Consider the following 57,671-nt stretch of genomic DNA (forward strand, 5'->3'; position numbering starts at 1 on the left):
AAGAAGGTCAGCATCGTCGCTGACGGCAAGGCCGCCGCGACCACCACCACCGAGGCCACTGTGGCCAAGGTCCTCGAGGACGCCGGTCTGAAGCTCGGGGCCAGCGACCGCGTCTCCCAGCCCGCAAACGCGCCGGTGGTCAACGACATGGTCATCAAGGTCTCGCGGGTAGACGCCAGCAAGACGGCTGTCACCACCGAGCCCGTAGCATTCGAAACCCTCACCACCGAGAGTGCCGACATGTTCAAGGGTGAGACGACCGTCACCCAGGCCGGCGTGGCCGGTACTTCCAAGAAGAGCTTCAAGCTGGTCCTCGTGGACGGCCGCGAAGCTTCCAGGACCCTGGTCTCAGAGACCGTGAGCGTCCAGCCGGTCACCGAGAAGATCACGATCGGCACCAAGGAAAAGCCCCAGCCCGCCGCTGAAGCAGCCGCCAACACCGGCGCCGCGGCCCCTGCCATGATGAACGAAGGCATGTGGGACAAGATCGCGCAGTGCGAGTCCGGCGGCAACTGGTCCATCAACTCCGGCAACGGTTACTACGGCGGCCTGCAGTTCGATGTCCAGACCTGGCTCGGCTCCGGCGGCGGCGCCTACGCCCCGAACGCCGCTGCGGCCAGCAAGGCCCAGCAGATCGACGTTGCCAACCGCGTCTACGCGCAGCGCGGCCTCGGCCCCTGGGGCTGCGGCTGGGCCGCCTCCAGCTAGCACCCACCGCCGGCCCTCGACCGCCGGCTCTTGAACGCCCGCTCCCTGCGGCGGCTGACCACAGCCGCGGGAGACGAACAGGCCGGGCCCGGATCTCTCCGGGCCCGGCCTGCGGCGTACCGGCGCCGGGATAGGATACCTAGGTGACTGAACCGAGCCCCTCCGCCCCCGAAAGCCTGCCATCCGCGGCGCCTGCACCCCTGATGGGCGCCTCCGACATCCGCCGGCTGGCCGAGGAAATCGGGGTCCGCCCCACCAAGACGCTGGGCCAGAACTTCGTCATCGACGGCAACACCATCCGGCGGATCGTCGCCGCCGCGGACATCCGGCCCGATGAGACCGTCCTCGAAGTCGGTCCCGGGCTCGGATCGCTGACCCTTGGCCTGCTGGATGCTGCCCGGACCGTCGTCGCCGTCGAAATCGATCCGGTCCTCGCCGGCCGGCTGCCGGCCACGGTCGGCCAGTGGCGTCCGCACGCCGCCGGGAATTTCCACCTGGTCCTGGCCGATGCCATGAGGGTCACCGAACTGCCCGCGGAACCGACAGCGCTTGTGGCGAATCTTCCCTACAACGTTGCCGTGCCTGTGGTCCTGCACCTGCTGCAGCACTTCCCGAGCCTGCAGCACGGACTGGTCATGGTCCAGGACGAAGTCGCCGACCGCCTCGCCGCCGGGCCCGGGTCCAAGACCTACGGCGTGCCCTCGGTCAAGGCCGCCTGGTATAGCAGCATGCGCAAGGCCGGCGTGATCGGCATGAACGTTTTCTGGCCGGCGCCCAAGATTCATTCCGGTCTGGTCGCCTTCACCCGCCGCGAACCCCCCGTCACGACCGCAACGCGGGAGCAGGTCTTCGCCGTGATCGATGCCGCGTTCGCGCAACGCCGCAAGACGCTTCGGGCGGCGCTGGCAGGCTGGGCGGGCAGCGCCGCCGAGGCCGAACGCTGCCTGCGGGCCGCCGGCATCGACCCTTCCGCCCGCGGCGAAGTGATCGATATTGCGGCGTTCGCCAGAATCGCCGAAGCCCACGCGGCGCCGGCCGCCTGAACTTGTCATGACGCCGGCGGGAGCCGGCCCGTGCTTGGAGCCAAGGCCGCGATGCCATAGCGTGGAGCCATGAACGCAGTGAGAGGGCGCTTTGCCGCGAGGACTGTCCGGGTCAAGGCTCCAGGCAAGATCAACGTCTCACTGGATGTCGGACCGCTGCGTCCGGACGGCTACCACTCGGTTGCCAGCGTCTATCTGGCGGTGTCCCTCTACGAGGAGGTCGCCGCCACCAGCACCGATAGCGGCGGAATCACCGTCAGCATCAGCGACGCCAGCACCCTGGACCTCGACGGCGTGGACATCCCGCTTGACCACCGCAACCTGGCCTACAAGGCGGCGGCAATGATGGCCGATGTCTCTGAACATCCCACCGGCGTCCATCTGGAGATCACCAAACGGGTGCCCGTGGCCGGCGGCATGGGCGGCGGGTCGGCGGATGCCGCCGCGACCCTGCTGGCCTGCGACGCGCTGTGGAACAGCGGACTGTCCCGCGACGAGCTGGCCCACCTGGCCTCGGAACTCGGCGCCGACGTGCCGTTTTCGTTGGTCGGCGGCACCGCCGTCGGCCTCGGCCTGGGCGATGACCTCTCGCCGGCCCTGGTAAAGGCGCAAACGGACTGGGTGCTGGTCACCGCCGACTTTGGCCTTCCCACCCCGGAGGTCTACCGCACCCTGGACCGCCTGCGTGAGGCGGAGGGCATCGCGGCGGAGGAGCCGGTCGCCGTCGACCCCGGCGTCCTCACGGCACTGCGCAGCGGCGACTCCGACGCCCTGAGCCGGGTCCTGGTCAACGACCTCCAGCGCGCCTCGATCGAGCTGGCCCCGGGCCTGCGCGACACGCTGGGACGCGGCGAGGCCTGCGGCGCGATCGCAGGCATCGTTTCCGGCTCCGGTCCCACTGTCGCGTTCCTCACGCACAGCCCCGCCGCCGCCGCCGGACTCGCCGAGGAACTCCGTCACCACAGCCTCGATGCGATGGCGGTCCACGGCCCGGTGCACGGGGCCCGCATCATCTCCGATACGCTCCTTTAGGAGCTTTCGCGCACCGCACCTCCTGACTTACCAGCAACACTTCACCGTTACACCTAAGAAAGCAGTTCCCAGTGGCACACCTGCTCGGCGGCGAGAACCTCACGGTCTCGTATGCAACCCGTACCGTCCTCGATGGCATTACCGTCGGCCTTGAAGAGGGCGACAGGATTGGCATGGTGGGCCGCAACGGCGACGGCAAGTCGACCCTCATGCGGCTGCTGGCCATGCGCTCCACCCCGGACTCCGGCCGGGTGACTAAGCGCAGCGAGGTCAACATCGGCTACCTGGACCAGAGCGACGTGCTCGACGGCGACCTCACCGTCGGTGCCGCGATCGTCGGGGACCAGGCCGATTACGAATGGGCCCGCAATCCCCAGATCCGCGAAGTCATGGGCGGGCTCGTGTCCGACGTCGACTGGCACGCCAACGTCCACGCGCTCTCCGGCGGGCAGAAGCGCCGTGTGGCGCTGGCCAAACTGCTGATCGAGGACCATGACGTCATCATGCTCGACGAGCCCACCAACCACCTCGACGTTGAGGGCGTCGCGTGGCTGTCCCGGCACCTGAAGACCCGCTGGCGTCCGAACCAGGGCGCCTTCCTCGTCGTCACCCACGACCGCTGGTTCCTCGATGAAGTCTGCAACAAGACCTGGGAAATCCACGACGGCATCATGGACCCGTTCGACGGCGGCTACGCGGCCTACGTCCTGGCCCGCGCCGAACGTGACCGCTCAGCGTCCGTGGTGGAAAGCAAGCGGCAGCAGCTCGTCAAGAAGGAGCTCGCCTGGCTCCGCCGCGGCGCCCCGGCCCGCACCGCCAAGCCGAAGTTCCGGATTGAGGCGGCCAACGCCCTGATCGCCGACGTCCCCGAACCCCGCGACTCGACGGCGCTAAGCAAGATGGCCACCGCCCGGCTCGGCAAGGACGTCCTGGACCTCGAGCACGTCTCCCTGGACTTCCTCGGAGGCGAACCCGGGCAGAAGCTCTTCGACAACATCACCCTGCGGCTCGCCCCGGGCGAGCGGCTGGGCCTCGTGGGCGTCAACGGCGCCGGCAAGACCACCCTCCTGAAGCTCCTCAACGGCGAGATCCAGCCCACCTCCGGGAAGGTCAAGCGAGGCAAGACCGTGGTCACCGCCGTCCTCACCCAGGAGGTCAAGGAGCTCGACGACGTCGCGGACCTGCGCGTGATCGAAGTGATCGAGCGCGAAAAGCGCTCCTTCAACGTCGGCGGCAAGGAATTCACCGCCGGCCAGCTCGTGGAGCAGCTCGGGTTCACCAATGAGAAGCAGTGGACGCCGGTCAAGGACCTCTCCGGTGGCGAACGCCGCCGGCTTCAGTTGCTGCGCCTGCTCGTGGGCGAGCCGAACGTGCTCATGCTTGACGAACCGACCAATGACCTCGACACCGACACCCTGGCCGCCGTGGAAGACGTGCTGGACGGCTGGCCCGGCACGCTCGTCGTCGTCAGCCACGACCGCTACCTGCTCGAACGCGTCACGGACCACCAGATGGCGCTCCTCGGCGACGGCAAGATCCGCGCACTGCCCCGAGGCGTGGACCAGTACCTCGAACTGCGCGAAGGCGCGCTGGCGGGGTCCACAATCACCGGCGGCGGCAACCCCGTCACGGCCTCCGCCGGGAGTTCCGCGCCGGCCGCCTCCGGACCCTCGGAGGCGGAAAAGCGCGACGCCCGCAAGGCCAAGAACCGGATCGACCGCCAGCTGGGCAAACTCAAGCAGCAGGAAGACAAGATCCACGCCCAGATGACGGCAGGGGCCGGGGACGCCAGCAAGTTCGACCAGCTCGGCGAGCTCAACAGGAAGCTCCAGGAGCTCGCCGGGGAACGCGAAGCCCTCGAGCTCGAATGGCTCGCGGCCCTCGAGGTGCTGGGGGAGTAGCCTCCCGAATCCGGCCCGGACATGCTCAGAGTGGTGCATGACCAATGGACATGCTCCCTGGACGGCCGCAGGCCCCTGGGACATGCCCCACGTTGCAGGCCAGCAGCGGACATAGTGGCATTATGTCCATCCCTCGGGAACAGGGGCGGGCATGTTCCGTGGCGCATCCGGGCCCGGGTGGGCATGTCCCCGAGCGCAGCCCAGCATTGGGCATGTCCCGCGGAGCTCTCAATGACATTTGTGCTGCCCAGGAGTGGGCATGTCCGGCGGAGGGCCGGAAATCCTCGGGACAAGTCCCTTGGCGCAGGCCAGCAACGGACATAGTGGCATTATGTCCATCCCTCGGGAACAGGGGCGAGCATGTACCGTGGCGCATCCGGGGCCGGGAGGGCATGTCCCCGAGCGCAGCCCAGCATTGGACATGTCCCGCGGAGCTCTCAATGACATCAGTGCTGCCCCGGAGCGGGCATGTCCCGCGGCGGGCTGGAAATCCTCGGGACAAGTCCCTTGGCGCAGGCCAGGGATGGGCATAGTGGCATTATGTCCATCCCTCGGGAACAGGGGAGGGCATGTCCCTCGGGGAGGCCCAGACATTCCTGCCCGGGCAACAGGCGAGACCCGCAGCGTCCGATGATCAGTCGTCGCTGCGCAGTTCCGGATCCTTCTGCAGCCCGGTGAGGCCGTTCCAGGCCAGGTTCACGAGGTGCGCGGCGACTTCGCGTTTGTCCGGAGTGCGGCTGTCCTGCCACCACTGGCCGGTCATCGCCACCATCCCCACGAGCATCTGGGCATACATGGCCCCGTCGGCCGGACTGAAGCCGCGGCGGGCGAGTTCGTCCTCGAGGATGTGTTCCACGCGCGCCGTCACTTGCGAGAGCAGCGAGGAGAAGGCGCCCTCCGGCTGGGACGGCGGTGCATCGCGCATGAGGATCCGGAAGCCGTCAGTCCGGTCTTCGATGTATGTCAGTAAAGCCAGGGCGGCCCGCTCCACTAGCACACGCGGCTTGGCGTCCTCGGCCAGGGCATCGTTGATGGAGGCCAGCAGGATGTGGAACTCATACTCCACCACCTGGGTGTACAGGCCCTCTTTCGAGCCGAAGTGCTCGTAGATCACCGGTTTGGAGACGCCGGCGCTGGCGGCGATTTCCTCGATAGTGGTGCCGTCCAGGCCGCGGAGGGCAAAAAGCCCCCGCCCAATGCCGATCAACTGCGTGCGGCGCTGTTGGCCTGTCATGCGGGACCGGGGAACGTAGTCGGGGGCGCGCACGGGCCTGCCGTTGCCGCCGTCCGCCCCGCCGGATGCGCCTCCACTCTTGCTCACAGCACCATCATGCACTACGGCGGGGGCGGCCCGCCCCGCAGCTCCCCCCGGCATCGGCTGCGTCCGTCCGCCCCCGGGGCGGCCCGCCCGCAGCTCGCCCCGCAGCTCCGCCGGCATCCGGCCCGGCCAACCGCCCTGCGGACAGCCCTCGGGGCGCTAAGTCGCACGAGCGTCAACCTTCGTGGCAGAATTGGTTCTCGTGCCACAGGTCATGCCCGGCACGGTCCGCTCTGGTGTAATGGCAGCACCCCGGCCTTTGGAGCCGTGGAGTATAGGTTCGAGTCCTATGGGCGGAACTGGCGAGACACACTGCGCAACCTAGCAAGGAGAGCCGATACGTGAGCCCCGAGAACACTGGCCCAGCCGCCGTGATCGTACTAGCTGCAGGGGCCGGTACCCGGATGAAATCCCGTACGCCAAAAATTCTCCACGAGATCGGCGGCCGCTCCCTGGTCGGCCACGCGCTTCACGCGGCCCGCAGCATTGACCCGCGCGACCTTGCCCTCGTCGTCCGGCATGAACGCGACCTAGTGGCCGCCCACGTCGCCGCCCTCGATCCGAAGGCCCTGATCGTTGACCAGGACGACGTGCCCGGCACCGGCCGTGCGGTTGAAGCGGCACTGGAGACCCTCGACGCGCTCGATGCCCACGGTCCGCTGAGCGGAACGGTCGTTGTCACCTACGGCGACGTCCCCCTGCTCACCGGCGGGCTCCTCGCCGAGCTGGTTGCCGCCCACGAATCCCAGGGCAACGCCGTCACGGTCCTCACCGCCGTTCTCGACGACGCCACCGGCTACGGACGCATCCTCCGGGCCGACGACGGAACCGTCACCGGCATCCGCGAGCACAAGGACGCCAGCGCGGAGGAGCGCCAAATCCGGGAAATCAACTCCGGCATCTACGCCTTCGACGCGGCCGTCCTGCGCGATGCGCTCGTCCACGTCACCACGGACAACGCCCAGGGCGAAAAGTACCTCACCGATGTCCTGGCCCTCGCCGGCGCCGCGGGCGGCCGCGTCGCCGCCGTCGTCACCGAAGACCGCTGGCAGGTTGAGGGCGCGAACGACCGCGTCCAGCTCTCGGCCCTCGGCGCCGAACACAACCGCCGCACCGTCGAGGCCTGGATGCGCGCCGGCGTGACCGTCGTGGATCCCGCCACCACTTGGATCGACTCCACGGTGAGCCTGGACGAGGACGTCCGGCTCCTGCCCAACACCCAGCTGCACGGCGCCACCTCGGTGGCGCGCGACGCCGTCGTCGGCCCTGACACCACCCTGACCGACGTCACCGTGGGGGAGGGCGCCAAGGTGACCCGCACGCACGGCTCCGGCTCCACGATCGGTGCACGGGCCAGCGTCGGCCCCTTCACCTATCTGCGCCCCGGCACGGTCCTGGGCGAGACCGGCAAGATCGGGGCGTTCTATGAGACCAAGAACGTCACGATCGGCCGCGGATCGAAGCTGTCCCACCTCGGCTACGCCGGAGACGCGGAAATCGGCGAGGACACCAATATCGGCTGCGGCAACATCACGGCCAACTACGACGGCGAGAAGAAGCACCGCACAGTGATCGGCTCCGGCGTGCGCACCGGATCCAACACCGTGTTCGTGGCCCCCGTCCGCGTGGGCGACGGCGCCTACAGCGGCGCCGGCACCATCATCCGCCAGGATGTGCCGGCCGGCGCCCTCGCCGTCACCGTGGCCAAGCAGCGCAACTCGGAGGGCTGGGTCGTGGCCAACCGCCCCGGATCCGTCTCCGCCACCCTGGCCCAGTCGGCCGCCGCGGTCGAATCGGACGCCCCAACATCCTCCACTACTCCGGCACCAACAGAAGAGGGCTAGCAATCATGAGCGAAATTACGGCACACGGCGAGAAGAAGCTGGTGCTGGCCGCGGGGCGCGCGCACCCTGAGCTGGCGAAGGAGATCGCGAAGGAACTGGGCACCGAGCTGCTGCCCCTGGACGCCTACGACTTCGCGAACGGCGAGATCTACGTCCGGGCCGGCGAGAGCGTCCGCGGTACCGATGCGTTCGTGATCCAGGCCCACCCCGCCCCGCTGAACAACTGGCTCATGGAACAGCTGATCATGATCGATTCGCTCAAGCGGGCCTCCGCGAAGCGCATCACCGTCGTGTCACCGTTCTACCCCTACGCCCGGCAGGACAAGAAGGGCCGCGGCCGCGAGCCGATCTCCGCGCGCCTCGTCGCCGATCTGTACAAGACCGCTGGCGCCGACCGCATCATGAGCGTTGACCTGCACACGTCCCAGATCCAGGGCTTCTTCGACGGCCCCGTGGACCACCTCATGGCCATCCCGTTGCTCGCGGACTACATCCGCACCCGCGTCGGCTCCGACAAGGTCACGGTCGTCTCCCCGGACACCGGCCGCGTCCGCGTCGCGGAGCAGTGGGCCGAACGCCTCGGCGGCGCGCCGCTGGCCTTCGTGCACAAGAGCCGCGACCTCACCGTGCCCAACCAGGCCGTGTCCAAAACGGTCGTGGGCCAGATCGAAGGCCGCACCTGCGTCCTGATCGACGACATGATCGATACCGGCGGAACCATCTCCGGCGCCGTCCAAGTCCTCAAGAACGCCGGGGCCAAGGACGTCATCATCGCCGCGACCCACGCCGTGTTCTCCGATCCCGCGGCCCGCCGGCTTTCCGAGTCCGGCGCCCGCGAGGTCGTGGTCACCAACACGCTGCCGATCACCGCGGACAAACACTTCCCGCAGCTGACCGTCTTGTCCATCGCGCCGCTGATTGCCCGCGCCATCCGCGAAGTGTTCGACGACGGCTCCGTCACCAGCCTCTTCGACGGCAACGCGTAAATAACGCATAAATAAGGCCCGCGCGGGCACGTTTTCGCGAATTCGTGCCCGCGCTGATAGCCTTGTTCCGAAACCTTGGCGAGGGAGAGCGCCGGTAGACCGAATACGTCACAGTATTAACGGCATGCCGGACTGCTGGTCTCCGTTATCGACTGGGTCTGAATCTCCTTGAAGGTCAGCTGCACGGCAGCCCGGCGTTGAGGGTCGTAAACAGACCTCCGCCCTTGCTGAATACCGTTTAGTCCCACCGCTTGAAATCCCACCAGGAGATATCCATGTCTGAGCAGAAGCTCGCAGCAGAAGTACGCACCGAATTCGGCAAGGGCTTCGCCCGCCGCGCCCGCATGGCCAACCTGATCCCGGCTGTCATCTACGGCCACGGCGCCGAGCCGATCCACATCACCCTGCCGGCCAAGGCCACCACCCTGGCCGTTCGCACCGCCAACGCGCTGCTGACCCTGGACATCAACGGCGAACAGCACCTGGCCCTGGTCAAGGACATCCAGCGCAACCCGATCAAGCAGATCATCGAGCACCTCGACCTGCTGACCGTCCGCACCGGCGAGAAGGTCACCGTTGACGTCCCCGTTCACCTGAGCGGCGAGCTGGCTCCGGGCAACGTCCACAACCTGGAGATGACCACGGTCTCCCTTGAAGCCGAGGCAACCCACCTGCCGACCGCCATCGAGGTCAGCATCGAAGGCCGCGGCGCCGGCGAGCACATCCACGCTTCCGACCTCGTTCTGCCGAAGGGCTCCGTCCTGCTGGCTGACCCCGAAGCTCTCGTTGTCAACATCTCCGAGGCCGTTGAAATCCCCGAAGAGGGCGAAGAGGCCGGCGAAGCAGCTGCACCGGCAGCCGAAGCAGCCGCAGCCGAGTAATTTCGGCGTGTTCTGTGGTGGCCGGGTCCCTGTGGGGCCCGGCCGCCGTCGTCTGTGGCGCCGCGCCGCCGCCCTACGGCCGCGCCGCCCCCTGCCTCCACCTAGCGTCCGCGCCGCCCCACCGTGACCCGGCCTACCGAAGGACTGAACCATGACTGACACCTGGCTTATCGTAGGCCTTGGCAACCCCGGACCCGAGTACAGCCACAACCGGCATAACGTCGGCCAGATGGTCCTGGACGAGCTGGCCTCGCGTGTGGGCGGCAGCTTCAAGTCGCACAAATCCCGGGCCCAGGTCCTCGAAGGCCGTTTGGGCATCGGCGGTCCCCGGATCGTGCTGGCCAAGCCGCAGTCCTACATGAATGTCTCCGGCGGACCGGTCTCGGCCCTGACACAGTTCTACGGCATTGACACCGCCCACGTCGTGGCCGTCCACGACGAGATCGATATCCCCTTCGATACCGTGAAGCTCAAGGTCGGGGGCGGCGAAGGCGGCCACAACGGCCTGCGCGACATTTCCAAGGCCTTGGCCACCAAGGACTACCTGCGCGTGCGGGTGGGCGTCGGGCGTCCGCCAGGCCGGATGGATACCGCGGACTTTGTCCTGCGCGATTTTTCGGCCCCCGAGAAGAAGGAGCTGCCCTTCCTCATCGACTCAGCTGCCGACGCCGTCGAAGTCCTGGTCACGGACGGGCTCCTCGCCGCGCAGCAAAAGTTCCACCCGGCCAAGGCCCCTTAGCCGCTCGCCAGCCGGCTCCAGGGCCGGCGCCGGCCAATCCGTTTAAGCCACATGGCGGGCTTCCTTTCCAAGCTTTCAGCATTCCAGTTATGATCTGTCTACTCTCATGTCGGGGGATAGGGATACGCTACTTCTAAGTGGACAGTTCGGGGTTGCTGTCTACAAAGCGGTACGAAGGAAACTACATGTCGAGGGATTCGCTGGGCTGGGGGAATGTTTCCACTACATTGGCACCCGCCGAAGGAGAACAAGCAGCCGGTCCGGTTGCCAGGCACGGCTGGTCCGGTCTGGCGCGGAGCGTTGATGCCGAGCGTGTCCGGGCGGAACTGCTTGCCCAGGACCGGATGGGTGTCGTCATCACCGGCGACCGCGGCGTGGGCAAAACGCTGGTCGGCAGGAGTGCCCTCGCGGCGTTCGGACCGGAGATCTACACCATCCAGCTCCGCAGCACGGGCCCGGGTGCGGCAACGCCGTACGGCTGCCTCGCCTTTACCCTCGCCCGGCTCCCGCAAAGCTCCCTCGGCTCGCCGACCGCCATTCTGCACGGCATTACCTCGCTGATCCGCGACGACGCAGCCGGGCGCCAGTGCGTAATCCTGCTCGATAACGCCGGGTCCCTGGACGAACTCAGTACCGGCGTTCTGCTGAATTTGCTGCAGACCCGGACGGCCCGGCTGATTGCCACAGCGCAGCGCACCACCGACCTCCCGCCCGACTTCTACTGGCTGATTACCTCAGGGCAGCTCGCGGAGGTCCGGCTCGCCAACCTCACCGAACTCGAAACGCTGGAGGTCCTGCAGTCCGCATTGGGCCACCGGGTCTCGACTGCGCTGGCAAGCCAGCTGCACCAGCTGGTCGGCGGCAGCCCCACCCTGCTGCAGGCCGTCGTCTCCGAACAGATCGAACGCGGGAACCTTATCCTCTCCGGATCCGTCTGGACCTTGGTCGATGAAGTGGTGCTGGACGGCCGGACCGCGCTGGAAGACATCGTCAGGGCCAGGTATGCCCGGGAAACACCCGAGGCGCGCGAGGTCATCGACGTCCTCTCCTGCGCCCGGACACTTCCGCTGTCGCGGCTGGCCAGGATGTACAGCCCCGGCGTTATCGCAGACATGGAAGAAGCCGGCCAGATCGTCGTCGACCGCACGGACCGGCATCTGGTCACCCTGGGTGACCGCTACCTCGGCGACATTGTCCGCAACTGGCTCAGCGTGGAGCGCCGGCTGGAGCTCCGGGACAAGGTTCCCGGACACCAGGAAGATGAGCTCGACGAACTCACAGTCGAGGACCTGCTGGCGTACGCGGCCTGGACCCACGACTGCCACGCCCAGCTCGCACCGGCCCATGCACTGGCTGCTGCCAAAGCGGCCGTCAGATTCTTCGACCCGAAGTTTGCCCTCAAGTGCGCCGGCAGCCTCTCTCCCTCCGACGCCGAATGGGCAGAGGGACAACTCCAGAAGTCGGCCGCCTATCTCCAGCTGGGCTTGCCCCTGCAGGCCATGTCAGCGCTCGACGACGTCTCCGATCAGCAGGTTCATGAACTGCCGGCCGAGACCTTTGCCGAGTTTGTCGCGGCGAAAGCCGACTGCATGGCCTGGCTCGAAGACCGCTCCGGTAAGGTGCCGGAGCTTCTCCGGGAGGCCAGGATCCGGCTCCAGGACCTGAGCCTCGAGGAGCCGCAGGCTGCAGCCGACGCCCTTTACCGGGCCGGGCTGTGCCTGGACCTCTGCGAGTTCAACTACTTCTCCTTCATCGGGGACTTCGAGCCCATCATGGACCGGCTCACCGCCGCGGCCACCACGGACGTCCCCGGAGCCGATCCCGTGCACCGGCTCCGGTCCGCCATCATCCTGATGGAAGCCTTGTCCATGACAGGGCGGGAACTCGATGCCCGCAAGCTCATGAGGGAAATCGGCGGGCAGCTCGGCGAGTGGTCCAACGTGCCGCGCATCCGCGAAAACTTCGCCTGGCGCTCGTACAACGTTCTCCTCCTGTCCGGACTTTGGCGCCAGGCCATCGACATGCTCAAAGACGCCAGCGGCCGGGCGGGGCACGGGCTCCACTCCGGCAGCGCCGCGACCGACCTCGCGGTGGGAGTCGCCTACGTTTACGCCGGCCGCGGTTACATGGCACTGGACCCGTTGCTGGCCGCGATTGCACAGCTTGAGGTGCGGGCAAGCCTGCAGTCCCTGCGCCAGGCCTACGCCGCCACTGCTTTCGCCTACGCCCAGACCGGCAACTCCGTGCAAGCCGCGATCTACCTGGACCGGGCCCGCTCCGCCGAGGGCCCGGCCCGCTTCGCGGTCAGCAGTTCCGCGGAGTTCTGCATGGATATGGCCTCCCGGTGGCTCGGTGACCCCGAGGCCAAGGACCGGCTCATCCGGTCCGGGGAAGCCCATTTCCGCAAGGGCCGCTACACCCTGGCGGGCATCTGCGTCCTGGGGGCCACCGTCAACGGGACCATCAAGGATTTTCTGTTCATGGAGGAACTGGCCGGGCTGAGGCAGGGGCCGCTTGCCGAATTGTCCCGCACGGTCGCCGTCGGCAGCCGGAAAAAGGATGCCGCCATCATGCTCGAAGCCGCCCAACAGGCCGCGGGCCTGGAACTGGATGCCGTGCAGGCGAGGTGTGCGGCACTGGCATTTGATTTTGCCAAGAGCGCCGGACTGACCGCCAGCGCCAACGCCGCATACAGCATGCTCGAGAGCCTCTCGGAATCTGTTCCGGCGCTGCCGATCATGCCCCGCAACAAAGGCCCGCTTCTGACGGAACGGGAGCGGCAGATCGCCACCCTGGCCGGAAACGGGGTCTCGAACAAGGACATCGCCCTGGAAGTGGGCATCTCCGTCAGGACAGTGGAGGGCCACCTGTACCAGGTGTTCACAAAGCTCGGCGTTTCTTCGCGAAGTGATCTGCTTGGACTCATCTAGGGACCCGGCGGGAGACCCCGGCAACGAGTCAGCCCGTGCCTTGACGGGCCGGTCCGAAGACCTGATGTCCGCGGCCGAGGCCCTGCAGGGCGGCAACCACGTGGCCGTTTTCGTCCTCGGCGACAGCGGGATGGGCAAATCCAGGCTCATCGAGGCCGTCGTGGCTGAGCTTGGCTCCGAGGTGACGCCGGTGCGCATCCACGGCAGCGCATCGCTGTCCCAGGTGCCGTACGGGGTCCTTGGACCCTTCATCGTGAACCTGCCGGTCCAGGAAGCGACATCGCAGCTGGCAGTGCTGCGGACCCTGTGGTCGCATCTGGAAGAACAGAAGCGTGCCACCCAGAAGCCCCTGCTGCTGATCGTCGACGACGCCCACGACCTCGACGAGGCGACGGCAGGAATCCTCGCGGAGCTGGCAGCGGCCGGCTGGGCAAAGTTGCTCGTGGCCGCTGCCGCCCGTCCCGGATTGCCGGAACCGCTCTTGCAGCTCTGGTTTGAAGGCATCGCCGAACGGCATGACCTCCGGCCGCTGACGCTCGCGCAGACCACAGAAATGCTGGAGGGCGGGCTCGGCTCGCAGGTGCTGCCGAACGTCGCCGAAATCCTTTGGGAAGCCTCGGGCGGTAACCCGATGCTCCTCAACGGGCTCCTCGACGACGCCAGAAAAGACGGGACGCTGCGCCGGCGCAACGGTGTGTGGCTGTTCACCCGGCCACTGAACAGCCACGGCGACCGGCTTACCGACGTCGTGCGCCGTCAGCTGCTGCTGCGCTCCCCGGAAGAACGGCAGGCCCTGAACCTCGTGGCGCTGGCCGAACCCGTGTCCAGGGAACTGATTGAGTCCGTGGCCGGCGAAGAGGCCGTCGGCTCGCTGATTGACAGCGAACTGATCCGTGTGACGGACCCTGCGACCGGTGAGCTGCGGCTGTGGCATACGGTCTACGGCGACACCTTGCGAAACTTGATCTCGCCTGCGCGGAGCCTCCAGCTGCGGCAGATGCTGCTGCGCCGGATGGACAGCGAGCCCACGTCGGCCGAAGGGCTGCTGCGGCACGTGAGCTGGTCGATCGAATGCGGCGCCGAAGTCGAGGACCGGCAGCTCCTGCGGGCCGCGGTGCTGGCCAGCCGGCTCTTCGAGGACGAGCTTGCCCGCAAGGCCGCCGCGCTCGTCAAGGATCCGGAACTGCAGATGGCGGCCCGTGCCGTCATAGCACGTACGCGCTACAACGCCTCCGACTACGCTGCGGCGCGGGAACTCCTCGACGCCGATTTCGGCCAGGGCAACACCCTCCCCAGCCTGTTGGCGGGCACGCTCCTGTGGGCCGCGGTGATGTCGGCGCTTGGCCACACACCGGAAGACATCATGGAACGCGCACAGGTGGTGCGGCGTGCCGGTGAACGGCTGGCCCGGGACCAGCCGGAGAACGCCGAAGCCATCCTCGCTGCCACAGCCGAGCGCCTGGAGACGATGGAGGCGATGGTCAACGCCCTGACAGGGGATTACCGGTCGGCCCCTGCCGCGGCGGAGGCCGCCGGTACCCGTCCGGCGAACAACCTGGAAACAGCGTTCCGGCTCTGCGCTGACGCGGAACGGCTCCTGGCCGGCGGCAAGGGACTTAGCGCCTTTGCCGTGATGTCCCGGGCGATCGAGGCCGCCGGAGCCGATCACGACGAGTTGTACTTCCTCTCGGATTTCCTCGTGGTGCGTGCGGCCGCCCCGGCGATCCACGCCGGAGACTGGGAGGCCGCGGAGACCCTTCTGTCCGGCGTCGTCGCCGGATCCGGGCCCAGCCTCATTTCGTTCGGCGGGGGAGTCCACGCCGCGCACGGCATCATCCTGCTGTACCAGGGCAAGGCCGCCCAGGCGCTGAACACCCTGAGCGCCGCACTCGAGGCCCTGCGGCTGACCGATCCCCAGCAGCTCTTCGCACTCACGGCGGCCATGGCCTTTGCTGCGGCCGCCGAAGTCGGCGCCCACACGAAAGCCGAGCTCTTCCTCGCCGACTACGAGAACGCACCCGCGGCCCTGCCGCGGTACATGCGTTCCTTGGCAGCGATGGCCGTGATTTATGGCAAGGCAAGGCTCGGAAACTACCCCGACGCCATCGCCGAACTGAAGCGGCTCGGACGCCCGGAACCGGAAATGGAGACGCCCGGCCTCGAACTCGACGCGCTGGCGTTCTGCCTCGCCCTGGGAGACACGGATTCGGCGCCGAGGCTGCTGGAACTCCGGGACAGCCTCGAAGGCCCCAGGCCGGCCGGGATCTGCGCCTATGCCGCAGCCCTTGGCACGGACAGCGCCGCGGACTACCTGGACGCCGCGAAGACCTGCGAGGCAGCGGAGCTGTGGACCTTCGCGGCCCTTGCCTACGACGGCGCGGCGCACGCCTACCGGGCCGCGGGCGACACGCTGAGGGAGCGCATGGCGAACTCCCAGCGGAAGAGATGCCTGGACCGGGCCGACGACCTCCCCGGCGAGGACACGGCCAAGAACGATGACTCCCTCGGCATCCTGACCCGCCGCGAGCGCGACATCGTGGCGCTCGCCGTCCGCGGCCTCACAGACCGGCAGATTGCCGCCGAACTTCAGGTGTCCGTGCGCACGGTTGAGGGCCACCTCTACCGCAGCTACGCCAAGCTCAATGTCAAGGGCCGTGAACAGTTGCCCGGTATCGGCGGCCGCTAGCGGGCAAGCCCCCGGCCGTGTCGCGCAACATGCCGGGGCGTCCAGTTGAGGGAAGGGGCCGGTGCGGACCCGTCATTTTCCGGGATTCCCGCACGCTACGGGCAGGGTCACGCGCCGCCGGGTTTCGGACTACTTGGTTTGGACCCGCGGCCGGGTGGCTCCAACTGAGTACAACTACGTAAAGCCGGCAGAATACCCGTTCCGTATTCGAGTACTACTTACGCATACCGGAAAAACGCGCAGTCCATACGGTGGATATATCACCGCTCACACTTTGATTGCACACACTCTCATTGCAAAGGTCTCTCACATGTTTCAGCAAGACGCCGGCTTGCCTGCAGGCAGCGGACAGACAGAAGCCATGTTTCCCCCGCAAAGAAACGGCTATGGCCGGCATAAGGACAAACCCTTCACCCGGCAGCAGCTCGTTGCCGAAGTGGTCGAGACCCTGACCTCGGGGTCCGGCTGCGGCATAGTCCTCGTGGGCGACCACGGGGCCGGCAAGTCCTTCATCGCCCAGCGCGCCCTGGAACAGCTCGGGAATGAGTACCTGGTGGTCCAGGTCAGGGGCAGCTCCATCTCTTCAAAGCTTCCCTACGGGGCCCTGAGCGTGCTCCTGAACGACCTCGATGCTTCCCACCTCGAACACCCCCTGATGGTGCTGCGCGGTCTCACCCAGCTGCTCCGCAACAAATCCGAGGGCAGGCGCGTCGTGCTCTTCGTGGACAACGCCCACGACCTCGACGAGCTCTCGAGCATGATGGTGGCCCAGCTGAGCGCTGGAGCGCACGTGACGCTGCTGGCGGCCTGCGTGGACATGCCGCACGTCGGCGGCGACATCATGGGCCTGTGGAAGGATGACCTGCTCCGGCGGGTGGACCTTGGATCGTTCGACTTTGCAGAGACCGCGGCAACGCTTCAACACGAATACGGCGGTCGGTTCTCCCTGACCGCCGCCCGGGCGCTCTGGAGCGCAAGCGGGGGCAACGCCCTGTTCCTCCACTCGCTGACCCGGGAACAGATCAAGCTGGGCACAGTGGTTCGCCAGGACGGCGTCTGGTTCCTGGGCAATGGCCCCATCGCCCTGACCGGCGAGATCAGGGACGTCGTGAAGGCCCGCCTCAACCGGCTCGGCACCGGCCAGCGCGACGTCTTTGAACTGCTGGCGCTCGCTGGCGCGGTTCCGCTGCAGACCCTCATGCTGATCGCGAACCCCCAGGACATGGACGCGCTCCAGGAACGCGCCCTGATCCGGGTGACCCATAACCATCCGCCGATGGTCAGCGTCGCCAACCCGGTGACGGCCGGAATCGTGGCCAGCGTTGTCCCGCCTGGCCGCAGCGCCGAACTCCGCCGCCGGCTCACGGCCGTGCTCCAGGGGTCAGACGCCCTGTACGCCGGCGGTGCGACCGGCGTCGCCTGGGCCCTGGACTGCGGCGAGCAGGTCAGCCCGGAGGTGGCCCTGGCCGCGGCACGCACCGCGAACAGCGCGTCCGACCCCGAGGCAGCGCTTCGGTTCATCCAGGAGATCGAGGGCGATGAACCCGCTGTCCCCATGGCCGTCGAATCCGTCAGCGCCCATCTCTCGATGAACAACGAGGAATCCGCTCGCCGGATTCTGGAGTCGCTGGATGACGAAGCATGGCGGGAGCTTCCGCTGGCCGAGGGGACCGCCTGGCAACTTCTGCGCACCGAACTTGAAAAACGCAGCACCGCTCCGGGGGCGGATCCCAAGGCACGGTTGCGGGAACTCAGCGATCGGCTGTCCGCAGAGACCGCAGGGCAAAGTTCCACGGTGGCGGCGGCCCGGGCCCACCTGCGGTTGGCCGAGGCAGGACTGGCAGGCTTTCAGGGACGCTACGCCGACGTCCTTACCGCGACCGAGGGAGTGGACGCGACGGACCTGGGCTCCGAACCGCGTCTCCTGACCGCCAGCGTGCGCTGCGAGGCCCTGGCCGTCACCGGCAACGTGGTGCAGGCGCTGGCCCTGGGCAAACAGGTCCTGGCGGCCACGGCCAACGTGCGGCTCACTGACCGGGCGGCCCGTGAGATCAGGGGCAGGTTCCTGCTTCTGCTGCTGCTGTCGGCCAAGTTCAAAGAAGCATCCGTCTTCCTTGAGGAGACGTATGCCAGCGGCGAGCCCCAGACCCGGCTCGGGGGGATGTTCGAGATCGGCCAGGGCGTCCTTGACGTCTACGCCGGGCGTCTCGACGACGCCGTGTCCCGGCTGCAGGCAGGCAGGTGGCAGCTCCGGGCCCAGGATCCCGACGCCTTCGCCGGGCTGGCCACGGCAGTGTGCGCGTATGCCTCCGCACTCCAGGGGGAAGAGGAAACGGCCGGCCTCCTGCTGGGCGACCTGCCCCAGCCGGGGCCCTCCGCGGGCTGGCTGGTGGAACGGCTCGCACGCTACTTCGAGCTCTCGGCCCAGGCCGAGCTCGGTCAGCGGGCTGCATCGATCCGCGCGCTCATGGCCGAGGCCGACGACGACGCGGACCAATCGGCCCTGGCCCCGGCACTCCTGTTCCTGTCCGCTGCCGCCCGGTTGGGCGACGGGCAGACGGGCCAGAAGCTCGGCAACCTCAGCGGCCGGGTGAGCGGGCAGTTCGCGGCCCTGTGCTCGCGGCTCGCCGAGGGCATGCGGGAGGCCGACAGCGATCGGCTGCTGGCGGCGTCGAAGGACGCTGACGCATCGGGCAACGCCGTCTTCGCGCGGGATGCGGCCCGGAAAGCCGTCAGCTGCGCCAACGACGCCGGCAACCGGATCGCGCTGCGGATCGCCCAGCGGGCGCAGCAGTCACTCGATGACAAGTTCGGCAGCCCCAAGAACGGCCTGCATTCGCTAACAACCTCGACCCTCACGGCCAGGGAATGTGAAGTGGCAGTCCGCGCCGCCGCCGGTACATCCAACCGCAAGATCGCGGAACAGATGCACGTCTCGGTCCGCACGGTTGAGGGACACCTCTATCAGGTGTACTCGAAGCTGCACGTCGCCAGCAGATCGGAACTCAAAGATGTCATCTCAACTCCGGCAGACAGCGCCCGGCTCGGCTGACCCGGGCAGCTCCCGGGCAACTTCCCGGGGCCGGTGCGGGGCGACAGGAGGCGGCAATGGAAAGCCTGGCTGAGACCGCCCCACTCATCGAGCGGTCGGCACTGGTCAAGGATTTGGTGCGTTGCCTCCGCGACGACACCCGGTCAGGTGCCCTCGTCATCGGCGGGGCAGGCACAGGCAAGACCGCCGTCCTCAAGACAGCCATCCGCGAACTCGGGCTGCCCGGCCACGTGATCCGGCTGACCGCCACCCCGGCACTGTCTGCCGTGCCCTTCGGCGCACTGGCCCCGTACTTGTCCCGGCTGCCGGACCGAGAGCTCGACTCCTACGCCGCCGTCGTGGAGGCGATGGCGGCCAGCCTGAAGTCCGAGGCGGACCGGCCGCTGTTCGTCGTGGACGATGCGCATTTCCTCGACCACGGAACCGTCGGGCAGCTGGCGCAGGCCGCGGCCACCGGTGCGGCCGGAATCCTGGCCACGTGCCGGCCCGGGCCGATGATCCCGGAGGAATTCCTGGCGCTGTGGGACGACGGCATCATTGCCAAATTCGATCTTGCCCCGCTCAGCCGGACCGGCACTCACCAGCTGTGCGAACAGGTCCTGAAGGCCGACGTCTCACCGTGGGTCAGCGCGCTTTTTCACGACGCGGCCGGTGGTAATCCGCTCATGCTGATGTCCCTGATCCAGCATGCCCGTGCCAGCGGCGCCCTGGGCTGCCGGCACGGGGTGTGGTTCCTCCTGGCCACCCCGGACATGGCCCAGGTTCCGGCCGCCGACGTCGTTGACCGCCAGTTGCGCTCCATGACGCCCGAGGAAAAGACAGCTGCCACGATCGTTGCCCTGGCCGGGCCCCTCTCCCTGTCGCAGATCCTGCGGATCAGCGGTCCCAAAGCCGTCGACGCGCTGGACACCGCGGGACTCATCGCCGTCTCCACGGGGCACGGCCGGTTCGTCCGGCCCGCGAGTCCGATTGTCGGCGAGATCATCCGCAACCGAGTGCCGGCCGGCCGCAGTTCGGCCCTGCGCTCGAGCGTGCTGTCGCTTCCCTCGGCGCATGCGGCGCTGCCGGGGGCGGTCCTGAACCGGCTGCGGTGGTCCCTGGACTGCGGCGTCGAGATCCCTCCGGTCCAACTGCTGCAGGCCGCCACCGCCGCCAACGCAGCGCTGGACCCTTCGACTGCCGCCCGCGCCGCGAACGCCATCCGGGACACCAAGTTTCTCTCCGAAGCCCGGATCCAACTGGCCTACGCCCACTTCATTGCCGGGCGCCCGCAGGCCGCCGCGGCGTGCCTGGAATCCGCGCAACCGGTGCAGGGCACCCGGCCGTCGTATCTGGCGGCGCTGCTCGCGGCCCGGCTGGGGTCCCCGGCGCCGGCCCGGCTACTGAGCGCCCCTGCGGAACAACTGTTGGACGGGGCCGCAGCCGCGGCACTGGCCGGGGCCCTGGACCGGGCATCGGACGGCCGTCCCACGGGCGCCGGGACCGGACTGCGCGAACTCGTCGACAGGGCCGACGTGCCGCCCGACATCCGCATCCCTGCCGTGTCCCTCGTCTCCGAACTGCTCACCGCCCAGGGCCGGCTGCGGACTGGGCTGCAACTGGACGGCGAGGCCTGGAACGGTGCCCGCATCGCGAGCCGGGAGCTTCCCCTCGTGTACGAGGACCTTCTGGTACGCCATTGCCTGAACCTGATCCGGGCGGGAGACGGGGACGGTCTGGGACGGGTTCTGGACGACTACGCGGCCCACGAGCCCGGGCGGCTGCTGTACAGCGGCGGCATGCTCCACCTCATGCGGGGCTATGCAAGGCTGCGCCAGGGGCGGATGCGCGAAAGCCTGGCAGAACTGCGGCTTGCCGTAGAGGAACTCACCATCGCCGACCCTTTGCGCCTGCTGCCGTTTGCCTACGCCGTCGCCGCCTACACGGCAGCCGGGGTGGGCCGGGACCGCGAGGCCACGCAGCATTCGGTGGCCTATCGGCGTTTGCAGTACCGGGAACCGCGGACCCTGCGTCTGCTGGCGGAGGCGTACTGCCGGGCGGCGGAGTGGGGGACGGCCCCCGACGGGAGCGGCGGCAATGCTTTGACGCCGCTGGCGGACGAAGCGCTGCACGCGGGCCTGCGCGGCGTTGAAACAGACATACGGCGGCTCGCGATTCGCGGTGGCGACATCTCCGGAGCTGAGGACCTGGCCCTCAGCAGCAGCGCAGTGGACGGCCCCGAGGCGCGTCTGCTGGAGTCTTATGCGCGGGCGGTCGCGGCTTCCGATGCCGTGGATCTCATCGGCATCAGCGACGACGCGCTCGGCGGCGGACACGGGCTACTGGCCCTTGAAGCCGCGCAGCAGGCGGAGCGGGTCCTGGCCGATGACCCGGAGCGGTGGAGGCTTACCGCGGTCCAGCGCAGGGTCCATCACCGCCTCGTGGAGGCTGGCATGTCGGCGCAGCTGGAAATCGTCCACAGCGACCATGGTGCCGCGCTAACTGCCCGGGAATCGGAGGTCCTGGACCTGGTGTCCGGCGGCGCCACCAACGCAGCGATCGCCGCCGCCCTCTGTGTATCGCAACGCACCGTGGAGGGGCACCTGTCGCGGATCTTCAGCAAGCTCGGCGTCGGGCGGCGCGCCGACCTCCTGGATCTGGGGCCGCTGAATTCCGGGCAGCCTGAGCCATGGGCGCCCTAAACCCCCAGCTCCTGGCTCGTCCCGGGCTGCCCTGGGAGGGAGCGGCGCCCTGCCGCAACGCAACCGCCCGCCCGCGGCAACCCTCCCGGCCCGCTGCGTACAACCCGGGTGGCCCGGCGGACCAGCGGGAGTATCCCCAAGTAGTGCCACGGTACGCTGGCTGACAGAAGTCAGGTAAACGCTACTCGTGTGCAGATCCGGTCCGGGCGATTGACTTAAGCCAGTTCCACGAACAACCCCACAGTGTTCCGAAGAGCAGTGTTCTGAAGAGACGTGTTCTCAACACGTGGCCCGCCAGGGAGCCGCGAGTTATGTACTCAAAATCAATGCATGTAGTCAAAATCAATCAATGTAGTCGAAATCAAGCCATGTACTCCACATAAAGTCCCGACATAAGGTCTCAAATTGAGGAACTCCAGGGCGGTGATCGGCCGCGGCACGACCCTCAGGAAGGGGTCCAAAGGACCTCTTGCTTGCTGAAGCGGCCACTGCCACCATTAGAGGTGGTCGTCCCGTAACTTTCCTCTATTTAGCTTCCCAACCCGAACTCCTTCATTGGACTCGCACGGTGCCCTAACCGGCAGCCGTGCGCCACGGTCGGAGCCGGCGGCGTCAGAGCCTTCTGAGACCGAGGCTCTCCCCCCAGCCGCCGCCGGCTCCCTTAATCGGTCTACATCCGGGTCCGCCCCACTACGAGCGCGGACCCGGATTGGGCGCCGTCGACGAGCGCCGCAGGGTCCGCCGGATTAAATAGGCGGTAACCGTGACCGATTCGCCCGGACGCCGGACCTCTCCTCGAATCCCGCCCTCGAATCCCGCGTAATGCCGGCCCGTGCGGGCGGCCGCGCAGGACGCCTGTTGGAACGTGGGATAATTAGGCTTAATCTGTGTGACGTATTTGCCCCTGCCGGTTTGTTCGGCGGGTCCGGGGTACGCCGCAGCGAACGCCGATCCAGGAGTCTCCGCCATGGTTGCCACCCCAGCCCACCTTCGCCGCTCTGCCACCGCGCTCGGGAACGAAGAGGTCCTGAGGATCCGCAACGACTTCCCGATCCTGCAGCAGCACGTCAACGGCCGGCCACTCGTGTACCTGGACTCCGGGGCCACCTCGCAGAACCCGCTCAGCGTGCTGGAGGCCGAGCAGGAGTTCTACGAGCAGCGGAACTCGGCGGTCCACCGCGGGGCGCACCACCTCGCGGTCGAGGCCACCGAGGCATTCGAAAACGCCCGGGAAACGGTCGCGGACTTCGTCGGGGCGGACTGGGACGAACTGATCTGGACCTCCAATGCCACGGAGGGCCTGAACCTGCTCACCTACTCGTTCCTCAACGCATCCCTGCCTGGCGCCGCCCCCGAGGCAGCCCGGTTCGCCCTGGCCCCGGGCGACGAAGTGGTGGTCACGGAGATGGAACACCACGCCAACCTGATCCCGTGGCAGGAACTGGCGGCCCGGACCGGCGCCGTCCTGAAGTTCATTCCCATCGACGACGCCGGCGCCCTGGACCTGGACGCAGCCGCCGGAATCGTCGGCCCCCGCACCCGCGTCCTTGCGTTCACGCACGCGTCCAACGTCCTGGGCACCATCAACCCCGTGGCCGCACTCGTCGCCCTGGCCCGGTCCGCCGGGGCCCTCGTGGTGCTCGACGCGTGCCAGTCCGCGCCGCACCTGCCCCTGGACCTCAAGGCTCTCGACGTCGACTTCGCAGTGTTCTCCGGCCACAAGATGCTCGCCCCCACCGGAATCGGCGCCCTCTACGGCCGCTCGGAGCTGCTTAACGCGATGCCGCCGTTTCTGACCGGCGGCTCCATGATCACCACCGTCACAATGGAACGTGCCGGGTTCCTGCCGAGCCCGCAGCGCTTCGAAGCCGGAACGCAGCGCATCTCCCAGGCCGTGGCACTCGCCGCGGCGGTGAACTATCTCACCGAGACGGGGGTTGACCGCATCCACGCCTGGGAAACAGAACTCGGCCAGCGCCTCGTACAGGGCCTGGGCTCCATCCCGGGAATCCGCGTGCTGGGCCCGGCGGCGGGGGAGGAACGCATCGGCCTGGCGGCCTTCGACGTCGCGGGCGTCCATGCGCACGACGTCGGCCAGTTCCTGGACAGCCGCGGCATCGCCGTGCGCGTCGGCCACCACTGCGCGCAGCCACTGCACCGCCGCCTCGGACTGACCGCCACCACGCGGGCCAGCACCTATCTGTACAACACCACGGACGATGTGGACGCGTTCCTCAACGCTGTCGCTGATGTCCGCGCCTACTTCCAAGCCTAGGACGGACATCCATGAGTCTTGACCAGCTCTACCAGCAGATCATCCTCGAACATGCCAAGGCCAGGCACGGCAGCGGCCTGGCCGCAGCGGCGGCACCCGAGGGGGCCAGCAGCGGCCAGTCGCACCAGCTGAATCCCACCTGCGGCGACGAGATCACCGTCCGGGTATCCGTGGCCGACGGGCAGGTCAGCGAACTGCGCTGGGACGGCGACGGCTGCTCCATCTCGATGGCCTCCGCCTCCGTGCTGACAGACCTTGCCGAGGGCATGACGGTTGAGGAACTCCGCACCGTAATTGACAGCTTCCGCGAAGTGCTGCGCTCACGCGGAAAGGTGCCGGCCGACCCGGAGGTGCTGGGCGACGCCGCCGCCTTCGAGGGTGTGTCCCGTTACGCGGCCCGGGTCAAATGCGCCATGCTCTCATGGGTGGCCGCGGAAGACGCCCTCGGTCAGGCGCTGGCCGCCTGACCGCAGCAGGTCACGGCCTGCCCAGGCCCTTATAGGTCCAGCCGGCGGCCCGCCATTTGGCAGGGTCCAGGACATTCCGGCCGTCCAGGATGCGTGGCGCGGACACAAGAGTCTTGGCCACATGCGGATCCAGCTCCCGGTATGCCTGCCATTCGGTCAACAGCAGCACGGCATCGGCCTTGTGCAGCGTTGTTTCCAGGTCCGGCTCCAACTGGAGCTCAGGGAAGCGTTTGGCGGCATTGGCCAGCGCCTGGGGGTCGGTGACTGTCACCACAGCCCCCTGCAGCTGGAGCTGCGCCGCGGCGCTCAGTGCGGGCGAGTCGCGGACGTCGTCGCTCTCGGGTTTGAAAGCCGCCCCCAGCACGGCGATCCGCTGTCCCAGCAAAGTGCCGCCGCAGAGCTCCCGGGTGAGTTCCACCACACGGGTCCGGCGCCGCATGTTGATGGCATCCACTTCCCGCAGGAAGGTCAATGCCTGGTCGGCGCCCAGCTCGCCGGCCCGGGCCATGAACGCCCGGATGTCCTTGGGCAGGCAGCCGCCACCGAACCCGATGCCGGCGTTCAGGAACTTCCTGCCGATCCGGTCATCCAGCCCGATCGCATCGGCCAGCCTGGTGACGTCGGCCCCCGTGGCTTCACAGACCTCGGCCATGGCATTGATGAAGGAGATCTTGGTGGCCAGGAATGAGTTGGCGGCCGTCTTCACGAGCTCCGCCGTCGCGTAGTCCGTCACCAGCCGGGGTGTGCCGCCCGCGAGGGCGGCCTCGTAGACCCGGTCCATGACCAGAACCGCGGGGTGGTCCTCGCTGCCGTCCGGTGTCCCGTAGACGAACCGGTCCGGGTCCAGGGTGTCCGTTACGGCGTGGCCTTCGCGCAGAAACTCGGGATTCCAGACCAGCGTGGCCCCGGGCTCGGCATCCGCCAGAACCTCGGCCAGCCGCGCGGCGGTTCCCACCGGTACGGTGGACTTCCCGGCAACGACGTCGCCCGCTGAGAGATGCGCGGCAAGGGCCGTGACGGCGGCATCCACGTAGCGCAGGTCGGCGCCGTTCTCGCCGCGCTTCTGCGGCGTTCCGACGCAGATGAAGTGGACCTCCGCGCCCCGGGCAGCCGACATGTCGGTGGTGAACCGCAACAGCCCCGATTCTTCAAGCTCGGAGAGGAGATCATCCAGCACAGGTTCGTAAAACGGGGCGTGCCCCGCAGACAGCTGCGCTACCTTGTGTTCGTCGACATCGATGCCGACTACGTCATGTCCCAGCTTTGCCATGCACGCGGCATGGACCGCGCCCAGATAGCCGCAACCGATAACCGAGATCCGCATCCGCTGTCCTCCCGTCGTGGCCTGTTCACAGCGTACGCGGTGGCGCGGGGATCACACAGCCTCGTGTGGTGCTAGTGCAAGCACCTCAACGGGGCATGAATTCCGGCTGAAATCCGGCACACCGGCGGGCATTTCCGCCGGTGTGCCGGACGCTAGGCGAGGAGGCCGACGATGCCGATCGCCGCCGTCGCGGCCCCCAGCAGCATCGAGATGCTGACGAGGACCACGTGGACGGTCAGGAAGCGCGTGGCCTTGCCGTTGGCGTCGCGGGCGCGCGGGTCCTTCATGACCCGGCGCAGGAACTGCGGCCAGACCGCGAGGGACCAGACTCCGGCGATAATCAGGACGACGGCGAGGAACGCGGGCAGTTCCATGGCGTCAGTGGCTCTCGAGCCAGGCCTGGGCCTGCTGGGACTGCAGGTTCAGGGCCTTGCCGACCATCGGCTCGGCGGCGTCGGCGATCTTGCCGCCCAGGAACGGCACCGAGGAGGTCACGTTGCCCTCGAGCTCGATCCGGGTGCTGCCGCCGTCGGACACGAGACGCTGGACAGCGTTCACATCCAGCGGCGCGCCGGAAACCTTGAGCGAGATCTTGCTCTGCCGGGAACCGTCGGCGGCGGGAGCCTCCCAGGCCTCGAGCTGGGTCACCTTCAGGCTTTCGCCGACAAATTTCCGGGCGATGTCAGGCATCCGGGTGGTGGGGATGGTCCGCACGGTGGTGGTGCTGAAGGCGCCGGCAGGATCTCCGTCAAGGGCGAAGGATTCCAGGGTGCCGCCGACGAGCTCGCTTGTGTGGCGCAGGAAGTCTTCATTGACGAAAACCGCGGTTACGCGGTCGACGCTGTGCGGAACGGTGGTGGATGCACTCAGGGCCATAGGGGGTCCTCCGTGGTGTGGAAGTGGACGTTTCGGGCTCCAACATCTTACGTGGTGTGCGCGGCAGGCTCCGATTCGAGGGTCTGCAGCTCCCGGGCCGCGGCGGTGATGTTCCGCGACATGGCGGGAAATATGACGCTGTGGAACGGCAGCACAGCCAGCCAGTACAGGCGGCCGCTGAGGCCCTTGGGGAAGAAGATGGCCCGCTGGCGGTAGCGGCTGCCGCGGCCGTCGGGCTCCACGGAAAGTTCCAGCCAGGCCCGGCCTGGGGCCCGCATTTCGGCCCGAAGCCGGAGCAGCCGGCCGCGGTCGATCCGCTCAACCCGCCACCAGTCCACCACCTCGCCCTCCGCCAGCAGATGCGGGTGCCGGCGGCCGCGGAGCAGTCCCGCCCCGCCGGTGAGCTTGTCCAGCCAGCCGCGCACCTGCCAGGCCAGCGGCAGCGAGTACCAGCCGTTCCGGCCGCCGATTCCTTCGATGACGGTCCACACATGCTTAGGGTCGACGTCGCTCGCGAAGCTGCGCTCGTCCATGTACACCGTGTGGCCGGACCATTCCGGGTCGCTGGGCAGAGGATCGGCGTCGACGCCGGCGCTGGCCCAGGTGGTTTCGACCTGCCCGTCGCGTTCCTTGCCCAACGCCAGGGACACCGCGCGCCGGTACGAGGTCAGGCCGCCCTCCGGCACCGGGATATAGGCGTCGATGTCATGCTCGCGGGCGACGGCGTCGTGCTGGAGCGATTCGACCAGCGGCAGGGACATGGACAGCGGGATCGGGGTGGTCAGGGCCACCCACATGCCGGCCAGCCTGGGAGCGGGCACCGGCAGCGCCAGCACCACCCGGTGCGGCAAGCCCGCCTCGGCCGCGTACTCCTTCATCATTCCCGCGTACGTGAGCACCTCGCGGCAGCCGATATCGAACGTCCGGTTGATGGGGCCTTCCAGCGACGCCGCGGCCACGAGGTAGTACAGGACGTCCCGGACCGCGATCGCCTCGATCTTGTTCCGCACCCAGCTCGGCGCGGGCATCAGCGGGAGCGTTTCGGACAGGTGCCGGATCATTTCGAACGACGCCGAGCCGGAGCCGATCACGACGCCGGCCTGGAAGACCACCGCGTCCACCGGGCTGTCGAGGAAGACCTGCCCCACGGCCTCACGGGAGCGCATGTGGGTGGACAGTTCGGCACCGGCCGGGTGCAGGCCGCCGAGATAGACGATCCGGCCTACCCCGGCCGCGGCCGCCGCCCGGGCAGCCGTCCCGGCCATCGCCTTTTCCTTGGCCTCGAAGCCGGCCCCGGCCGCCATGGAATGGACCAGGTAGTACAGGACGTCGACGCCGTCGAGCGCCTCGCGCAGGGCGTCGCCGTCGTCGAGACTGCTTTGGACCACTTCGACGTCGTCCAGCCACGGCACGCCGGCGATCTTGGCCGGGGTCCGGACCAGGACTTTGACCCGGTGGCCTGCCTCCAGGAGACGGGGGACCAGGCGTCCGCCGATGTAGCCGGTGGCGCCGGTGACCAGCACCGTCTTGGCATGTGCCGTCTTGGGATGTGCAGGTTTGGGAGTGCCGTTCATTGTGGCTCCTTCGTCATTGCGCATATAAGCCATTCGGAGCGCCGGCCGGCGCGGACTGCCTGGACCGGCCCACCTTGCCAGCTTAGCCCTGGGGGCCCGGCCCACCCCGGCTCCGCGGTAGGCTTGGAGAACCCGGGATTCTCGCGAATTCCGGCTATTCGTGTTGCCTGCATCCCGTGATCACATCAGGAGCTCCCGCCATGAGCCTCAACGGCCCCTCTCTCACCGGTTTGCGCCGTGTCCTCGCCGAAGACCGGAACTACGCCCGGGTCCAGGCCGAGGCCGCCCGCGGGTTCGCCGCCCCCAGCGAGGACTACCAGATCAGCGCCCCGGCCGGAATGCGGTCCGCCTTGCTGGCCGAAATGGCCGACGGACTGACGACGCTCGCAGCCCAAACCGGTCCAGCCCAAACCGGTCCTGCCGAAGCTAGCGCTGCCGGCGCCGGCGGCCAGGCGCCCGTCGTCCTGGCCGTGACAGCCACCGGCCGCGAGGCCGAGGACCTGACCGAGGCGCTGCGCGCCTTCCTGCCGGCCGACGCAGTGGCCGAGTTCCCCAGCTGGGAGACCCTGCCGCACGAGCGGCTCTCCCCGCGCTCGGACACCGTGGGCCGGCGGCTCTCCGTGCTTCGCCGGCTCGCGCACCCCGAATCGTCCGCCGCCGGTGCGCTGCGCGTTGTGGTGGCCCCCGTGCGCGCCGTCGTGCAGCCGATCGTCGCCGGCCTCGGCGAACTGGTGCCCGTGACCCTCAGGATCGGGCAGGAAGCCCCCTTCAGCAGCGTCGTCAAGAGCCTGGCCGACGCCGCGTACGCGCGGGTGGACATGGTGACCCGCCGCGGCGAGTTCGCCGTCCGCGGCGGCATGCTGGACGTCTTCCCGCCCACCGAGGACCATCCCATCCGGGTCGAGTTCTTTGGCGACGAAGTGGAACAGATGCGCTGGTTCGCCGTCGCCGACCAGCGCTCGCTGACCGCGCCCGGCCTGCACCACCCCACCGAACTCCATGCCCCGCCGTGCCGCGAAATCCTCATCACGCCTTCCGTCATGTCCCGCGCGGCCACCCTGAAATCCCAGCTGCCGGCCGCCGCGGACATGCTGGAAAAGATCGCCGGCGGCATCGCCGTCGAGGGCATGGAATCCCTGGCGCCCGTGCTGGTGGACGCCATGGTGCCGTTCCTGGACCAGCTCCCGGCGGGGTCCATCGCGGTGGTGATCGAACCCGAGAAGGTCCGCACCCGGGCCCACGACCTCGCCGCCACCAACGAGGAATTCCTCGAGGCGGCCTGGTCCACGGCGTCCGACGGCGGGACCGCGCCCCTCGACCTGACTTCCGCGGCCTCCGAGGCCCTGCACTCGGCCAGCTTTCGTTCGCTGACCGAAACCCGCGCCGCGGCCCTGGACCACGGCGTCTCCTGGTGGTCCATCACGTCGCTGGCGAGCGACGAGGAGCTGCTGCCCGACGTCGACGTCCTGAACCTGCACGCCCGGGAACCCCGCGGCTACCAGGGCGACGTCGCGGAAATGATGGGCTTCATCGGCTCCCGCGTCCGGGACCAGTGGCGGATCGTGGTGGTCACCGAGGGCCCCGGCCCGGCGCAGCGCCTCGCGGAACTCTTCCATGACAACGACATCCCCTGCGCGCGGGTGGACACGCTCGAGGCGGACCCGCAGGCCGGGCTGATCGAGGTGACCACCGCCGCCGTCGGCCGCGGTTTTGTCCTGGACCCGCTCAAGCTGGCGCTGCTGACCGAGGCTGACCTGCTGGGCCGGACCTCCGCAGGGTCCACCAAGGACATGCGCCGGATGCCCTCCAAGCGGCGGAACGCCGTCGATCCGCTCCAGCTCGTGGCCGGCGACTCCGTGGTCCACGAACAGCACGGCATCGGCCGGTTCGTGGAACTGATCCAGCGCCGGGTTGCCGGGGGCGGCGACGGGGTGCGCGAATACCTGGTCCTGGAATACGCCCCATCCAAGCGCGGAGCCCCGGGCGACCGGCTCTTTGTGCCCACGGACCAGCTGGACCAGGTCACCCGGTACGTCGGCGGGGACACCCCGGCGCTGAGCAAGATGGGCGGCGCGGACTGGGCCAGCACCAAGTCCAAGGCCCGCAAGGCCGTCAAGGAGATCGCCGGCGAACTGATCCGGCTGTACTCGGCCCGGATGGCCTCCCGCGGCTACGCCTTCGGCCCGGACACGCCGTGGCAGCGGGAGCTCGAGGAAGCCTTCCCCTACGTGGAGACCCCGGACCAGCTGACCACCATCAACGAGGTCAAGGCCGATATGGAGCGCGAGATCCCGATGGACCGGCTGATCTCCGGCGACGTCGGCTACGGCAAGACCGAAATCGCGGTCCGCGCCGCGTTCAAGGCGGTCCAGGACGGCAAGCAGGTGGCCGTGCTGGTGCCCACGACGCTGCTCGCCCAGCAGCACTACGAGACGTTCACCGAACGGTTCTCCGGCTTCCCGCTGGTCGTCAAGCCGCTGTCCCGCTTCCAAAGCGGCAAGGAGGCCAAGGAGACGGCCGACGGCGTCAAGAGCGGGTCCGTGGACGTCGTGATCGGAACCCACCGGCTGCTGTCCAAGGACTTCGGCTTCAAGGATCTTGGCCTGGTGATCGTGGACGAGGAGCAGCGCTTCGGCGTCGAACACAAAGAGGCGCTCAAGAAGATGCGCACCAACGTGGACGTCCTAGCCATGAGCGCCACCCCGATTCCGCGCACCCTGGAAATGTCCCTGACCGGCATCCGCGAGACTTCCACCCTGGCCACCCCGCCGGAGGAACGGCACCCCGTGCTGACCTACGTGGGCCCGTACACGGACAAGCAGACCTCCGCCGCGATCCGCCGCGAGCTGATGCGCGAGGGCCAGGTGTTCTTCGTCCACAACCGGGTGTCCACCATCGACCGCACCGCGGCGAAGATCCGCGAACTCGTCCCGGAGGCCCGGGTGGAGGTGGCGCACGGGCAGATGTCCGAGAGCCGGCTGGAACAGATCATCGTGGACTTCTGGGAAAAGCGCTTCGACGTCCTCGTCTGCACCACCATCATCGAGACCGGCCTGGACATCTCCAACGCCAACACCCTGATCGTGGACGGCGCGGACAAGTACGGCCTCTCCCAGCTGCACCAGTTGCGCGGCCGCGTGGGCCGCGGCCGGGAACGTGCTTACGCCTACTTCCTCTACCCCTCCGAGAAGCCGCTCGGTGAGGTGGCCCTGGAACGGCTCAAGGCCGTCGCGACGCATAACGAGCTCGGCGCAGGCATGCAGCTGGCCATGAAGGACCTGGAAATCCGCGGCGCCGGCAACCTGCTCGGCGGCGAGCAGTCCGGCCACATCCAGGGAGTCGGCTTCGATCTCTACATCAGGCTGGTCGGCGAGGCCGTGGCCGAATACCGCGGCGAGGCCGAGGAGAAGGCCGCCGAAATGAAGATCGAGCTGCCGGTCAATGCGCACCTGCCGCACGACTACGTGCCGGGCGAACGGCTGCGATTGGAGGCCTACCGCAAACTCGCCAGCGCCATCACCTACGAGGCGATCGACGAGGTCCTTGCAGAACTCGTGGACCGCTACGGCGAACTGCCGCTTCCGGCAACAAACCTGATCGACGTCGCCCGGTTCCGGGTGGGAGCGCGCGAGGCCGGCCTGTCCGACGTCGCCCTGCAGGGCAACTTCATCAAGTTCTCGCCGGCCCAGCTGCCCGAGTCCAAGCTCATGCGCCTCACCCGGATGTACCCCGGCGCGCAGGCGAAGCCTGCGCTGGACGCGGTGCTCGTCCCGAAGCCCAAGACCGCGAGGATCGGCGGCCGGGACCTGCAGGACGCCGAGATCCTCGAGTGGGCCAACGGCGTTATCCGGAACATTTTCTCTGATGCCCCGTTGGCGGTGAAATAGCCGCATGATGGGAGGACATCACGCCGCGTCGGGAGCCGCGGCGTGGGTAGCCATTGCCTCGACCGGCCCGTACGCCCTCGGCTGGTACCCGCTGGATCCGACGGGAATCGTGATCGGCGCCATGGCCACCGCGGGGACAGCGCTGGTCTGCGACTGGGACCACCGCGCCAGCACCGTGGCGCACGCGCTGCCGCCGCTGTCCAACGTGGTGGCGCGCGGCATTGAGCACGTCAGCGGGGGACACCGGCAGGGCACGCATTCGGTGCTGGGTGCGGCGTTCTTCGTGCTACTGGCCATGATCGCCGGTCAGTTGCAGGTGCAGACCCAGTGGGGGCTGCTGTCAGTCGGGGCCGGCCTGCTGTGCATGTTCATGATCAACATCGCCGCGAAGGCGCTGAAACTCTTTCCGAAGTACGGCTGGATCAGCAACTGGGTGGTCGGGCTGCTCATGGCGGGCCTCGTGACGTGGTTCGCCCCGCACCAGTGGACGTGGCTGCCGGTCTCGATGCTCACCGGTGTGCTGGTCCACATTGCGGGGGACATGATCACCACCGGGGGAGTGCCGCTGCTGTGGCCGCTGGTGATCAAGCCGCCGAAGGCCCTGCGGAAGCTGCCGCTGCTCAAAAACGTCTGGAGGGCCAACGGGGCGTTCTCCATCCCGCTCCTGGGCCGGGCGGGCTCGCGCCGGGAATGGTTCGTCCTGATCCCGGTCAGCGGCTACGCCATGATGGGAATGTTCGGTGCCGGCCTGGCCGTGGCCGAGGCCCATTTTCCGGCAGCCCTGGCGCTGGGAACGGGACTGGTCAAGGGCCTGTTCGCGATGGTGCCCGGGTAAGCCCGGTTCGGCAATGACCGTGGCACCTTAAATGCTTGGCATCTTAAATGACTGAAGCCCCGGATGTTCCGGGGCTTCAGTCATTTAACGAAGACTTAGTTTTCGCCGGCCGAGTTCGAGCGGCCCAGCAGCGTCTGCGGGATCCAGAACGCGGCTGCGAAGAGAATCAAGCAGACGGCCATCGGCCAGGTGTTCTCCAGCGTGAGGAAGGTCAGCGAGTAGATCGCACCCAAGAACAGGAGCATCATCGGCACGAACAGCGCGATGCTGGATCCGAGGCTGTTCTCGACCTGCCGGGACTTGGTGGTGTTGCTGGACATTCGTTCCTCCTCGGCCCCGGGGGGCTCAAAACTGTGGGCGCTGCCGGCACGGGTCAGTACGCGGACGAACCTTGTTCGCCCTTGACGATCGCGATGCCGGAGCTGGCGCCAATACGTGTTGCACCTGCAGCAATCATAGCCTGTGCATCAGCGAGGGAACGCACGCCGCCGGAGGCCTTAACCCCCAGGTCGGGGCCGACGGTGCGGCGCATCAGGGCGACGTCGGCGGCCGTCGCCCCGCCGCCGTTGAAGCCCGTGGAGGTCTTCACGAAATCCGCGCCGGCTTCCACGGCGGCCTGGCAGGCGAGCACCTTCTGGTCATCGTTGAGCAGCGCCGTCTCGATGATGACCTTCAGGATGGCTCCGCCCTCGTGGACGGCCTCGGCGACGGTGGCGACGTCATCCACCAGCGCGCCCTTGTCATTGGCGCGGGCCGCGGCGATGTTGATGACCATGTCCACCTCTTCGGCACCGTCCAGGACGGCGCCGCGGGCCTCGAAGGCCTTGACGTCGCTCGGCGTGGCTCCCAGCGGGAATCCCACCACGGAGCACGTCAGCACGCCGGAGCCTTTCAGCGCGGTCTTGACGGTCTTGACCCAGACCGGGTTCACACAGACGGACTTGAAGTGGTACTCGGCCGCCTCGGCGCAGACTTTGAGGATCTCCGCCTCGCTGGCCTCCGGCTTGAGCAGGGTGTGGTCGATGTACGAGGCGATGTCGGGCATGCCTTCGGTGGCGGCTTCGTGGCTCATGGTGGTCCCTTTCCTGGCGGGCCTGGGACGCGGCGGTCCCTTCCCGGGCCTTGTGGGCCTCCGGGCCCTGGCGGCGCCGCTCGGTGCGCGGCTTATCAGGTGACCATCTTGCCATAGGAAACGGCCCGGCGGATGTCCCCGACGGGCCGTTCCGGACCGTCAGGCGGCCGCCGCCAGGGGCCGGCCCAGGGAGGCCTGCAACAACTGGGAGGCACACACCGACGCGGCGGAACCGGACGCCACGAGCAGCCCCAGCCGGACGCCGTCGTAAGCTGCCGCGTCACCGATCGCCCAGATCCCCGGCATGGAAGTGCGGAAGTCCTGGCCGATGGAAATTCCGCCGCCTGGTGCGGTGGCGAGCCCGGCGGTGGCGGCCAGTTCGTCCCGGGCAATGCGCTCCTCGGCGAGGACCACGAGGTCGCCGTTCATGCTGGAGCCGTCCTCGAAGACGATCCCGGACGCGGGCAGAACGGACCCTGCGAGTGTGGGAACCACCGCGGCAGGACGGACGGTGGTGCGCACGGGGCGGACACCGCGGGCCCGGAGCACGGCCTCAGCCTGGCCGGCGGCCGAGCCCGTGCCGACGAGGATGCCCAGGGGGCGCCGGCCCAGTACCCGGGTGACGTCCTTGATGGCGTCGCCGAGCCGGGCGGCGTCGTCGATCGTCGAGTAGCTCAGGCACCGCGAGGCACCTTCCACCGGCGCGTCGGCGGGGGCGGACCCGGTGGCGATGACGAGCTGGTCGTAGGTGAATTCCATGCCGTCGGCGGTGGTGACGCGGCGGTCCTCCGCGTCGATGTAGCTGGCGGGCTGGCCGAACCGGACCGACACCTGGGGAAGGACGGCGAGCTCAAGCAGCTCCTCTGGCGCGTCGTCGCGGTTGCTAAGGACGGTGATCGCGCCCGCAAACGGGGTCCGGGTGAGGTGGCGGACCAGAGCCTGCGCGGCGGGGCCGGCGCCGGCGATGACGATCCGGGGCCGCGCGGCCGCGGTGGTGGATGCAGTGGCTGCCGTCGGGGACGACGTGGTGGGAGACAATGCCGGAGCGGACATGTGCAGGCCCTTTCGCTGGGGTGGCCATCGTGTGGCCGGTGTGCTTGATGAACCCCAGCGTAGGCGGCCGATTTTTCCGGCGTGTTTCCCCGGTGTTGCCGCTTTTGCCCTGTCTGTTCGCCAGTATTTACCGGCCGGTAATGCCGTGCGTCACACCCCCGCGACGGCGGCAACAAGCAACGCGGGGTCACTTAGCGCCCATCCGGCCGCGAATCATGGGCGCTAAGTGACCCCGCGTGGCGTTAAACCCGGATCCGGTAGCCGCGCTTGACCACAGTTTCAACGAGCCGGGTGTCCGGCAGGGCGGACCGGAGCCGGCTGACGGTCATGTCCAGCGCATGCACCGAACCGCGCAGTTCCAGCAGGTCCGAGAGCGCTTCGCGGGACAGCACGGCCCCGCCGGCGCCGATCAGCGCGCGGAGCAGCAACAGCGGCGCCGGCGCCATCTCGATCGCCTCGCCGTTGATCCGCAGCGAGCGGCCGCGCAGCTCCACGCTGCCGGAGGCGGTGTCCAGCCGGCGGACGTGGTTGAGCGCCAGGTGCTCGCACACCAGCCGGATCAGCGCACCCATCCGGAACCGTTCCGGGATGAGCGGCTGCAGTCCGGCGTCGAGCAGCGGCTGCGCGGTGATGGGCCCGACGACGGCGGTCGCGACGGTGGTCTTCAGGCTCTCGACGAGCTGCTTGTAGACGCCCATCTCGTGCGCCGTGCTCCACATCGCATCGACGGCGGGGGCGCTCGTGAAGGTCAGGACATCGAGGTTGCCGCTGACCGCGGCCTCGATGAGCCTGGGCAGCCGGTCGGCCCCGTCCGGCTTGACCCACCGGTACGGGGTGACCGTCAGGACGGTGGCGCCGGACATGCGCAGGCGCTCCAGTTGCCGGACATCGGTGTAGCCGTGCAGCTGCACCGCGACCGTCTTGCCCCGCACCCCCTCGGCCAGGAGCATGTCCACGAGCGTGGAGGTGGTTTCGTCGCTGCTGATCCCGACGTCGGCCAGCCCGGCCGCGCGGACGGCACCGCGGGCCTTGGGCCCGCGCACGAACATGCGGGTGGCGGAGAGGGTCTCGAGCAGCTGTTCGCCAATGCCAAACGTGTCCGCGGCCTCGCACCAGCGGCGCATGCCGTACGCGGTGGTGGCGATGCAGAGATCGGGCCGGGCAGCGATGATCGCCCGGGTGTCCTCGATCAGGCTTTCATCCTCCCGGACCGGGGCGATCTTCAGTGCCGGGGCGTGGAGCACCTCGGCACCGCGGCGCTCGAGGGCCTCGATGAGGTCCTGGGAGCGGCGGTGCGAGGTGACGCCGATCCGGAAGCCGTCCAGGGGCAGGTCTTTCTCCGGCCCGTCGTCGGCGGCTTCCGGCCCGGTCCGGCCAGCGGCGGAGGCCAGCGGTGTTGCGGGTACGCCGGGCTCCGGAAAAGCGGCTGCGGTGGCATGTAGTGCGCTCATGAGGATCCCTACGCTTCCATCAGTGATGCGGCCAGGCGGTCGAGTTCCGCGGCGGCGTCGGCGCCGCCCCGGTTGGCCTCGGCCACCCGGACGACCTCTCCGATCACCAGGACGGCAGGGTTGCTGCAGCCCGCGGCCGCGGCGGTGATGGTGCCCAGCTCGGCGATGGTGGTGCGCTGGCCGGGGCGGTAGCCGCGTTCGACGACGGCCATCGGCATGTCGGCCCGCATCCCGGCCCGGCGGAGTCCGGCCGCGAGGTGGTGCAGGGTGCCGATGCCCATCAGGACCACAATGGTTCCGCCGAGTCCCGCCAGGTGCTTCAATTCGTCCTCGGTCAGCGGGGCGTGCCCGGAAACCACGGTGAACATGTGGCTGACTTCGCGGTGCGTGACCGGGATGCCCGCGGCGGCCGGCACCGAGATGGCACTCGTGACGCCGGAAACCACCCGGACCGGGACCCCGGCAGCGACGCAGGACGCGACTTCCTCTCCTCCCCGGCCGAAGACATAGGGGTCCCCGCCCTTGAGGCGGACCACGTTGTTGCCGGCCAGTGCGCTTTCGACCATGAGCTTTTCGATGTCGGCCTGGCTGACCTTGTGGTGGCCGGGCTTCTTGCCCACGTCCACGAGCTCTGCCGAGGTCAGGGACGGCAGTTCCTGGTAGGGGGCGAGCCGGTCGTAGAAGACGACGTCGGCATCCCGTAGCGCCGCCACGGCCGCGACGGTCAGCAGCTCGGTGGTCCCGGGCCCGCCGCCGACCAGCGTGACGTGTCCCGCCGGGCCGGCCGCCGGCTCGGCCGCCACCGGAATACCGGTGGCGCGGCAGCGGTCCAGGAGGGCGTCCCAGCCGGGCTGGCCGTCCTCGATCGCCGCCACCAGGAACGGGCGCTCGGGCAGCGGACCGTCCACGCCGGCGCCCTGCGGGGTACTGAGGCGGTACACGACGGCGCCGGCCGCCTCGTAGCGCCGCACGGCCTGGCGCGCGGCGTGGTCTGCGCCGGTGACCAGGACTTCGCGTCCGGTGAGGTCAATGGTGAGCTGCATGGCTATGCCTCGTTCTCGTCAAGCGGTGCCGGGGTGGCGGCGCGGACCGGAATGGACGCCCCGATCAGGACCGGCTGCCGGGCAGCCAGCGCCTTCTCTTCTGCCGTGGCGGGGCGCATTTGGCCGCGCTCGTCGGGGACGAGGGTGATGGAGTCGTCGAGCTGGTCCGGGGCGTTGACGAAGGAGCGGAAGCGGCGCAGCCGCTCGGGATCCTTCAGGGTGTCGGCCCATTCGTCGACGTACGTGTCAACGTGCTTGGCCATGGCGGCCTCCAGGTCCGCGGCGATTCCGAGGGTGTCATGCACCACCACGTCCTCGACGTGCTTGATGCCGCCGTCGAGCTCTTCCTGCCAGCGCGCGGTGCGCTGCAGGCGGTCGGCGGTGCGGATGTAGTACATGAAGTAGCGGTCGATGTACTTGATCAGGGTTTCGTCGTCCAGGTCCTTGGCCAGCAGCTGGGCGTGCGCCGGGGTGGCCCCGCCGTTGCCGCCGACATACAGGTTCCAGCCGTCCGCGGTGGCGATGACGCCGACATCCTTGCCCCGGGCCTCGGCACATTCGCGGGCGCAGCCGGAGACGCCCATCTTAAGCTTGTGCGGGCTGCGGAGGCCGCGGTAACGCAGTTCAAGCCGGATCGCCATGGCCACCGAGTCCTGGACCCCGAAGCGGCACCACGTCGAGCCGACGCAGGACTTCACGGTGCGCAGGCTCTTGCCGTAGGCCTGGCCGGATTCGAACCCGGCGTCCACGAGCACTTTCCAGATTTCCGGAAGCTGCTCCAGCCGGGCGCCGAACATGTCGATCCGCTGGCCGCCGGTGATCTTGGTGTAGAGGCCGTACTGCTCGGCCACCGCGGCGATCACGCCGAGCTTCTTCGGGGTGATCTCGCCGCCGGCGATGCGCGGGACCACCGAGTAGGTGCCGTCCTTTTGCATGTTGGCCAGGGCGCGGTCGTTCGTGTCCTGCAGGGTGCCGCGCCCGGCGTCCAGGACGTAGGCGCTGTTCTGGCTGGCCAGGATGTTGGCGATGGTCGGCTTGCAGATATCGCAGCCGTCGCCTGTGCCGTACTTGGCCATGACCTGCTCGAAGGACGTCAGTTCCAGGACGCGGATGGTCTCGAAGAGTTCCTGCCGGGACAGCTCAATGTGCTCGCACAGCGCCTTTGAGACCTCGACGCCGGACTTCGTGAGTTCGCTTTCCAGCAGCTTCTTGAGCATCGGCACGCAGGACCCGCACTGGGTGCCGGCGCGGGTGCAGCCCTTGAGCTCGCCGAGCTCCTGGACGGGTGCGTTGCCGTCGCAGGCGCCGCAGCCGTTGATGGCGTCCCGGATGGTTCCGGCCGTGACATTGTTGCAGGAGCACAGCGTGGCATCGTCCGGAAGCTCGGTTTCCGGGGCGTCGCCGCCTCCGGCCGCCGTGAGGTACGCGCCGGGCTCGGCGGCCAGCTCGCGGCCCAGCATCGGACGCAGGGAGGTGTAGGGGGCGGCGTCGCCGACGAAGATGCCGCCGAGGAGGGTTCTGGCGTCGTCCGTGGTGACGATCTTTTGGTAGACGCCGCGGGCCGGGTCGGCGTAAACGATCTCGAGCGCGCCCTCCGTGCGGGCGAACGCGTCGCCGAAACTCGCGACGTCGACGCCGGAGAGCTTGAGCTTGGTGGCCGTGTCGAAGCCGGGGAAGGTCGCGTCCCCGCCGTGCAGCCGGTCCGCGACAATTTCGGCCATCGTGTTGGCCGGGGCCACGAGGCCCAGGCACATGCCGCCGAAGTTGGCGACCTCGCCGATCGCCCAAATGCCGGGCACCTCGGTGGAGCAGTCGTCGGAGATGACCACGCCGCCGCGCTGGCCAAGCTGGAACTGCTGGACTGCACCCTCGCCTGCCCGGAACAGTTCATCGCGGGGCCGCACGCCAATCGCGACGATCACGATGTCGGCGTCGACGACGCGGCCGTCCGCCATCAGGACGCCGGTCACCTGGCCGTCGTCGTCGGAGAGCACCTCGGAGGGGAACACGCCGCCGTGGACGGTGAAGCCCTTGGCCTCGATGAGCCGGCCAAGCGACTGCCCGGCCCCCTCGTCCAGCTGGGTGTTCATGAGCCAGGGGGAGCCGTTGATGACGATCGGCGTGGCGCCGAGCTGCTCGGTGCCGGCCGCCGACTCCAGGCCCAGCAGGCCGCCGCCGATGGTGACCGCGTTGACCTTGCGCCCAAGCTTCGCGGTGAGGTCCGCAATGGCCTTGTTGATGGACCAGACGTCCTCGAGGGTGCGGTACACATGGGTGAGTTCGGCGCCCGGGATGGGCAGGCGCGCCGCGTCCGAGCCGGTGGCGACGACGAGCTCGTCGTACGGATAGACGGTGCCGGCCGCGGACGTGACGGTCTTGCCGGCGGCGTCGATGCTGACGACGCGCTCGCCGGTCACCAGGTCCAGGGCCTCGTGGTCCCACATGGAGGCGCTGCCCAGGGTGAGGTCCACGTCGCCGTCGGTCAGGGCCTTGCTCAACGCCACGCGGTCGTAGGGGAGGTGGGCTTCCTCGGTAAGGACGCTCACGTGCCATCCATCGAGCCCGCGGGCGTGCATGGCCTCGGCGAAGCGGTGCGCGGCGGGGCCGCCACCGGCCACCACAATGCGGCGCGGTGCGGCGCTGGCTGCATTGGCTGCATTGGCTGCGCCCTGGTTCGGGTGGCTTGAGGGGTGTCCGGTCACGGTGGGCCTTTCGCATGGGCCGCAGACGGTGCTCTGCAGCTTGTCGTTCCAGACTAGGCAAAGGGAATTTCGCTTCAGTTTCCCTTATGTTTCGTGATCTTAACTTCTGCATCACGAATGCATTTCCGGACGTGTGAGCTCTCTTTTACGCGCCGGACACATCCGGCGCCGCCGGATGAAACACCCCGGGCCTACCTTGAATATGTGGCCGCAGCAGCGGTTGAACCCGCAAGGGATGTCTTAGAGAGGGGCCGGGATGACCGCCGTACTTGAAAGCGCAGTGCACGACGCACCGCACGACGTTGAGGATCAGGCCGCCGGGCAGGCTGGTGCCTCCGCGGCCGGCTGGCACCGTGTGTGTGCCGTGGCGGACCTGGAGCCCGGCTGGGGCGAGGCCGCACTGATTTCCGGGCGCCAGGTCGCGTTGTTCCGGACCGTGAACGGTGAGGTTTTCGCCGTCGCGCAGCAGGACCCGGCCACCGGCGCGCACGTGATGGCGCGCGGCATCACCGGGTCCCGCGGCTCCCGCCCGACCATCGCCTCGCCCCTGCACAAAGAGGTCTACGACCTCGAAACGGGGGAGTGCTTCGTCAACCCGGAGCTGAGCCTGCCGTCCTACCGCACCCGGATCGTCGACGGGTTCGTCGACGTCGAGGTCGGCTAGGGCGCAACAGGGCCGCTCAGAGGCCGAGGGCCTCGCGGACGTCCGCCAGGACGCTGTCCAGCGCGGCGCGGGCCTCGGTCCGGGCCTGCGGCAGCTCAGCCGCCGAGTCGACACCGCGGATGACCTCGAGGTAGCACTTGAGCTTCGGTTCCGTGCCGCTGGGTCGGATGATCACGCGGCTGAGGTCCTTTGTCAGGTACAACAGGCCTTCGGTGGGCGGGAGGTGCTCGCTGCCGACGGCCAGGTCAGTGACGGTCTCGACGCCGGAACCGCCAAACGACTCCGGCGGGCTGACCCGCAGGCGGTTCATCATCGCGTCCAGCAGGCCGAGGTCCGCGACCCGGATGCTGAGCTGATCGCTCGCATGCATGCCGTGCACCAGATAGAGCTCATCCAGGGTGTCAAAGATGGTTTTGTCCTCGGCCTTGGCGGCTGCCGCGAGCTCGGCGATGAGGACCGCGGCCGAAATTCCGTCCTTGTCGCGCACCAGCGACGGCGCGACGCAATAACCCAGTGCCTCCTCGTAGCCGTAGACCAGCCCGGGCACGCGGGCGATCCACTTGAACCCGGTCAGGGTTTCCTCATGGGCATACCCTGCTGCGGCCGCAATCCGCGCCAGCAGCCGGGAGGACACGATCGAGTTGGCGAACACGCCGGCCGGTGCCTCGCCGGCGGCGGCCAGCCGTGCCACGACATGGGCGCCCAGCAGGGCTCCGACCTCGTCGCCGCGCAGCATGCGCCAGGCCCCGGTGGCGGGGTCCTTCGCGGCCACGGCGGCCCGGTCGGCGTCGGGATCGTTGGCGATCACGATGTCGGCGTCTTGGCGTGCCGCCGTCTCGAGGGCCAGGTCCAGCGCTCCGGGTTCTTCGGGATTGGGGAAGTTCACCGTGGGGAAGTCCGGATCCGGCTCCGCCTGCTCGGCGACGAGCGTAACGTCGGCGAAGCCGGCGGCGTTCAGCACGGCCACCGCCGTCTCCCCGCCCACGCCGTGCATGGGCGTGAGGACGATTTTCAGTTCGCGGGCCGGGAAGTGCTGCGGAGCCGCAAGGGCTGCGACGGCGGCCTCGTACTCGGCGGCGATGGCGGGCTCCAGCACGGTCCACCCGTTCGCGGCCAGGACGATGGAGTCCAGGGCGCCGACGGCGTCGATCCTCGCCGCGATCAGGGCATCGTAGGGCGCCACGATCTGGGCGCCGCGTCCGCTTTCCTCAACCGCATGGCGGCCGAGGTAGACCTTGTATCCGTTGTCCTGCGGCGGGTTATGGCTGGCAGTGACCATGACGCCGCCGTCGCAGTCCAGCGCCCGCACCGCGTAGGCGAGCAGCGGGGTGGGCAGCGCGGCCGGCATCAGGAAGGTTTCAACGCCGGCCGCGGTGAGGATCGCGGCCGTTTCCTCGGCGAAAATATCGGAGTTGTAGCGGGCGTCGAAGCCGACGACGACGCGCGGCCGGGTTCCGGGGGAGGCCTGTTCGACGGCGGCGGTGAGGAAGGCGGCGAAGCCGGCAGCGGCGCGGCGCACCACCACCCGGTTCATCCGGTTTGGGCCCGGTCCGAGGGCGGCCCGCAGCCCGGCCGTGCCGAACTGCAGGGTGCCGCTGAAACTATCGGCCAGTTCCTGGCGGGCCGCCGCGGCGCCGCCGTCGGTGAGGCGGATCAGCTCGGTCAGGCCGGCGGCAGTGGCGGGGTCCGGGTCCTGGGCCGCCCAGTCGCGGGCGTCGCTAAGGAGTCGGGACAGTTCGGCATCAGAAGACGTCATAGGAACCAAACTATCGCCAATCGCCTGCGATTCCGCCCCGGCAATCGAGAGTCGGTGTTTCAGTTGCATCACACCCGGCCGAACGCCCGACCCGATGCGGGCCTTGACACCCAAATTTCCGGACACGTAGCGTCTGGAATATGAAAATGGGCCGCGGGGTGGAGTGGGCGGTGCACAGTTGCGTCAACATGGCGTGGACGCCGCCGGGCGAGCCCGTGAACAGTGCACGGCTCGCGGAGTTCTACAAGCTGCCCGCCGCCTATCTCAACAAGCAGTTCCAGTCGCTAGTCCGGGCCGGGGTGCTGGAGTCGGTCTCGGGGCCCCACGGCGGATTCCTGTTGGCCCGGAGGCCGGAAAACATCAGCGTGCTGGACATTGTCCTGGCCCTGGAGGGCCAGGACCCGGCGTTCCGGTGCGAGGCGATCCTAGGCAACGTCCCGGACCCGGTCCGGCAGGACAACTTCGCCCGGACGTGCCTGATCTCCCAGACCATGCGCCAGGCCGAGCTCGCGTGGCGGCAGGCGCTGGCCCGCCAGAGCATCGCCGGGATCGCCGACTCGATGGAGCGGCGGTTCCCGTCGGACAAAGGGAAGGTCCTGGACTACCTGGCGGCGGAATAGCCGTTGCCGTTGAATCAGAGCTTGGCGATGATCCCGGCGAGCAGCTTGGAAATGCGCGGTCCGGCGGCCTGGCCGGCCTCGAGGACTTCCTCGTGGCTCAGCGGCACCGGGCTGATCCCTGCCGCGAGGTTGGTCACGAGCGAGATGCCGAAAACCTCCATGCCCGCGTGGCGGCCGGCGATGGCCTCCAGCGCCGTGGACATGCCGACGAGGGACGCTCCGATCCGTTTGGCGTACTGCACCTCGGCCGGCGTTTCGTAATGCGGCCCCGTGAACTGGGCATATACGCCCTCATCCAGCGAGGAGTCTACTTCGCGGGCCAGGCCGCGGATGCGGGAGGAGTACAGGTCCGTCAGGTCCACGAACGTGGCGCCTTCCAGGGGCGAGGTGGCGGTGAGGTTGATGTGGTCGCTGATCAGCACGGGGGTGCCGGGCGTCCAGTCCTCGTTGAGGCCGCCGCAGCCGTTGGTCAGCACGAGGGTCTTGCAGCCGGTGGCCGCGGCGGTGCGCACGCCGTGGACTACGGAGCGGACGCCCTTTCCCTCGTAGTAGTGCGTGCGCGCGCCCAGGACCAGGGCCCGTTTGCCCTCCTTGGTCAGCACCGAACGGATGGTGCCCACGTGCCCCTCCACCGACGGCGCGGTGAAGCCGGGGATTTCGGACGCGGACAAGGTGGCCGTGGTCTCGCCGATCAGTTCGGCCGCCTCACCCCAGCCCGATCCGAGCACCAGCGCGACGTCGTGGGCATCCACGCCCGTCTCTTCGGCGATGTAGTTGGCGGCGTCGCGGGCGGCCTCGAAGGGGTCCGCATTCAGGAATTCTGTATAGCTCACTGGTACAAGTTATCGCGCGGCGGCCCCGCTGCCCAGCACCCGCGCGGCACGTCCGGGCCCGGCGGCGGCCGGGCCGGCGGCGGTCCGGATTCTTGGTGGCTCCGGTTCGGATGGTGGACAATGGTTGATTGTGACTACGCATCCCGATTTCAGCTCACCCCGCATCGCAATCCTCGGCGGAGGGCCCGGTGGCTACGAAGCCGCCATGGTCGCCGCCTCGCTGGGGGCGCACGTCACCATCATCGAACGTGCAGGACTGGGCGGATCCGCGGTCCTGACCGACGTCGTTCCCTCCAAGACCCTCATTGCGACGGCGGACCTGATGACCCGCGTCGGCGAGGCCGGCGAGCTCGGCGTTAAGTTCGATCTCGACGGCGGCGACTGCAGCCCGACCATGCGCGCGGACCTCAAGCACATCAACGACCGCCTGCTGCGGCTGGCCCGGAAGCAGTCGGAGGACATCCAGGCCGGGCTCGAGCACCAGAACGTCCGCATCCTGATCGGCTCCGGCAGGCTCCTGGATAACCACACCATCGAGGTCCTGACCTCCGACGGCATCGAAACCGTGGAGGCCGACACCATTCTGCTGGCGGTCGGGGCCCACCCGCGCGAGCTGCCGACGGCGCGGCCGGACGGCGACCGCATCCTGAACTGGGCCCAGATCTACAACATGGACGAACTCCCCGAAGAGCTGATTGTGGTGGGTTCAGGCGTCACGGGCGCGGAATTTGCCTCGGCCTATAACGGCCTGGGCTCCAAGGTCACCCTGATTTCCAGCCGCGACCGGGTGCTCCCGGGCTCGGACACGGACGCCGCCGAGGTCCTCGAGGGCGTCTTTGAACGCCGCGGGCTGAAGGTTCTGTCCCGTGCCCGCGCCGAGACCGTGGAGCGCACTGGCGACGGCGTCGTCGTCACCCTCGGCGACGGTTCGAAGGTGACCGGCAGCCACTGCCTGGTCTGCGTCGGCTCCATCCCCAACACGGCCGGAATCGGTCTCGAGGAGGCCGGCGTCGCGCTCACCGAGAGCGGCCATATCAAGGTCGACGGCGTCTCGCGCACCACGGCACCGAACATCTACGCCGCGGGCGACTGCACCGGCGTGCTGGCGCTCGCTTCCGTGGCCGCGATGCAGGGCCGGATCGCGATTGCTCACTTCCTGGGCGACAGTGTCATGCCGCTCAAGCTGCACCAGGTGGCGTCCAACATCTTCACGTCGCCCGAGATCGCGAACGTCGGCGTCTCCGAGGCGGAGATCGACTCCGGCAAGTACCAGGCGGACGTCATCAAGCTGTCCCTGCGCAGCAACGCCCGCGCCAAGATGCGCAACCACCGCGACGGCTTCGTCAAGATCTTTGCCCGCAAGGGATCAGGCACCGTGATCGGCGGGGTGGTGGTGGGCCCCAACGCCTCGGAGCTCATCTTCGCGATCTCCCTCGCCGTGACCCAGAAACTGCACGTCGACGACGTCGCCAGCACCTTCACCGTGTACCCGTCCCTGAGCGGCTCCATCTCCGAGGCGGCCAGGCGGCTCCACGTGCACATGTAGCCGGCCGGCCCGCGACCCGAAAGCTCTAGACGGATCGGACCTTGGGGCGTTGAATGATCCAGTGCATAAAGCACTGCCGGACGCAGCCGTGGCCGCAGGCCCGCGGCTGCATTGCGAAGGAGCATATTCAATGGCGGGAATTGAAGATCATTTCGACAAGGCGTTTCACGGCAAGTCGGTGGCCGAACTGGCGGACTCGCCGGTCGATGCCCTCAAGGGAGTCACCGAGGCAGACGGCGAGCACTTGAAAGCCGCGTTCGGCATCACGACGGTCAGGGAGCTGGGGACGAACAAGTTCTTCCTCTGGGCGCAGGACGTTGCAAAGCAGGCCGGGTAGCGGCCGCATTTCCGGGGCCCCCGGCGTTGCGCGCAGCACGGCGCTGAGAAGCTGACCTCCAGAAGGGTTCAATGGCATGGCGCCATTGGACCCTTTTTGCGTGAGGCCATCGGCGCCCGGCCTGGCCGCGGGAGGGTGTTCGGAAACGAAGCGGTTTACATCCTGACACTATTTGCATATATTGTCAGGATGAAGGAGCGATCGAACGAAATCATCGACGCCGCCTATGTGTGCTTCACCCGTCACGGGGCACGCCGGACGACTATGAACGACCTGGCGGACCAGGCCGGCATTTCCCGTCCGGCGCTCTACCAGTACTTCCGGAGCAAGGAGGACGTGTTCCGGTCGCTGGTGGATCGCCTGCTGGCCGGCGCACTTTCGGCCTCCGAACGTGCGGCGGAATCAGACGGGCGGCCCGAGGACCGGCTGGCTGGGATTCTGCTCGCGAAACTGGCCCTTGTGATGCAGGTCTGGCGCGATAGCCCGGCACACGCGGCAGAGCTCCTCAGTGTGGACACCCGCGGGTCAGCCGAAGTGCTGGGCCGCTACGAGGAGTCCATGCGCGATCTGCTCATCCGCACGCTCCACGAGTCTTATCCCGCAACGGATGCCCGCGAAGCGGCCGAGATGCTGCTGGCTTTCACCCGCGGCCTGGAGGCGGGGGTCTCCGACCCCGCAGCCCTGCCCGACCGCCTGCGCCGGGGCGTCGGAATCTTCGTCGCCGGCCTCCCCACCCTCACCTCTGCAAAGGAACAATCATGACCACTGCTGTACTGATCACAGGTGCGTCGTCCGGCATCGGCCGTGCGAGCGCCGAACGGCTCCTCCGGCGGCCCGGGTTCGCCGTGTACGCCACCGCCCGGCGGCGGGAAGCGATCGCCGACCTGGCGGCGGCAGGGGCGAAGGTCCTGGCGCTCGATGTCACCGACGAGGATTCGATGGCACACGCCGTCCACACCGTCCAGGAACAGCACGGCAGCGTCGGGGTCCTCGTCAACAACGCCGGCTACGGCGAATACGGGACCATCGAGGAGACGGGAATGGACGCGGTCAGGCGGCAGTTCGAGACGAACGTTTTCGGTTTCTCGCGGATGATCCAACTGGTCCTTCCGGGGATGCGCGCCGCCGGTTCCGGCCGGATCGTGAACATCGGCTCGATGGGCGGCCGGGTCACCTTCCCGGTCGGCGGCTACTACCACGCCACCAAATATGCGGTGGAGGCCATCACGGACGCGCTGCGCTTCGAAGCCGCCCCCTTTGGGATCCGGGCCGCCCTGATCGAACCTGGCCTGATCCGCACCGGCTTCGGCGCCATGGCATCACAGACCATGGCAGCCTCCGGACATCCCGCCGGCCCGTACGCGGCGCTTCGGGCTGCCGCGGACGAGCAAATGGTCTCGGCCTACGCCTCCACGGTCCTGGCCGCCGAACCGGACGCCGTCGCCAAGGCTGTCGAGCGCGCGGCGACGGCCCGCCGGCCCCGCGCCCGTTACGCCATCACACCAGCCGCCAAGACCATCATCCATTCCCGTCGCCTGCTTGGCTCCGGAATATTCGACAGCTACCTTCGCCTACAGTTCAGGAGCACCAAGTGAGCCCCACCGGCAACTGGCCCGCACCCTTTGCCCCCTCAACGGGCCGGGTCTACGCCTACAACGAGATCCGCACGCATCTGCCCGCCGAGCAGCTTTGGCAGGTGCTCATCGACGCGGCAGCGTGGCCCCGCTGGTACCGCAACGCCCGCAACGTGAGCATTGACGGCGGCGGCCAACTGGAAGGTTCGTCGACCTTCACCTGGACCACCTTTGGTCTCCGCGTGGCCAGCACGGTCCGGGAGTTCGCCCCTTACAGCCGGCTGGCCTGGGAGGGTGCGGCGCGGGGTTCCTCCGGGTATCACCGCTGGGACCTGCAGCCAACCGCCGACGGCGGCACGCTGATCGTGACCGAGGAGGTCCAAACCGGGCTCATTGCGCGGCTCCTCGGGCCTGCGGTCAAACGGAGCATCGAAAAGCAGCACCAGCACTGGCTCGAGGCCCTCGTCAGCACGGCGGAAGCCGGGACGAAAGCACTCTAGGCGTTGTCCGCAGCAGGGACAGGCGTGCACCGAGGGAGGGCAGGTGCCCGGTGGTAATCGCCGCCGGGCACCTGCCTTTGCCGGTCTACCGGCCCCGCCTAGAACGGGTACGGGGCGATGTCCGGCCGCACCGTCAGCCACTGGATTTCCGTGAAGGACTCCATGTTGGCGTGATGGCCGCCGATCCGGGAACCGTTGCCCGAGGCCTTGACTCCGCCGAAGGGCGAGTTGGCCTCGTCGGACACGGTCTGTTCGTTGATGTGGACCTTGCCGGAGTCGAGCCGGTCCGCGATCGTCATGGCCATGCCCACATCGCCCAGAATCCCGATCGAGAGTCCGTATTCGTTGTCATTGGCCAACGCCACGGCCTCGTCCACGGTGGAGAACTTCATTACCGGGGCGACGGGGCCGAAGATCTCGTCCTTCCACGCAGGGCTCGCCAGATCGAGATCGGCGAGCACCGTGGGCTGGTAGAAGCGGCCGTCATGGCTGCCGCCCGCGGCCAGCCGCGCGCCGCCCTGGACCGCGTCCTGGACGATCGTGTCCACCCGGTGGAGTTGCTTGTCGTCGATCACCGGGCCCAGCGCCACCGTTCCGCTTTTAGGATCGCCCACCGGCAGGTGCCGGGCCTTTTCCGCGAGGGCGCTGACGTAGTCCTCATAGATGTCCTCGTGCACGATGTGCCGGCCCGCCGCCATGCAGATCTGGCCCTGGTGCATGAAGGAGCCAAACGCGGCGGCGGAAACGGCTTTGGGGAAGTCGACGCCGGGCAGCACGATCATCGCGTTGTTTCCGCCGAGTTCCAGATGGGCCCGTTTGAGCAGCCGGCCGGCGGCCTCGCCCACCTTGCGGCCCGCCGCCGTCGAGCCCGTGAAGGCGATGACGCGGACCTCGGGTGCCTCCACAACCGCGGTGCCGATCTCGGCGCCTCCTGGCAGCAGGGACAGCAGGCCGGGCGGAAGGCCAGCCTCTTCGAACACCCGGACCAGTGTGACTCCGCCGCAGACCGCCGTTCGCGGGTCAGGTTTGAGCAGTACGGCGTTGCCAAGGGCCAGCGCCGGGGCGACGGCGCGGATGGAGAGGATGAGCGGGAAGTTGAAGGGCGCGATTACAGAAACAACGCCGACGGGGCGGCGCCGGGCGAAGGACCAGCGGTTCTCGTTCGAGGTCAGGACGTCGCCGGCCGGGAGCGATGGCAGGGCGGACGCGTCGTAGCACTCGTTGGCCGCGATGTGGGTTTCCAGCGCCGCTTTGGGCGGGATGCCGCCGGATTCCCGGACGATCCAGTCCTGGATTTCCGCGCCATGTTCCTCCCAGAGCTGTCCCGCGCGGCGCAGCACGGCGGCGCGGTCCTCCGGATTGCGGGCGGCCCATTCCTTCTGCGCTTTCGCGGCCGCGGCGGCGGCCTCGCGGACATCCGCCGCGGAGGCCACGCCGTAGCGGCCCAGTGTCTCGCCGGTGGCGGGCTCGACGGCGCCGGCGGTCCCTCCGCCGCCGGAGCGCCAGCCATTGAGATAGATCTTGCCGTCCCAGAGGGCGGGGTCGAGCAGGGACATGTCCTGTCCTTTCGTCGTCGGGTCGCGCTTGTGCACCGGCTGGTCGAATCCGAACCGGACCGGGCCCAGATCCATCTCATGTCGGCTGGCCGCCGTCGTCAAGAGCGCGGGACTAAAAGCACGGGACGAAAAAGTGCGCCAGACAAAAGGCGTCCGGCAAAAAGCGCGGCATTAAGAGTCGTCACGCAAGGACGCGGTGCCAACATGCCCCCGGGGGACCTTCGGCCGTATCGCTGCACAGCCGGAGCCTCACACCATGGAACATGGCCAAAATCTATATCCCCTACGGGACCGTTGAAGGACAGACGGCCCAGATTGCCGATTACATCGCCGAACTCCTCCGGGCGCACGGGCACCAGGCGGAGACGGCGGACCTCAAGCATGCCGGCGACACCCTTCCGGAGGGCTATGACGGCGTGATCGTGGCGGCCTCGGTCCACATGGGCAAGCACGAGGGGCACGTCAAGGACTTCGTGAAGAAGAACCGTCCCGAGCTCGAGAGGCTGCGCTCCGCACTGGTCTCGGTCAGCCTGGCCGCCCACGGAGACGAGGAACACGCCGAGGGCTACGTGGAGAAGTTCGAGGAGGACACGGGGTGGCGGCCCACGCACGTCGGGTTGTTCGCCGGCGCGCTGCTCTATACCCACTACGGGTTCATCAAGAAGCACATGATGAAGAGGATCGCCAGCGACAAAGGCTCCATGGATACCGACACCACCCGTGACTATGTCTACACCGAGTGGGACGGCGTCCAGCGGTTCACCGAGGACTATCTGGCGTGGCTGGCGCAGCCGGCCGGTCAGGCGTAGGCGCGGGAACCGGGTTCAGGAGCAGGCGTAGGGCGGGACCGTGTCGCCGGCGGCGAAGGGCTTGAACCACTGCTCGAAGCCCAGTTCGTCAGCGTCGTCCTCGAGGACGTCGAGGCTGTCGGAGTAGAGCGCTTCACTGTCGGCATCCTCCAAGAGGACTTCCTCGACGTCGGCCCGCCAGTCCTCCGGCAGCTCCAGTTCGTAGATGTCCTCGGTGATTTCGGCCTGGTCGAGCAGGCAACGGACAGCAAGCTCGGCGGCCAGGCATCCGGGGGTGGTCCAGCCCCGGGCCAGGGTTGCCGTGACGTCTGCGGCGACGACGATGAACTTCCGGGTGAACTTCGCGTCGTAGCTGGCCGCGAATTGCGGCGGCAGCGAGGACAGGACCGAGGTTCCGGCGATGTCGGCCGCGGTGACAGTGTCCAAGTTGCTGAGCGTGTCGAGGTCGCGGAACAACTGGTCGATGAGGATGCTCGATGAATTCCACAGGAGCCCGGCCAGCAGGCGGGTCTGGCGGACGGCTTGCTGGCGGTCCTGCGGCGGGACGGCTGCCATTTCGGCCAAGTCCTCCGGGTCAAACTGGAGCCGCTGCTCGGCCGTCATGTCGTCCGGGTGCGGGTCGAGTCCAAGCAGCTCCAGGCTCAGGCCGGTGAGTTTCCCGGCGTCGGCCAGCAGTTCTTCGGTGATGTCGTCGTCGTCGGCGCTCATGGCCCCGATGCTACCCGCCGTTTGGCCGCGGTCCGATTCGCGTTACGCGGCAGGGGCAGAAACGGAGGATCTCAGGTGGCGGCGGCCCGCTGCTTCCCGGACGCGGGGCTGCCGTGGGCCATCCTGGCGGCGATGACGTAACTGATTCCCGCGATCAGGGGGACGACGCTTGCCGCCGTGAGCGATGCGACGGGGCCGGATCGGGCAATCAGCGTGATGACGAGCGGGAGCACGCCCAGGGACGCGAGCAGCCAGCCGCCCAGCGCGGTGCGTTTCAGGCCGAGGACGGCGGCCGGGAACGCCAGCGCCACGACACTGACAGCAATGACGGGTCCGTTGTCGCTGACGAAGCTGCGCAGCGCGGCGGGGTCGAAGGCCAGCCAGATACAGGCCGCGATGAAAGCTGAGGAGAGGGCGAGCAGGAGGGGAGCGGTGGGGGCCGGCCAGAACCAGGCCCCGGCCGCCAGGATGAGCATCGGCACCACCCAGGCGAGCGTCAAGAGCAGCCCCGCGGTTCCCCCCGGGGCCTGCAGGGTGTCACCGACGATGACCACTGCGGCGAGGACCGTGAACACTGCCATGATGACTGCCCCGGTGCGCAGCAGAACCGTGGCCCGCTGCTGCGGATCCTTGTCGCGCGTCATGATGATCACGATCGCGAACACCAGGATCGCGCCGAGCGCCAAAATAACCGGGACGTTCATGGGATGCCTCCTGCAGACGAACGGAGCCTAAGCCCATTGCATCCCCGCCCTGGTGGCGGTGCCAAGGGGAGAAAGGCCCGCTTCGGGCTGTTGGGAGGCCCTGATCGTCCTGAGGTCCCGGCCCCTGGCCAGGTGAGCGACTGGAGCCTCGTGCCGGCATTTCCAGCGAAAGTAACTTACGTTGGCTTCCGGACATTGGGGCGCTCTAACAATTTTCCCCGAGGACGTCCATAGGAGTCCGCGCCATATGCGCCCTATAGGCGATGATGCAGTCGGATCAGTGTACAGGCGGCGACAGTAAAGCTATCTTCAACCTGCCCCAGCCTAATCATTTGCTCCAGATCCTCAAATGTGACCCAGCATATGGATTCGACCTCGTTGATGTCCTCAGGGCCGTCCATTGGCGCATGGACGGCAGCAGCGACAACAGCAGCCCGAGTGCTTTGCATGCCGGAATCGGGCGCAAGGAACCCTATAACTTCTATATCCGCACTCGATATTCCAAGTTCTTCCCGGAGCTCGTTACGAGCGGTGTCTTCTACACCCAGTCCTTGCGAAAATCCGCGAGGGAGCTCCCATACAAGCTGACCGAGTGCATACCGGAAAGTTCGAACCAGTGCTATCCGGCCCTCGTACATAGCGACAAGCACTACCGGCGCACCTGGCATCGCCGACTGTAGGCGGACATATCGCCCGGATGAGCCATCGGGAAATTCCACATCGTCGTCGTAAAGCTCGATGAACTGATTGGAATACGCGAGTCGCTCGCGGATCTGCTTAACTTCATGTTTCACGGGCGGATCTCCCGGCAATATACGAGTTGCCCGAGGGAGGTGCGTGCGTTTCTATGCAAAGCCCGCTGCGCCAACTTTCGTTTGACTGGAAGAACCCCGGCGGCCAGCCCTGCCGCACCAACGCCAAGCCAAGGGTTGATTGTCCCCGTGAGGTATTCTGTGGCGTTGGCCAGCAGCGCAGCCCCCATCGGCAAGGCCACCCGGACGCCACCCAGCCTGTCCCTGTCTACGGCGCATTTTCCCGACAAAGCATCTGCTATCAAGACAACGTGTGCGCCCACTGCATCGTTGACGGCGGACTTCTCGCCTCGGTCAACGGCCGCCTGTATCTTATCGATCCCGGCCTGCCACCGCGGCTCCGTCCGAATCTGGAGGACCGCTTCGAACGCTTCCCGCATCAACGTACGGTGGGTATCCTTCTTGCGCTTGAACACGCCCATGGCAGACCTTTGGGCTTCGTGGTCAGCAACGTCTATGTGGACTTCTAGGTGGGGCCCGTCACTGGCACTGTCGCTTACGACTGCCGGCCAGGGGTCCTGTCCCATGGCGCAGGCTCGTGACCAGAGGGCAAGCTGTTGAACCGCGAGTTCCCGCACCGCCGTTGCCGGGCGGCTCATCGGCGTAGAGAAGGAAGCCGAATCGAGGCTCATGGAATCCACGGTGACTTGGTTGTACAGCGTGTTTACGACCTCTCGTACGAGGCCAATTGACTCGGAGCCGACTAGCGACTCCGCTGATTCGGTCGCTCCATGCCATTTCCAATGGCCATAGAGGAGGCTTCGATCCGTAAATGGGCTAGGCGTTCTTGCCTCTCGCTGTAGTGTGCGTAACGCCCGGATTACCCCGTCAATTTCTGGCTTGTCCCTGTAGCCTCGAGTTTCCAATGCTTCCAGAAAGGGAGAGGAAGTATCAAGAAGGGGGGACAGCATGGCTCCGAGGCCAGGGGAAATTGCCGCGCTGGCGGGCTTGACCTCCAAAACCTTGATCCGTCGATCCGGACTGGCTCGGTTAGCTTCCCCGAACCACGTCCAAAGGTCTCTGAATAGGGGCGCCCGAACATCTCCCAGAAGCCTCGTAAAAGAGTCAATTGAACCTTGTTGCACATCATTGGCAATCGTCCGCAGTTCCCGCCTGTCGTGCAGGTCGGGATACAGGGAGCTGTAGAAGGGCCGGACCTCAGGCGCGGCCGGTGCCATACGGCGGAGGGTTGAGGCGACGGACTCGGCAAATGAATCCGCATTATGCAAGTGGAGCATGATCGGGGCCGTCTCGACGCTGTCGAGCGACGTTGCGGGAATGGCGACAGCGTCGTGGGCAGCCATGAAGTCGACGAGCACCTTTTGGAACGCATATGAGTCGAATGCAAAAGACTGCTGAATGGCGATGTCGCGGCCAAGGGCGATATTTAGGAGTGTTTCGATGAATAATTGCGCGTGCGCCTCGTCGCCCCCGGTCGCCTTTACGGCTGTGGGGTCCCAGCGAGATCTAATGGAGTCGGTCGACTCAAGATAGTGAACTGGTCGTCGCATTTCCTCCACGAGCCTCCCTAGATTCAGCTGGGCTTGACTCTAGCATCGGTCGGAGCTGGCGGCCGAGTGCGATGTAGTGGGGAACCCGCGGCGGAATTCGTGACTTAGCATGCACCGATGACTCAACAACTCTGGCGCCGGTATACGGAATGGCCCCTCCTTCTAGCCGCTGTCGTTTTCCTAGCGGCTTATTCCTTCGAAGTCATTGGCAACCTGCGAGAACAAGATGCCGGATGGATTGAGACTGCCGTCTGGGTGACATGGGTGTTGTTCGTAGTCGACTACATCGCCAACCTCGCACTTGCGCCACTACGGGGCCGGTGGTTCGTTCGAAACCTTCACGAGCTAGTAATTCTGGCCCTGCCGGTCCTCCGGCCTCTGCGCCTGCTCCGGCTTGTGACCCTCCTCAAGGTCGTGCACAGGGCTGCGGGCAACGCCCTGCGAGGGCGCATCCTCACCTACGTCCTCGGTTCCGCTGTGTTACTGACCTATGCGGGCGCGCTCGCCGTCCTCGACGCCGAGGAGAACGCCGGCGGTGCCAACATAAGGACATTTGGCGATGCCATGTGGTGGGCGTTGACGACGATTACCACGGTTGGGTATGGAGATCATTACCCGGTCACGACCATGGGCCGGTTCGTCGCGGCCGGTCTCATGATCGGGGGCATTGCTGTCTTAGGCGTGGTCACGGCTTCGGTGGCGTCCTGGCTGGTGGAGCAAGTGTCAAAGGATACCGCTGCGGAGGTTGAGGCTGCCGAAGCTCCCTTGCGGGTGGAATTGGCCAGACTATCGGAGCAGGTTGAGCGCCTTACCTCGCTACTTGAGCGGCAAAGTTGATGCCATCGCGTCGTGAGGTGGGCAACGGGGCCGGCCGGCTTTACAGACGGTTGAACTCCTGCTGCCACCGTGCCTTATCCCACCGCTCCTGCAGCTTTCGGTCCATGGTCCATTTACTCTCCCATGTGTCGAAGTTGGCCCTGAAGGTCGGCACATAGTAACTGGAGCCCTTGCGGCGGGTTCTCTTCTTGAGCCTCAGCATGAGGCCGAGCAGGATCCACACTGCGATGAGAATTACGACCAGGAAGAATATCGTCTCCACGGGCAACCAGTCCTCGAAGGGGTTTTAGTGCCCTCAGTTTAAACCACCTTGCGCCGGACAACGAAGCACTTCGCTCGGAGCGCGTTCAGGGATGGACTTCATCCTCCGGCTCAGGCAACAGCCCCCTGGAAGTGCGCCTCGATGATGCCTTTGATGTCGTCATGGCAGCCGCCGCAGCCCGTGCCGGCGCGGGTGGCCGCCGATACCTCGGGCACGGTCCCGCAGCCGTCGGTAACAGCAGAGGCAATGGCTGTCCCGCTCACGCCGGCGCACCGGCAGACGGTGCGCGAAGGATCAACGGCCCCCGCGGCAGCGGCTTGGTCGGGCCCGTCCAGGCGGAGCAGCAGCGACCGGTCCGCGGGGAGTTCGGCGCCGCGTTCGAACAGCTGCACCAGCTCGGCGGAGGTGCGCGGCATGCCCACGGCCACGAGGCCTTCAAGGACGCCGGCGCGGGTGGTCATTTTGACGTAGCGGCCGTGCTCGGGATCGGCCCACTGCGCGATCTGCAGCCGCGCCCGGCCGTTCACGGCACCGGCGGTCAGGGCTTCCTCGTCCCACGGCTCGGCGGACACATCGCCGGCCACGGCCATGTTCATGCCGCGCGCCTTGAGCACGATCACGCCAGGGAGTTCGGCGGCAAGCGCCGGCAGGGCCTCCGCCTCGGCCGGAGCGCCGGACGCCAGCAGGGTCAGGTAATCGGCCAGCCATTCGGCCTGCCGCCAGCCCGGGCCCACCAGCCCGGACGGACCGCGCGCGGTCCGGCACTGAACGCACTCGGGGTCCGGGCAGCGGACCTCGGCGCAGTCGCCGATCGCAAAGATGTGGGTCTCGTGGTGGGCGCGGAGCCTGTGGTCCACCAGGATCCCGGCGGCGGTAGGGAGCCCGCAGCCTTCGGCCAGTTCGGTCCGCGGCCGGACGCCGCAGGAGAGGACCAGGAGGTCGCCGTCGATCGCCGATGCGTCATCGAGCAGCAGTGCAGAGAACCCGCCGTCGGGCGCGTTGTGCTCGACGCCGACGGAGCGGGCGTTGCAGGCCACCCGCACGCCGCAGTTCCGCAAGGACGCCGCCAGCACGGCACCGCCGCCGCGGTCGATGTTCCGGCCCAGCGGATGCGGGCCGTTGTGCACCACGGTCACGGTGGCGCCTTCCTCGGCCGCCGCGAGGGCCGTCTCCAGGCCGAGCACGCCGCCGCCGAGGACCACCACGCGCTTGCCGCCGGCCACCGCCGAGTGGAGCACGGACGCGTCGCGGAGATCGCGCAGGGCGGTCACGCCCGGCGGCAGCACCGGGGCTGCCGGGTCCGGGTTGAGCCCGGTGAGGTTGGGGATCACAGGTCGGGAGCCGGTGGCGAAGACGAGCCGCTCGTAGCCGGGGGAGGTGCCGTCGCTCAACAAGACCTGCTGCCGGGCCCGGTCGACGCGCCGGACGCGGACGCCCAGCCGGACATCGACGCCGTCGGCCACCAGTGCGGCCGCATCCGCCAGGGCCAGGGCGGCCACCGACGTGCGGCCGACGCCCAGATCGGCCACGAGGACCCGGTTGTAGGCGGCCTCGTCCTCCTCGCCGATCACCGTCAGGTGCGCGATACCGCTGCGCACGGCAGGCAGCAGTTCGTCGATCAGCCGCGCGGCGACGGGCCCGAAGCCCACCACCACAATCCGCTCCGTCATGAGGTCTCCTCTGCTTGAAGAACGCGCGTGTGAACGCGGGCCCCCCCGGCCGGGACCTCCGCGGAAACCGCCGGGCTGATCCACACCCTGCTGGTCTTGAACTCGGGCATCCCGGAAATAGGGTCCGTGGCTGCCTCGGTAAGCCGGTTGGCGCTCTCGAGTTCCGGGAAGTGGAACGGCAGGAACACCGTCTCCGGGCGGATGTCCGTGGTGAGCTCGGCCCGGCAGCTGACCACGCCGCGTTCATTGGAAATCGAAACGAAGTCACCGTCCGCGATGCCCTGGGCCGCGGCCGCGGCGGGATGCAGCTGCAGCCGTGCTTCCGGCCGTGCCTCGGCCAGCTCGGCGACGCGGCGGGTCTGGGCCCCGGACTGGTAGTGCTCCATAAGGCGGCCGGTAATGAGGGTCATCGGCGTACCTGCCTGGGCAGGGCCGCCGCGACCGGCGCCTCCCCGATCAGCGCCTCCCCGATCAGCGTGTCGGGGCTCCGGCGGGGAAACGGCGCCCGAAGAGGCAGAACGACGCCGGGGCGCAACGGGTGTGAACACCGCCCGGCCGTCCGCGTGGGCAAAGGCGTCCAGGAAGAGCCGCGGCGTGCCGGTGCTTCCCGAC

At 68.0% G+C, this 57,671-nt stretch carries 46 protein-coding genes and 1 tRNA gene (2 of these 47 running past the window's edge); 26 read left to right on the forward strand and 21 right to left on the reverse strand.

Features of this window, described 5'->3' with window-relative positions:
• The 4 genes from C8D78_RS11005 to C8D78_RS11020 form a co-directional block, all read left to right on the forward strand.
• On the forward strand, positions 1 to 708 hold the 3' portion of the coding sequence (locus C8D78_RS11005; RefSeq protein ID WP_120953624.1) for a resuscitation-promoting factor. Its footprint begins 450 nt before the window's first position; the window shows 708 of its 1,158 coding nt (coding positions 451–1,158); its start codon lies beyond the left edge, outside the window; it ends in the stop codon at positions 706 to 708.
• 143 nt (positions 709 to 851) lie between these two features.
• Complete coding sequence (gene rsmA, locus C8D78_RS11010; RefSeq protein ID WP_425266689.1) at positions 852 to 1,751, forward strand: 16S rRNA (adenine(1518)-N(6)/adenine(1519)-N(6))-dimethyltransferase RsmA; 900 nt, start codon at positions 852 to 854, stop codon at positions 1,749 to 1,751.
• Positions 1,752 to 1,820: 69 nt separating this feature from the next.
• Positions 1,821 to 2,783: a 4-(cytidine 5'-diphospho)-2-C-methyl-D-erythritol kinase gene (locus C8D78_RS11015; protein ID WP_120953628.1), complete on the forward strand. Its 963-nt coding sequence runs from the start codon at positions 1,821 to 1,823 to the stop codon at positions 2,781 to 2,783.
• A 71-nt stretch (positions 2,784 to 2,854) separates the two neighbouring features.
• A complete protein-coding gene (locus C8D78_RS11020; RefSeq protein WP_120953630.1) occupies positions 2,855 to 4,684 on the forward strand; it encodes an ABC-F family ATP-binding cassette domain-containing protein in 1,830 nt (609 codons plus the stop codon).
• A gap of 634 nt (positions 4,685 to 5,318) precedes the next feature.
• Here C8D78_RS11020 and C8D78_RS11025 read toward each other — a convergent pair.
• Positions 5,319 to 5,918 carry a TetR/AcrR family transcriptional regulator gene (locus tag C8D78_RS11025; RefSeq protein ID WP_120954091.1) on the reverse strand — a complete coding sequence of 200 codons (600 nt, stop codon included), beginning with the start codon at positions 5,916 to 5,918 and terminating at the stop codon, positions 5,319 to 5,321.
• A gap of 311 nt (positions 5,919 to 6,229) precedes the next feature.
• Here C8D78_RS11025 and C8D78_RS11030 point away from each other — a divergent pair.
• The 11 genes from C8D78_RS11030 (at position 6,230) to sufU (ending at position 24,543) form a co-directional block, all read left to right on the forward strand.
• Positions 6,230 to 6,301 (forward strand) — tRNA-Gln (locus C8D78_RS11030).
• A 42-nt stretch (positions 6,302 to 6,343) separates the two neighbouring features.
• On the forward strand, positions 6,344 to 7,846 hold the full coding sequence (gene glmU / locus C8D78_RS11035; protein WP_120953632.1) for a bifunctional UDP-N-acetylglucosamine diphosphorylase/glucosamine-1-phosphate N-acetyltransferase GlmU: 1,503 nt from the start codon (positions 6,344 to 6,346) through the stop codon (positions 7,844 to 7,846).
• Positions 7,847 to 7,851: 5 nt separating this feature from the next.
• Positions 7,852 to 8,832 carry a ribose-phosphate diphosphokinase gene (locus C8D78_RS11040; RefSeq protein ID WP_120953634.1) on the forward strand — a complete coding sequence of 327 codons (981 nt, stop codon included), beginning with the start codon at positions 7,852 to 7,854 and terminating at the stop codon, positions 8,830 to 8,832.
• A 275-nt stretch (positions 8,833 to 9,107) separates the two neighbouring features.
• On the forward strand, positions 9,108 to 9,713 hold the full coding sequence (locus C8D78_RS11045; RefSeq protein WP_120953636.1) for a 50S ribosomal protein L25/general stress protein Ctc: 606 nt from the start codon (positions 9,108 to 9,110) through the stop codon (positions 9,711 to 9,713).
• 151 nt (positions 9,714 to 9,864) lie between these two features.
• On the forward strand, positions 9,865 to 10,452 hold the full coding sequence (gene pth, locus C8D78_RS11050) for an aminoacyl-tRNA hydrolase (RefSeq protein ID WP_120953638.1): 588 nt from the start codon (positions 9,865 to 9,867) through the stop codon (positions 10,450 to 10,452).
• A 185-nt stretch (positions 10,453 to 10,637) separates the two neighbouring features.
• A complete protein-coding gene (locus C8D78_RS11055) occupies positions 10,638 to 13,382 on the forward strand; it encodes a helix-turn-helix transcriptional regulator (RefSeq protein WP_120953640.1) in 2,745 nt (914 codons plus the stop codon).
• Entirely contained in the window at positions 13,369 to 16,068 is a 2,700-nt protein-coding gene (locus C8D78_RS11060) for a LuxR C-terminal-related transcriptional regulator (protein WP_147429583.1), read from the forward strand. The genes C8D78_RS11055 and C8D78_RS11060 overlap by 14 nt, the downstream gene beginning before the upstream one ends.
• 361 nt (positions 16,069 to 16,429) lie before the next feature.
• Entirely contained in the window at positions 16,430 to 19,120 is a 2,691-nt protein-coding gene (locus tag C8D78_RS11065; protein ID WP_167467896.1) for a helix-turn-helix transcriptional regulator, read from the forward strand.
• Between the two features lie 56 nt (positions 19,121 to 19,176).
• The gene (locus C8D78_RS11070; protein ID WP_120953646.1) at positions 19,177 to 21,801 is read left to right on the forward strand and encodes a helix-turn-helix transcriptional regulator; all 2,625 of its coding nucleotides are present in this window, start codon (positions 19,177 to 19,179) and stop codon (positions 21,799 to 21,801) included.
• Positions 21,802 to 22,768: 967 nt separating this feature from the next.
• Positions 22,769 to 24,076, forward strand: a complete 1,308-nt coding sequence (locus C8D78_RS11075; protein WP_120953648.1) for a SufS family cysteine desulfurase — start codon at positions 22,769 to 22,771, stop codon at positions 24,074 to 24,076.
• Between the two features lie 11 nt (positions 24,077 to 24,087).
• On the forward strand, positions 24,088 to 24,543 hold the full coding sequence (gene sufU, locus C8D78_RS11080; protein ID WP_120953650.1) for a Fe-S cluster assembly sulfur transfer protein SufU: 456 nt from the start codon (positions 24,088 to 24,090) through the stop codon (positions 24,541 to 24,543).
• 10 nt (positions 24,544 to 24,553) lie between these two features.
• On the opposite strand, the gene C8D78_RS11085 is transcribed toward sufU, so the two are convergent.
• The 4 genes from C8D78_RS11085 to C8D78_RS11100 form a co-directional block, all read right to left on the reverse strand.
• Complete coding sequence (locus C8D78_RS11085) at positions 24,554 to 25,867, reverse strand: UDP-glucose dehydrogenase family protein (RefSeq protein WP_120953652.1); 1,314 nt, start codon at positions 25,865 to 25,867, stop codon at positions 24,554 to 24,556.
• Positions 25,868 to 26,019: 152 nt separating this feature from the next.
• Positions 26,020 to 26,241: an SCO4848 family membrane protein gene (locus C8D78_RS11090; protein WP_120953654.1), complete on the reverse strand. Its 222-nt coding sequence runs from the start codon at positions 26,239 to 26,241 to the stop codon at positions 26,020 to 26,022.
• A 4-nt stretch (positions 26,242 to 26,245) separates the two neighbouring features.
• Complete coding sequence (locus tag C8D78_RS11095; RefSeq protein ID WP_120953656.1) at positions 26,246 to 26,743, reverse strand: DUF2505 domain-containing protein; 498 nt, start codon at positions 26,741 to 26,743, stop codon at positions 26,246 to 26,248.
• A gap of 47 nt (positions 26,744 to 26,790) precedes the next feature.
• Complete coding sequence (locus C8D78_RS11100) at positions 26,791 to 28,317, reverse strand: SDR family oxidoreductase (protein ID WP_120953658.1); 1,527 nt, start codon at positions 28,315 to 28,317, stop codon at positions 26,791 to 26,793.
• 200 nt (positions 28,318 to 28,517) lie between these two features.
• On the opposite strand from C8D78_RS11100, the gene mfd reads away from it, so the two are divergent.
• A complete protein-coding gene (gene mfd / locus C8D78_RS11105) occupies positions 28,518 to 32,204 on the forward strand; it encodes a transcription-repair coupling factor (protein ID WP_120953660.1) in 3,687 nt (1,228 codons plus the stop codon).
• A gap of 4 nt (positions 32,205 to 32,208) precedes the next feature.
• A complete protein-coding gene (locus tag C8D78_RS11110) occupies positions 32,209 to 33,039 on the forward strand; it encodes a metal-dependent hydrolase (protein ID WP_208641936.1) in 831 nt (276 codons plus the stop codon).
• A gap of 95 nt (positions 33,040 to 33,134) precedes the next feature.
• On the opposite strand, the gene C8D78_RS11115 is transcribed toward C8D78_RS11110, so the two are convergent.
• The 6 genes from C8D78_RS11115 to nirB form a co-directional block, all read right to left on the reverse strand.
• Positions 33,135 to 33,359: a hypothetical protein gene (locus tag C8D78_RS11115; RefSeq protein ID WP_120953662.1), complete on the reverse strand. Its 225-nt coding sequence runs from the start codon at positions 33,357 to 33,359 to the stop codon at positions 33,135 to 33,137.
• Positions 33,360 to 33,412: 53 nt separating this feature from the next.
• Complete coding sequence (deoC, locus tag C8D78_RS11120) at positions 33,413 to 34,111, reverse strand: deoxyribose-phosphate aldolase (RefSeq protein ID WP_120953664.1); 699 nt, start codon at positions 34,109 to 34,111, stop codon at positions 33,413 to 33,415.
• Between the two features lie 159 nt (positions 34,112 to 34,270).
• Positions 34,271 to 35,164, reverse strand: coding sequence for an FAD-dependent oxidoreductase (locus tag C8D78_RS11125; RefSeq protein WP_120953666.1), 894 nt, complete (start codon positions 35,162 to 35,164; stop codon positions 34,271 to 34,273).
• Between the two features lie 242 nt (positions 35,165 to 35,406).
• Complete coding sequence (locus C8D78_RS11130) at positions 35,407 to 36,615, reverse strand: uroporphyrinogen-III synthase (RefSeq protein ID WP_120953668.1); 1,209 nt, start codon at positions 36,613 to 36,615, stop codon at positions 35,407 to 35,409.
• A gap of 8 nt (positions 36,616 to 36,623) precedes the next feature.
• The gene (gene cobA / locus C8D78_RS11135; RefSeq protein ID WP_120953670.1) at positions 36,624 to 37,658 is read right to left on the reverse strand and encodes a uroporphyrinogen-III C-methyltransferase; all 1,035 of its coding nucleotides are present in this window, start codon (positions 37,656 to 37,658) and stop codon (positions 36,624 to 36,626) included.
• Between the two features lie 2 nt (positions 37,659 to 37,660).
• On the reverse strand, positions 37,661 to 40,360 hold the full coding sequence (gene nirB / locus C8D78_RS11140; protein WP_425266690.1) for a nitrite reductase large subunit NirB: 2,700 nt from the start codon (positions 40,358 to 40,360) through the stop codon (positions 37,661 to 37,663).
• 256 nt (positions 40,361 to 40,616) lie between these two features.
• Between nirB and nirD the strand changes: the two genes are divergently transcribed.
• Positions 40,617 to 41,024, forward strand: a complete 408-nt coding sequence (nirD, locus tag C8D78_RS11145; RefSeq protein WP_120953672.1) for a nitrite reductase small subunit NirD — start codon at positions 40,617 to 40,619, stop codon at positions 41,022 to 41,024.
• Between the two features lie 16 nt (positions 41,025 to 41,040).
• Here the strand turns inward: nirD and C8D78_RS11150 are convergent, their stop codons facing one another.
• Positions 41,041 to 42,780: a phospho-sugar mutase gene (locus tag C8D78_RS11150; RefSeq protein WP_120953674.1), complete on the reverse strand. Its 1,740-nt coding sequence runs from the start codon at positions 42,778 to 42,780 to the stop codon at positions 41,041 to 41,043.
• 140 nt (positions 42,781 to 42,920) lie between these two features.
• On the opposite strand from C8D78_RS11150, the gene C8D78_RS11155 reads away from it, so the two are divergent.
• Positions 42,921 to 43,400 (forward strand): RrF2 family transcriptional regulator, encoded by a 480-nt coding sequence (locus C8D78_RS11155; RefSeq protein ID WP_120953676.1) that lies wholly within the window; start codon positions 42,921 to 42,923, stop codon positions 43,398 to 43,400.
• A 14-nt stretch (positions 43,401 to 43,414) separates the two neighbouring features.
• On the opposite strand, the gene C8D78_RS11160 is transcribed toward C8D78_RS11155, so the two are convergent.
• Positions 43,415 to 44,233 carry a purine-nucleoside phosphorylase gene (locus C8D78_RS11160; RefSeq protein WP_120953678.1) on the reverse strand — a complete coding sequence of 273 codons (819 nt, stop codon included), beginning with the start codon at positions 44,231 to 44,233 and terminating at the stop codon, positions 43,415 to 43,417.
• Positions 44,234 to 44,363: 130 nt separating this feature from the next.
• Between C8D78_RS11160 and C8D78_RS11165 the strand changes: the two genes are divergently transcribed.
• The 5 genes from C8D78_RS11165 (at position 44,364) to C8D78_RS11185 (ending at position 48,190) form a co-directional block, all read left to right on the forward strand.
• Entirely contained in the window at positions 44,364 to 45,779 is a 1,416-nt protein-coding gene (locus C8D78_RS11165) for an NAD(P)H-quinone dehydrogenase (protein ID WP_120954097.1), read from the forward strand.
• Between the two features lie 130 nt (positions 45,780 to 45,909).
• The gene (locus C8D78_RS11170) at positions 45,910 to 46,116 is read left to right on the forward strand and encodes a hypothetical protein (protein WP_120953680.1); all 207 of its coding nucleotides are present in this window, start codon (positions 45,910 to 45,912) and stop codon (positions 46,114 to 46,116) included.
• A 189-nt stretch (positions 46,117 to 46,305) separates the two neighbouring features.
• On the forward strand, positions 46,306 to 46,878 hold the full coding sequence (locus C8D78_RS11175; protein WP_147429585.1) for a TetR/AcrR family transcriptional regulator: 573 nt from the start codon (positions 46,306 to 46,308) through the stop codon (positions 46,876 to 46,878).
• A complete protein-coding gene (locus C8D78_RS11180; protein ID WP_120953684.1) occupies positions 46,875 to 47,711 on the forward strand; it encodes an oxidoreductase in 837 nt (278 codons plus the stop codon). Before C8D78_RS11175 ends, C8D78_RS11180 begins: the two co-directional genes overlap by 4 nt.
• The gene (locus tag C8D78_RS11185; protein ID WP_167467897.1) at positions 47,708 to 48,190 is read left to right on the forward strand and encodes an SRPBCC domain-containing protein; all 483 of its coding nucleotides are present in this window, start codon (positions 47,708 to 47,710) and stop codon (positions 48,188 to 48,190) included. The genes C8D78_RS11180 and C8D78_RS11185 overlap by 4 nt, the downstream gene beginning before the upstream one ends.
• Positions 48,191 to 48,288: 98 nt before the next feature.
• Here the strand turns inward: C8D78_RS11185 and C8D78_RS11190 are convergent, their stop codons facing one another.
• Positions 48,289 to 49,746 (reverse strand): aldehyde dehydrogenase family protein, encoded by a 1,458-nt coding sequence (locus C8D78_RS11190; RefSeq protein WP_120954101.1) that lies wholly within the window; start codon positions 49,744 to 49,746, stop codon positions 48,289 to 48,291.
• Positions 49,747 to 50,009: 263 nt separating this feature from the next.
• Between C8D78_RS11190 and C8D78_RS11195 the strand changes: the two genes are divergently transcribed.
• On the forward strand, positions 50,010 to 50,555 hold the full coding sequence (locus C8D78_RS11195) for a flavodoxin domain-containing protein (protein WP_120953686.1): 546 nt from the start codon (positions 50,010 to 50,012) through the stop codon (positions 50,553 to 50,555).
• Positions 50,556 to 50,570: 15 nt separating this feature from the next.
• Here the strand turns inward: C8D78_RS11195 and C8D78_RS11200 are convergent, their stop codons facing one another.
• The 4 genes from C8D78_RS11200 to C8D78_RS11215 form a co-directional block, all read right to left on the reverse strand.
• Positions 50,571 to 51,263 (reverse strand): hypothetical protein, encoded by a 693-nt coding sequence (locus tag C8D78_RS11200; protein WP_120953688.1) that lies wholly within the window; start codon positions 51,261 to 51,263, stop codon positions 50,571 to 50,573.
• Between the two features lie 71 nt (positions 51,264 to 51,334).
• Positions 51,335 to 51,967, reverse strand: a complete 633-nt coding sequence (locus C8D78_RS11205) for a hypothetical protein (RefSeq protein WP_120953689.1) — start codon at positions 51,965 to 51,967, stop codon at positions 51,335 to 51,337.
• Positions 51,968 to 52,221: 254 nt separating this feature from the next.
• Positions 52,222 to 52,761: an NUDIX hydrolase gene (locus tag C8D78_RS11210; protein WP_120953691.1), complete on the reverse strand. Its 540-nt coding sequence runs from the start codon at positions 52,759 to 52,761 to the stop codon at positions 52,222 to 52,224.
• Entirely contained in the window at positions 52,758 to 54,299 is a 1,542-nt protein-coding gene (locus C8D78_RS11215; RefSeq protein WP_120953693.1) for a hypothetical protein, read from the reverse strand. Before C8D78_RS11215 ends, C8D78_RS11210 begins: the two co-directional genes overlap by 4 nt.
• 108 nt (positions 54,300 to 54,407) lie before the next feature.
• Between C8D78_RS11215 and C8D78_RS11220 the strand changes: the two genes are divergently transcribed.
• Positions 54,408 to 55,127, forward strand: a complete 720-nt coding sequence (locus C8D78_RS11220; RefSeq protein WP_120953695.1) for a potassium channel family protein — start codon at positions 54,408 to 54,410, stop codon at positions 55,125 to 55,127.
• A gap of 40 nt (positions 55,128 to 55,167) precedes the next feature.
• On the opposite strand, the gene C8D78_RS11225 is transcribed toward C8D78_RS11220, so the two are convergent.
• From C8D78_RS11225 to C8D78_RS11235, 3 genes are all read right to left on the reverse strand, one after another.
• Complete coding sequence (locus tag C8D78_RS11225; protein WP_120953697.1) at positions 55,168 to 55,389, reverse strand: hypothetical protein; 222 nt, start codon at positions 55,387 to 55,389, stop codon at positions 55,168 to 55,170.
• A 110-nt stretch (positions 55,390 to 55,499) separates the two neighbouring features.
• On the reverse strand, positions 55,500 to 57,059 hold the full coding sequence (locus C8D78_RS11230) for an FAD-dependent oxidoreductase (RefSeq protein ID WP_120953699.1): 1,560 nt from the start codon (positions 57,057 to 57,059) through the stop codon (positions 55,500 to 55,502).
• Positions 57,056 to 57,671: the 3' end of a molybdopterin oxidoreductase family protein gene (locus C8D78_RS11235; RefSeq protein ID WP_120953701.1), read on the reverse strand. Its footprint extends 1,697 nt past the window's final position; only the last 616 of its 2,313 coding nucleotides appear in the window; its start codon lies beyond the right edge, outside the window; its stop codon occupies positions 57,056 to 57,058. The genes C8D78_RS11230 and C8D78_RS11235 overlap by 4 nt, the downstream gene beginning before the upstream one ends.

Source organism: Arthrobacter oryzae, from assembly GCF_003634095.1.
Classification (GTDB): Bacteria; Actinomycetota; Actinomycetes; order Actinomycetales; family Micrococcaceae; genus Arthrobacter; species Arthrobacter oryzae.

What these genes read in the sequence shown, in the direction of transcription:
- C8D78_RS11040 (WP_120953634.1), top strand. Translation starts at nt 7,852, where the DNA reads ATGAGCGAAATTACGGCACACGGCGAGAAGAAGCTGGTGCTGGCCGCG.
- C8D78_RS11150 (WP_120953674.1), bottom strand. Translation starts at nt 42,780, where the DNA reads ATGACGTCTTCTGATGCCGAACTGTCCCGACTCCTTAGCGACGCCCGC.
- C8D78_RS11070 (WP_120953646.1), top strand. Translation starts at nt 19,177, where the DNA reads ATGGAAAGCCTGGCTGAGACCGCCCCACTCATCGAGCGGTCGGCACTG.
- C8D78_RS11055 (WP_120953640.1), top strand. Translation starts at nt 10,638, where the DNA reads ATGTCGAGGGATTCGCTGGGCTGGGGGAATGTTTCCACTACATTGGCA.
- C8D78_RS11155 (WP_120953676.1), top strand. Translation starts at nt 42,921, where the DNA reads ATGAAAATGGGCCGCGGGGTGGAGTGGGCGGTGCACAGTTGCGTCAAC.
- C8D78_RS11195 (WP_120953686.1), top strand. Translation starts at nt 50,010, where the DNA reads ATGGCCAAAATCTATATCCCCTACGGGACCGTTGAAGGACAGACGGCC.
- C8D78_RS11180 (WP_120953684.1), top strand. Translation starts at nt 46,875, where the DNA reads ATGACCACTGCTGTACTGATCACAGGTGCGTCGTCCGGCATCGGCCGT.
- C8D78_RS11175 (WP_147429585.1), top strand. Translation starts at nt 46,306, where the DNA reads ATGAAGGAGCGATCGAACGAAATCATCGACGCCGCCTATGTGTGCTTC.
- C8D78_RS11085 (WP_120953652.1), bottom strand. Translation starts at nt 25,867, where the DNA reads ATGCGGATCTCGGTTATCGGTTGCGGCTATCTGGGCGCGGTCCATGCC.
- C8D78_RS11025 (WP_120954091.1), bottom strand. Translation starts at nt 5,918, where the DNA reads ATGACAGGCCAACAGCGCCGCACGCAGTTGATCGGCATTGGGCGGGGG.
- C8D78_RS11205 (WP_120953689.1), bottom strand. Translation starts at nt 51,967, where the DNA reads ATGAACGTCCCGGTTATTTTGGCGCTCGGCGCGATCCTGGTGTTCGCG.
- C8D78_RS11115 (WP_120953662.1), bottom strand. Translation starts at nt 33,359, where the DNA reads ATGTCCAGCAACACCACCAAGTCCCGGCAGGTCGAGAACAGCCTCGGA.
- C8D78_RS11045 (WP_120953636.1), top strand. Translation starts at nt 9,108, where the DNA reads ATGTCTGAGCAGAAGCTCGCAGCAGAAGTACGCACCGAATTCGGCAAG.
- sufU (WP_120953650.1), top strand. Translation starts at nt 24,088, where the DNA reads ATGAGTCTTGACCAGCTCTACCAGCAGATCATCCTCGAACATGCCAAG.
- C8D78_RS11220 (WP_120953695.1), top strand. Translation starts at nt 54,408, where the DNA reads ATGACTCAACAACTCTGGCGCCGGTATACGGAATGGCCCCTCCTTCTA.
- mfd (WP_120953660.1), top strand. Translation starts at nt 28,518, where the DNA reads ATGAGCCTCAACGGCCCCTCTCTCACCGGTTTGCGCCGTGTCCTCGCC.
- nirD (WP_120953672.1), top strand. Translation starts at nt 40,617, where the DNA reads ATGACCGCCGTACTTGAAAGCGCAGTGCACGACGCACCGCACGACGTT.
- C8D78_RS11075 (WP_120953648.1), top strand. Translation starts at nt 22,769, where the DNA reads ATGGTTGCCACCCCAGCCCACCTTCGCCGCTCTGCCACCGCGCTCGGG.
- cobA (WP_120953670.1), bottom strand. Translation starts at nt 37,658, where the DNA reads ATGCAGCTCACCATTGACCTCACCGGACGCGAAGTCCTGGTCACCGGC.
- deoC (WP_120953664.1), bottom strand. Translation starts at nt 34,111, where the DNA reads ATGAGCCACGAAGCCGCCACCGAAGGCATGCCCGACATCGCCTCGTAC.
- C8D78_RS11065 (WP_167467896.1), top strand. Translation starts at nt 16,430, where the DNA reads ATGTTTCCCCCGCAAAGAAACGGCTATGGCCGGCATAAGGACAAACCC.
- C8D78_RS11090 (WP_120953654.1), bottom strand. Translation starts at nt 26,241, where the DNA reads ATGGAACTGCCCGCGTTCCTCGCCGTCGTCCTGATTATCGCCGGAGTC.
- C8D78_RS11100 (WP_120953658.1), bottom strand. Translation starts at nt 28,317, where the DNA reads ATGAACGGCACTCCCAAACCTGCACATCCCAAGACGGCACATGCCAAG.
- C8D78_RS11125 (WP_120953666.1), bottom strand. Translation starts at nt 35,164, where the DNA reads ATGTCCGCTCCGGCATTGTCTCCCACCACGTCGTCCCCGACGGCAGCC.
- C8D78_RS11130 (WP_120953668.1), bottom strand. Translation starts at nt 36,615, where the DNA reads ATGAGCGCACTACATGCCACCGCAGCCGCTTTTCCGGAGCCCGGCGTA.
- C8D78_RS11170 (WP_120953680.1), top strand. Translation starts at nt 45,910, where the DNA reads ATGGCGGGAATTGAAGATCATTTCGACAAGGCGTTTCACGGCAAGTCG.
- pth (WP_120953638.1), top strand. Translation starts at nt 9,865, where the DNA reads ATGACTGACACCTGGCTTATCGTAGGCCTTGGCAACCCCGGACCCGAG.
- C8D78_RS11200 (WP_120953688.1), bottom strand. Translation starts at nt 51,263, where the DNA reads ATGAGCGCCGACGACGACGACATCACCGAAGAACTGCTGGCCGACGCC.
- C8D78_RS11095 (WP_120953656.1), bottom strand. Translation starts at nt 26,743, where the DNA reads ATGGCCCTGAGTGCATCCACCACCGTTCCGCACAGCGTCGACCGCGTA.
- C8D78_RS11230 (WP_120953699.1), bottom strand. Translation starts at nt 57,059, where the DNA reads ATGACGGAGCGGATTGTGGTGGTGGGCTTCGGGCCCGTCGCCGCGCGG.
- C8D78_RS11015 (WP_120953628.1), top strand. Translation starts at nt 1,821, where the DNA reads ATGAACGCAGTGAGAGGGCGCTTTGCCGCGAGGACTGTCCGGGTCAAG.
- C8D78_RS11110 (WP_208641936.1), top strand. Translation starts at nt 32,209, where the DNA reads ATGATGGGAGGACATCACGCCGCGTCGGGAGCCGCGGCGTGGGTAGCC.
- C8D78_RS11190 (WP_120954101.1), bottom strand. Translation starts at nt 49,746, where the DNA reads ATGTCCCTGCTCGACCCCGCCCTCTGGGACGGCAAGATCTATCTCAAT.